The 57671-nt window shown below is 56.6% G+C and carries 52 protein-coding genes, 1 tRNA gene and 1 pseudogene (2 of these 54 cut by a window edge); 28 read left to right on the forward strand and 26 right to left on the reverse strand.

Annotated features, from left to right (window positions below; translation table 11 throughout):
* Positions 1 to 1185, reverse strand: the 5' portion of a protein-coding gene (locus IEX10_RS15870) for an amidase family protein (protein WP_188677549.1). The gene continues 210 nt to the left of window position 1, outside the view; only the first 1185 of its 1395 coding nucleotides appear in the window; it begins with the start codon at positions 1183 to 1185; its stop codon lies off the left edge, out of view.
* 159 nt (positions 1186 to 1344) lie between these two features.
* Between IEX10_RS15870 and IEX10_RS15875 the strand changes: the two genes are divergently transcribed.
* A complete protein-coding gene (locus IEX10_RS15875) occupies positions 1345 to 1533 on the forward strand; it encodes a hypothetical protein (protein WP_188677552.1) in 189 nt (62 codons plus the stop codon).
* 142 nt (positions 1534 to 1675) lie between these two features.
* Here IEX10_RS15875 and IEX10_RS15880 read toward each other — a convergent pair whose 3' ends face one another.
* The 9 genes from IEX10_RS15880 to IEX10_RS15920 form a co-directional block, all read right to left on the reverse strand.
* Positions 1676 to 2998, reverse strand: coding sequence for an aspartate aminotransferase family protein (locus IEX10_RS15880; RefSeq protein ID WP_188677555.1), 1323 nt, complete (start codon positions 2996 to 2998; stop codon positions 1676 to 1678).
* A 9-nt stretch (positions 2999 to 3007) separates the two neighbouring features.
* The gene (locus IEX10_RS15885) at positions 3008 to 3979 is read right to left on the reverse strand and encodes a C45 family autoproteolytic acyltransferase/hydrolase (protein WP_188677557.1); all 972 of its coding nucleotides are present in this window, start codon (positions 3977 to 3979) and stop codon (positions 3008 to 3010) included.
* A gap of 8 nt (positions 3980 to 3987) precedes the next feature.
* Positions 3988 to 5445, reverse strand: coding sequence for a biotin carboxylase (locus IEX10_RS15890; RefSeq protein ID WP_188677560.1), 1458 nt, complete (start codon positions 5443 to 5445; stop codon positions 3988 to 3990).
* A gap of 14 nt (positions 5446 to 5459) precedes the next feature.
* Positions 5460 to 8201 (reverse strand): aminotransferase class I/II-fold pyridoxal phosphate-dependent enzyme, encoded by a 2742-nt coding sequence (locus tag IEX10_RS15895; RefSeq protein WP_188677562.1) that lies wholly within the window; start codon positions 8199 to 8201, stop codon positions 5460 to 5462.
* A 61-nt stretch (positions 8202 to 8262) separates the two neighbouring features.
* Positions 8263 to 9237, reverse strand: a complete 975-nt coding sequence (locus IEX10_RS15900) for a carbon-nitrogen hydrolase family protein (RefSeq protein ID WP_188677565.1) — start codon at positions 9235 to 9237, stop codon at positions 8263 to 8265.
* Between the two features lie 68 nt (positions 9238 to 9305).
* Positions 9306 to 9737, reverse strand: a complete 432-nt coding sequence (locus IEX10_RS15905) for a universal stress protein (RefSeq protein ID WP_188677568.1) — start codon at positions 9735 to 9737, stop codon at positions 9306 to 9308.
* Between the two features lie 10 nt (positions 9738 to 9747).
* Positions 9748 to 12522 (reverse strand): TRAP transporter permease, encoded by a 2775-nt coding sequence (locus IEX10_RS15910; protein WP_188677571.1) that lies wholly within the window; start codon positions 12520 to 12522, stop codon positions 9748 to 9750.
* A gap of 126 nt (positions 12523 to 12648) precedes the next feature.
* Positions 12649 to 13596 carry a TAXI family TRAP transporter solute-binding subunit gene (locus tag IEX10_RS15915; protein WP_373287543.1) on the reverse strand — a complete coding sequence of 316 codons (948 nt, stop codon included), beginning with the start codon at positions 13594 to 13596 and terminating at the stop codon, positions 12649 to 12651.
* A 344-nt stretch (positions 13597 to 13940) separates the two neighbouring features.
* A complete protein-coding gene (locus tag IEX10_RS15920; protein WP_188677576.1) occupies positions 13941 to 14906 on the reverse strand; it encodes a LysR family transcriptional regulator in 966 nt (321 codons plus the stop codon).
* A gap of 140 nt (positions 14907 to 15046) precedes the next feature.
* On the opposite strand from IEX10_RS15920, the gene IEX10_RS15925 reads away from it, so the two are divergent.
* The 8 genes from IEX10_RS15925 (at position 15047) to IEX10_RS15960 (ending at position 23046) form a co-directional block, all read left to right on the forward strand.
* Positions 15047 to 15919, forward strand: a complete 873-nt coding sequence (locus IEX10_RS15925; protein ID WP_188677579.1) for an ABC transporter permease — start codon at positions 15047 to 15049, stop codon at positions 15917 to 15919.
* Between the two features lies 1 nt (position 15920).
* The gene (locus tag IEX10_RS15930) at positions 15921 to 16712 is read left to right on the forward strand and encodes an ABC transporter permease (RefSeq protein WP_188677582.1); all 792 of its coding nucleotides are present in this window, start codon (positions 15921 to 15923) and stop codon (positions 16710 to 16712) included.
* 37 nt (positions 16713 to 16749) lie between these two features.
* The gene (locus IEX10_RS15935; RefSeq protein WP_188677585.1) at positions 16750 to 17916 is read left to right on the forward strand and encodes an ABC transporter substrate-binding protein; all 1167 of its coding nucleotides are present in this window, start codon (positions 16750 to 16752) and stop codon (positions 17914 to 17916) included.
* A gap of 92 nt (positions 17917 to 18008) precedes the next feature.
* Positions 18009 to 19085 carry an ABC transporter ATP-binding protein gene (locus IEX10_RS15940; RefSeq protein WP_188677588.1) on the forward strand — a complete coding sequence of 359 codons (1077 nt, stop codon included), beginning with the start codon at positions 18009 to 18011 and terminating at the stop codon, positions 19083 to 19085.
* Between the two features lies 1 nt (position 19086).
* Positions 19087 to 20415 carry an aminotransferase family protein gene (locus tag IEX10_RS15945; RefSeq protein WP_188677591.1) on the forward strand — a complete coding sequence of 443 codons (1329 nt, stop codon included), beginning with the start codon at positions 19087 to 19089 and terminating at the stop codon, positions 20413 to 20415.
* 20 nt (positions 20416 to 20435) lie between these two features.
* Positions 20436 to 20927: a GNAT family N-acetyltransferase gene (locus IEX10_RS15950; RefSeq protein WP_188677594.1), complete on the forward strand. Its 492-nt coding sequence runs from the start codon at positions 20436 to 20438 to the stop codon at positions 20925 to 20927.
* Positions 20924 to 21946, forward strand: a complete 1023-nt coding sequence (locus IEX10_RS15955; protein WP_188677597.1) for a histone deacetylase family protein — start codon at positions 20924 to 20926, stop codon at positions 21944 to 21946. Before IEX10_RS15950 ends, IEX10_RS15955 begins: the two co-directional genes overlap by 4 nt.
* On the forward strand, positions 21943 to 23046 hold the full coding sequence (locus IEX10_RS15960; protein ID WP_188677599.1) for an NAD(P)/FAD-dependent oxidoreductase: 1104 nt from the start codon (positions 21943 to 21945) through the stop codon (positions 23044 to 23046). Before IEX10_RS15955 ends, IEX10_RS15960 begins: the two co-directional genes overlap by 4 nt.
* A 6-nt stretch (positions 23047 to 23052) precedes the next feature.
* Here the strand turns inward: IEX10_RS15960 and IEX10_RS15965 are convergent, their stop codons facing one another.
* Genes IEX10_RS15965 through IEX10_RS15980 form a run of 4 tightly spaced genes read right to left on the reverse strand, consistent with a single transcriptional unit; the run spans position 23053 to position 26988 of the window.
* Entirely contained in the window at positions 23053 to 23817 is a 765-nt protein-coding gene (locus tag IEX10_RS15965; RefSeq protein WP_188677602.1) for an SDR family NAD(P)-dependent oxidoreductase, read from the reverse strand.
* Positions 23814 to 24749, reverse strand: a complete 936-nt coding sequence (locus tag IEX10_RS15970) for an SDR family oxidoreductase (RefSeq protein WP_188677606.1) — start codon at positions 24747 to 24749, stop codon at positions 23814 to 23816. The genes IEX10_RS15965 and IEX10_RS15970 overlap by 4 nt, the downstream gene beginning before the upstream one ends.
* On the reverse strand, positions 24746 to 25648 hold the full coding sequence (locus tag IEX10_RS15975) for a bile acid:sodium symporter family protein (RefSeq protein WP_188677609.1): 903 nt from the start codon (positions 25646 to 25648) through the stop codon (positions 24746 to 24748). Before IEX10_RS15975 ends, IEX10_RS15970 begins: the two co-directional genes overlap by 4 nt.
* Positions 25648 to 26988, reverse strand: coding sequence for a flavin-containing monooxygenase (locus IEX10_RS15980; RefSeq protein ID WP_229678594.1), 1341 nt, complete (start codon positions 26986 to 26988; stop codon positions 25648 to 25650). Before IEX10_RS15980 ends, IEX10_RS15975 begins: the two co-directional genes overlap by 1 nt.
* A 77-nt stretch (positions 26989 to 27065) precedes the next feature.
* On the opposite strand from IEX10_RS15980, the gene IEX10_RS15985 reads away from it, so the two are divergent.
* Positions 27066 to 27734 (forward strand): TetR/AcrR family transcriptional regulator, encoded by a 669-nt coding sequence (locus tag IEX10_RS15985; RefSeq protein ID WP_229678595.1) that lies wholly within the window; start codon positions 27066 to 27068, stop codon positions 27732 to 27734.
* Between the two features lie 21 nt (positions 27735 to 27755).
* On the opposite strand, the gene IEX10_RS15990 is transcribed toward IEX10_RS15985, so the two are convergent.
* A complete protein-coding gene (locus IEX10_RS15990; RefSeq protein ID WP_188677612.1) occupies positions 27756 to 28646 on the reverse strand; it encodes a helix-turn-helix domain-containing protein in 891 nt (296 codons plus the stop codon).
* 151 nt (positions 28647 to 28797) lie between these two features.
* Between IEX10_RS15990 and IEX10_RS15995 the strand changes: the two genes are divergently transcribed.
* From IEX10_RS15995 to ureG, 15 genes are all read left to right on the forward strand, one after another.
* Complete coding sequence (locus tag IEX10_RS15995) at positions 28798 to 29811, forward strand: TRAP transporter substrate-binding protein (protein ID WP_188677617.1); 1014 nt, start codon at positions 28798 to 28800, stop codon at positions 29809 to 29811.
* 92 nt (positions 29812 to 29903) lie between these two features.
* Positions 29904 to 30416, forward strand: a complete 513-nt coding sequence (locus tag IEX10_RS16000) for a TRAP transporter small permease (protein ID WP_188677620.1) — start codon at positions 29904 to 29906, stop codon at positions 30414 to 30416.
* Positions 30413 to 31693 carry a TRAP transporter large permease gene (locus IEX10_RS16005; protein WP_188677623.1) on the forward strand — a complete coding sequence of 427 codons (1281 nt, stop codon included), beginning with the start codon at positions 30413 to 30415 and terminating at the stop codon, positions 31691 to 31693. Before IEX10_RS16000 ends, IEX10_RS16005 begins: the two co-directional genes overlap by 4 nt.
* A gap of 12 nt (positions 31694 to 31705) precedes the next feature.
* Complete coding sequence (locus IEX10_RS16010; RefSeq protein WP_188677625.1) at positions 31706 to 32551, forward strand: dihydroorotate dehydrogenase electron transfer subunit; 846 nt, start codon at positions 31706 to 31708, stop codon at positions 32549 to 32551.
* On the forward strand, positions 32545 to 33489 hold the full coding sequence (locus IEX10_RS16015) for a dihydroorotate dehydrogenase (RefSeq protein ID WP_188677633.1): 945 nt from the start codon (positions 32545 to 32547) through the stop codon (positions 33487 to 33489). Before IEX10_RS16010 ends, IEX10_RS16015 begins: the two co-directional genes overlap by 7 nt.
* Entirely contained in the window at positions 33486 to 34766 is a 1281-nt protein-coding gene (locus IEX10_RS16020) for a Zn-dependent hydrolase (RefSeq protein ID WP_188677635.1), read from the forward strand. Before IEX10_RS16015 ends, IEX10_RS16020 begins: the two co-directional genes overlap by 4 nt.
* A 43-nt stretch (positions 34767 to 34809) precedes the next feature.
* Entirely contained in the window at positions 34810 to 35502 is a 693-nt protein-coding gene (locus IEX10_RS16025) for an orotate phosphoribosyltransferase (protein WP_188677636.1), read from the forward strand.
* Positions 35503 to 35512: 10 nt separating this feature from the next.
* Positions 35513 to 35845, forward strand: a complete 333-nt coding sequence (locus IEX10_RS16030) for a hypothetical protein (protein WP_188677638.1) — start codon at positions 35513 to 35515, stop codon at positions 35843 to 35845.
* 261 nt (positions 35846 to 36106) lie between these two features.
* Positions 36107 to 36925: an urease accessory protein UreD gene (locus IEX10_RS16035; protein WP_188677648.1), complete on the forward strand. Its 819-nt coding sequence runs from the start codon at positions 36107 to 36109 to the stop codon at positions 36923 to 36925.
* A 3-nt stretch (positions 36926 to 36928) separates the two neighbouring features.
* On the forward strand, positions 36929 to 37231 hold the full coding sequence (locus IEX10_RS16040) for an urease subunit gamma (protein WP_188677651.1): 303 nt from the start codon (positions 36929 to 36931) through the stop codon (positions 37229 to 37231).
* A gap of 9 nt (positions 37232 to 37240) precedes the next feature.
* Positions 37241 to 37546 (forward strand): urease subunit beta, encoded by a 306-nt coding sequence (locus tag IEX10_RS16045; protein ID WP_188677658.1) that lies wholly within the window; start codon positions 37241 to 37243, stop codon positions 37544 to 37546.
* On the forward strand, positions 37547 to 39256 hold the full coding sequence (ureC, locus tag IEX10_RS16050) for an urease subunit alpha (protein WP_188677660.1): 1710 nt from the start codon (positions 37547 to 37549) through the stop codon (positions 39254 to 39256).
* 9 nt (positions 39257 to 39265) lie between these two features.
* On the forward strand, positions 39266 to 39775 hold the full coding sequence (locus IEX10_RS16055) for an urease accessory protein UreE (RefSeq protein ID WP_188677663.1): 510 nt from the start codon (positions 39266 to 39268) through the stop codon (positions 39773 to 39775).
* The gene (locus tag IEX10_RS16060) at positions 39765 to 40412 is read left to right on the forward strand and encodes an urease accessory protein UreF (RefSeq protein ID WP_188677666.1); all 648 of its coding nucleotides are present in this window, start codon (positions 39765 to 39767) and stop codon (positions 40410 to 40412) included. The genes IEX10_RS16055 and IEX10_RS16060 overlap by 11 nt, the downstream gene beginning before the upstream one ends.
* Positions 40409 to 41020: an urease accessory protein UreG gene (gene ureG, locus IEX10_RS16065; RefSeq protein WP_188677668.1), complete on the forward strand. Its 612-nt coding sequence runs from the start codon at positions 40409 to 40411 to the stop codon at positions 41018 to 41020. Before IEX10_RS16060 ends, ureG begins: the two co-directional genes overlap by 4 nt.
* A 56-nt stretch (positions 41021 to 41076) precedes the next feature.
* Here ureG and IEX10_RS16070 read toward each other — a convergent pair whose 3' ends face one another.
* The 4 genes from IEX10_RS16070 to IEX10_RS16085 form a co-directional block, all read right to left on the reverse strand.
* Entirely contained in the window at positions 41077 to 41697 is a 621-nt protein-coding gene (locus tag IEX10_RS16070) for an SDR family oxidoreductase (RefSeq protein ID WP_188677671.1), read from the reverse strand.
* Positions 41698 to 41779: 82 nt separating this feature from the next.
* Positions 41780 to 43153: an NAD-dependent succinate-semialdehyde dehydrogenase gene (locus tag IEX10_RS16075; protein ID WP_188677674.1), complete on the reverse strand. Its 1374-nt coding sequence runs from the start codon at positions 43151 to 43153 to the stop codon at positions 41780 to 41782.
* A gap of 117 nt (positions 43154 to 43270) precedes the next feature.
* A complete protein-coding gene (locus tag IEX10_RS16080) occupies positions 43271 to 43657 on the reverse strand; it encodes a response regulator (RefSeq protein ID WP_188677677.1) in 387 nt (128 codons plus the stop codon).
* A 27-nt stretch (positions 43658 to 43684) separates the two neighbouring features.
* Entirely contained in the window at positions 43685 to 44977 is a 1293-nt protein-coding gene (locus IEX10_RS16085) for a sensor histidine kinase (RefSeq protein WP_188677680.1), read from the reverse strand.
* A gap of 715 nt (positions 44978 to 45692) precedes the next feature.
* Here IEX10_RS16085 and IEX10_RS16090 point away from each other — a divergent pair.
* Positions 45693 to 46283: an acyl-homoserine-lactone synthase gene (locus IEX10_RS16090; RefSeq protein ID WP_229678596.1), complete on the forward strand. Its 591-nt coding sequence runs from the start codon at positions 45693 to 45695 to the stop codon at positions 46281 to 46283.
* Between the two features lie 430 nt (positions 46284 to 46713).
* Here the strand turns inward: IEX10_RS16090 and IEX10_RS16095 are convergent, their stop codons facing one another.
* Positions 46714 to 49329 (reverse strand): response regulator, encoded by a 2616-nt coding sequence (locus IEX10_RS16095; RefSeq protein WP_188677683.1) that lies wholly within the window; start codon positions 49327 to 49329, stop codon positions 46714 to 46716.
* Positions 49330 to 49337: 8 nt separating this feature from the next.
* The gene (locus IEX10_RS16100; RefSeq protein ID WP_229678597.1) at positions 49338 to 49862 is read right to left on the reverse strand and encodes a putative pterin-binding protein; all 525 of its coding nucleotides are present in this window, start codon (positions 49860 to 49862) and stop codon (positions 49338 to 49340) included.
* Positions 49863 to 50159: 297 nt separating this feature from the next.
* Between IEX10_RS16100 and IEX10_RS16105 the strand changes: the two are divergent.
* Positions 50160 to 50770 (forward strand): annotated as a pseudogene (locus IEX10_RS16105) (response regulator).
* 481 nt (positions 50771 to 51251) lie between these two features.
* Here IEX10_RS16105 and IEX10_RS16110 read toward each other — a convergent pair.
* Positions 51252 to 51605, reverse strand: coding sequence for a hypothetical protein (locus IEX10_RS16110; protein ID WP_188677686.1), 354 nt, complete (start codon positions 51603 to 51605; stop codon positions 51252 to 51254).
* A gap of 475 nt (positions 51606 to 52080) precedes the next feature.
* Here IEX10_RS16110 and IEX10_RS16115 point away from each other — a divergent pair, with 475 nt between their 5' ends.
* Positions 52081 to 53895 carry a hypothetical protein gene (locus IEX10_RS16115; protein WP_188677689.1) on the forward strand — a complete coding sequence of 605 codons (1815 nt, stop codon included), beginning with the start codon at positions 52081 to 52083 and terminating at the stop codon, positions 53893 to 53895.
* A 178-nt stretch (positions 53896 to 54073) separates the two neighbouring features.
* On the opposite strand, the gene IEX10_RS16120 is transcribed toward IEX10_RS16115, so the two are convergent.
* The 4 genes from IEX10_RS16120 to betC form a co-directional block, all read right to left on the reverse strand.
* Positions 54074 to 54445: a thiol-disulfide oxidoreductase DCC family protein gene (locus tag IEX10_RS16120; RefSeq protein WP_188677692.1), complete on the reverse strand. Its 372-nt coding sequence runs from the start codon at positions 54443 to 54445 to the stop codon at positions 54074 to 54076.
* A gap of 265 nt (positions 54446 to 54710) precedes the next feature.
* Positions 54711 to 54800, reverse strand: a tRNA-Ser gene (locus IEX10_RS16125).
* A gap of 147 nt (positions 54801 to 54947) precedes the next feature.
* On the reverse strand, positions 54948 to 56609 hold the full coding sequence (gene betA / locus IEX10_RS16130) for a choline dehydrogenase (RefSeq protein ID WP_188677707.1): 1662 nt from the start codon (positions 56607 to 56609) through the stop codon (positions 54948 to 54950).
* 58 nt (positions 56610 to 56667) lie between these two features.
* A protein-coding gene (betC, locus tag IEX10_RS16135; RefSeq protein ID WP_188677710.1) for a choline-sulfatase crosses the window boundary here: on the reverse strand, positions 56668 to 57671 show its 3' portion. 505 nt of this gene lie beyond the right edge of the window; 1004 of the gene's 1509 nt are visible here — the last part of the coding sequence; the start codon falls outside the window, past its right edge; it ends in the stop codon at positions 56668 to 56670.

The following is a 57671-nucleotide window of genomic DNA, read 5'->3' on the forward strand; positions in this document are numbered from 1 at the left end:
CTCTTCAGATTGAACGTCGGCCTGTTGGTCAAAGGGCAGCATTCCGGAAATCGGACAGATCAGCACCGAATACTGCGCCAGAAACAACTGCCACTGACGCAGGTGGGTAACACGGTCCCGCAGCGCATCCAGCAGGCCACCCGCATCCACAGGCGCGGACAGGGATTGCATTACTGCAAACACATGCTGGCTGTCCGGTTCGCCCTCTTGTTCCATCATCCGGTCCACACCCTGCCGCATCTCTGCCAGCCACAGTTTGGCGTTTATGTCCGCAGCGGGTTGCATGGGGGGGCAGTCGACTTCTTCCACCTCCCAGCCTGCATCGGTCAGATTTTTCGCCGCCGCGCGTAGGGCGGACTCTATTTCGGGGGCAATCTCCATCCCGTCAGGCCGCACACACAGGGCCGCACGGCGCGGGAAATCGCCCTGATCAATCGGCGCTGGCACATACCACGGATCGCGCAGATCCTCGACGGCCATCGCCCGCAGGCTAAGATCAATGTCATCCATGCTCCGCGCCAGAGGCCCGCCCACAGCCATCAGCTGCCCGCCAATATGCCGGTCCGCGCCCGAAGGGTTATAGGCTGGCAACCGGCCGAGCGTTGGCCGCAAACCGTGAATGCCACAGGCATAGGCGGGATAGCGGATCGACCCGCCGATATCCGTGCCATGCCCCACAGCCGCCATACCGCTCGCGACAGAGGACCCTGCCCCGCCGGACGACCCACCCGGAGTAATGTCTTTCCCATGGGGGTTGAGTGTCTGGCCGTGCAGGTTGTTCTTGGTAAACCAGCGCAGCGAAAACGCCGGCGTATTGGTGCGACCGACAATAATTGCCCCTGCTTTGCGCATGTTGGACACCACGGGGCTGTCCTCCTCTGCCACAAGGTTTTCCAGCAACTTCAAGCCGTTGGTGGTGGCGTGGCCCGCCTGATCCACATTCACCTTAATCGTCACCGGAACGCCCGCCATCGGCCCGACTTCACGCCCGGCGGCAATATCCGCATCAACCGCTGCAGCTGCCGATAACGCCTCCTCGGGCATATGTTGCACCACAGCGTTTAGCACGGGGTTTACCGCATCAATTCGTTCCAAATGGGCTTTGGTGACTTCGCAAGCGGAAAGGTCTTTGTTGCGGATCTTTGCTGCAATTTCGGTGGCGCTCAGGGTCCAGAGTTCGGACATTTTCGGTAACTCCTAATCTATTCTATCGCATCGTGGCACCACCCGAGCCTGATGTGCAACGGGATTCTTTCCCTTAAGGCATGCAGAGTCTTTGGAACCTTTCCCGCGCGCACGGGTTGGATAGGTGAAACCCATATTTTAAACGGAAAGGTCGAACGCATGTCCGCCCCTGAAACCAACGTTGAGAAACAGAAGAAACGCCACTATGGTCCACTGCTCGGAATGATCGCGATTGGTGCTGGTGCCATACTTGTTATGCTGACGCTGACCTATCTGTCGGACGATGTGACAGATGAAGGCGTTACCGGCACCATCCCCGAAAACTCCGCTACTGTTGAAGGCAGCTAGGAATTTTGCGCGCGCGGTATTTGATCGCTGCGCTTTCGAAAACTCCATAGGGCAATTTCTGCCCATAGCGCCTGAAAGGCCTGCTCGCGTTGTCCTCCCCAATGCGAGCAGGCCTTTCACTTTTGCTTCTCTCTGTTGCCGTTCACGCCAGCCCCGCATCCACCGCCTTTGACAACTTACCGACCAGTTCGTCTATCTGGGGGTCGGTGATGATAAAGGGCGGGGCCAGTAGAACGTGATCGCCGCTCTGCCCGTCGATCGTGCCGCTCATCGGATAGCAGATCATGCCTGCCTCAAACGCTGCGGCCTTAATTCGTGCGGCGGTTTTGCGGTCCGGATCAAGCGGGGCTTTTGTCATCCGGTCCGCCACCAGTTCCACGCCGACAAAAAGACCGCGCCCGCGAATGTCCCCGATATTGAGATGTGTCCCGAATTCAGCCGCGAGAGCGGTGCGCAGCTTGTGGCCCTGCCTATCAGCCGCGCTGACCAGATCACGCCCGAGTAAAGATTTCACCACCGCAACTCCTGCCGCAGCTGCGCAAGGGTGCCCGATATAGGTGTGGCCGTGCTGGAAAAAGCCGCTACCATCTGCGATGGCTTGGTAGATTTGCTTGCTGCACAGCATCGCGCCGATGGGCTGATACCCAGCACCCAAGCCCTTGGCGATACACAAAATATCAGGCGCCACCCCGTCTTGTTCGCAGGCAAACAGACTGCCGGTGCGCCCCATACCACACATAACTTCGTCCAATATCAGCAGTATGCCGTACTGATCGCAAATCTCGCGGATGCGTTTGAAATAACCCTTAACGGCCGGTACAGCCCCCGCCGTGGCACCCACGACAGGCTCCGCGATGAAGGCCATGACTGTTTCGGGGCCGACCCGTAACAGTTCCTCCTCCAACAGGTTGGCCGCGCGGATACCGTAAGCCTCCTCAGACTCACCCTCCTGTTGCAAACGATAGGCGTAACAGGGATCAATGTGGCTCATATCGATCAGCAACGGGCCGAATTGTGCCCGCCGCCAAGCGTTGCCGCCCGCAGAAAGTGCGCCCATCGTGTTGCCGTGGTAACTTTGCTTTCGGGCGATCAAACGCCCCCGCTGCGGCTCACCTTTTTCCACAAAATACTGCCGCGCGAGCTTCAATGCGGCTTCGACCGCCTCTGACCCGCCGGACACAAGATAAACCCGATCCAGATCGCCGGGCGCATGTTCGATAAGCAGGTCTGCCAGCGTCTCCGCAGGCTCCGAGGTCAAAAATCCGGTGTGGGCATAGGCAAGACTGTCAAGCTGCGCTTTAACCGCTTCAATTACCGTGCGATCATTATGCCCAAGGCAGGACACCGCCGCCCCACCGGAAGCGTCGAGGTATTGTTTGCCATTGGAATCATAAAGATAGCAGCCATCGCCGCGCACAGCGACAGGCGGGTTCTGTTTGGTGTGGCGGGGAAAGATATGGGACATTACAGGCTCCTAAGCAGCGCCGGGGATCGTGACCTTCCGGCTCCCTTCGTTAAAATTATCCATAGAAAATGACCAGACCGTTCCTGGCCACCGGATTTCCATTTCTTGCAGTCTCGGGCGGTAGACGGCTGTGTAAAGCGTCCCGAACCCCGCATCGAAAGCGGTGGAATAGAGCGGCGGCTTCAGAAATGCACCAATAAAAGTTTCTTCTGGATCACGGTGTAAAGTTAGCCGCTGCAATAAGAACCTTTCCCGCTCTACTGTGGCTGTGAAGCGTGCGTGGCTGACCCATTCCACGTTTTCCTGATGGTTGGTGGCCACAGCCGCATGGGTGATGACCGCAGGCCGGTCCGGTGCCATCATTGCCGTCAAATACTGCCGCTTCGCATCCAGCACAGTGACGTTATAGCTCATGTGGGTGGGCACACGGGCCAGCACCCTGCCCGCCTGTTCGGTGGTTTCACAGGTTTGCAGCACATAACGCAGGATTAGCGGCACGCCAAAGCCGGTCCCGACCACGCGCCGACCTCCAAAGGTCAGGGAAATAGACAGGCCCGCGTCATTGCAACCGTCCACCATCCCCCAAAGCCCGTCCGAAGTGCCCATCACACGGCGTCCCTGCCAGCCGGTGTGCAGGATCAGGCTGTCAAAGGCCTTCGGGTTGTAATCGTAATTGCGCACCAGAACCGGTTCCTTGCCAGTCCAAATCGCTTGTGAACATCCCGCTAGGTAAGGGGGCGGACAATAAAAGCTGAGAAAGCGCGCCGCCTGATCGCCGCCCCCTGCCAATTCGCACAATTCGTCGTAAAGTGGCACGATTTCAGGCATGTGGGTTTCAAGCGCACGGCGGCTTTCCAGATAACTCGGGCGGGCGCTGTCGCCCTCCCGTTCCCACCAACGCTTGTAATGGGGCCAGTATTCGTCAAACAGCCCGGACCATTTTGCCCCGGGCTGTTGTTCGCTGATTGCGCGCCAGTACATGGCTGTCCTTACAAGATTTTAAAGGCCGGATCGGCCACCGCCGGACCAGCATCTGCCACAGGCAAGGCCTTGCCTTCAACGGATTGTTTGATGCCGTGAATCCACTTTTTCGCCCGCTCGTTCAACTGGAACCCTTTGGTCATAGAGCGCCCGCGGGTCACAAGAATGCCGATGTCCGCGCCTTCATAACGATAATCGCCCGGTTGCAAGATACGCAGGAAAAACGCCTCGTTCTCGCTTTCCACAGCGCGGCGGTGATAGTCAAAGCGGTCAAACACCACCCGCCCGTCTTCGAGCATTTTGTAGATGCCCGTTTCCGGCGCATCGGTGCAAATATCCACGCTGTCATCGGTGTGTTTGATCACCATCTGGGACCAGCTGTCGATCATATCGGGATCGGCCCAACGGTTGTTCAGCTCATCAGTGTCCAGATCGAACTTCTTGCGCGAGAATTCCAGCAAATGGAACAGGAACAGCGGCGCGTCGGCGTGGGCAAAGGCGGCGTGGTTGGTCATGGAAGACGCGCCTGTGATGCGAGGGTTCAATTCCCCTAGCCATAGATCGCCGGTCTTTTTGTCGATCAGGAAGTCCAGTTCAAAATACCCGCGATAGCCTTCCTTGCGCAGTTGCTCCCCGAACTTGAAGGTCAGCTCCCGCGCCTTTTCACGCACCTTGGGCGGGAAAGCAGTGGATAGGATTTCATTGCCACACCAGCCGCCCCGATAGGGGGTCAGTTCGTCAAAGCCCACCAGTTCTGTCATCAACGGGCCTACGATGGTGCCTTCCTTGGTGGCGCAGCCCTCAATCGCGGAGCCACGGCAATCAATCCGCTTCATGATCTTGATCTCGCCCTCTCCGACGATTTCATGTTCATGACGCCGGAAGTCCGCTTCGTTCTTGATAAAGAAAGTTGTGTGACCGCTGTCCCCGAAGGCAGACTGCAGCACCAGATCATGTCCAAGCTTGGCTTTTTCGCAGGTTTTGCGCAGGTCTTCGTAATTCTTCACTTCCGCCAGCACGTTTGGCACCGAAGGCACACCCGCCTTGTTGCCGATCCGCACGGTTTCAATCTTGTTGTCCATCTTTGTGCGCAGCTTGGCTTTAGGGAACCAGACATCCGCGCCCAGCTCTTTGGACAGGCGTTCGGTTTCCTCGTCAAACATCAGAAAGACGAATTTCGGCTTGCCACCGCGCCGTTTGATGAAGTCGATGACCTCTTTGTGCTGCAGCAGATAGTTGTTGATGTCCTCAATGCTCTGGAATTCCGCATGGGGTTGTTCAGAGGGGCAGAACACATTCGGGTGCTTGCCGCCGTAACAATCTATGTAGCAGATATATTTAAAGTTTTTCACCCACTCATCCAGACCGAGCAGGTTGAAGTTTGTCGCCGAAATGAAATAGATCGGGTCTTCGTTGCGGTGAAAGAAGCGCCGGATCTCCGAGATATTTTTAAGCACTGTTGCCATAGTATTGTCCTTTATTATTCGGCTGCGGTTTTAATGGATTTGTCTTTGTTCAGGGCGTTAAGCGCGTCTTGGGTAAAGACACGAAGCCCCAGATCGGCGCGGTAGCCGTGGATTTCATTCACGTCGAGCGCGCGCATAAAGTCGAGGATTTCGCGGCTGATCACTTGTCCGGGAACAAGGATCGGAAAGCCGGGGGGATAGGGAATGATGAAACTGGCCGAGACTAGTTCCCGTCCTTCCTCCATCGCCTGTTTCAACGAACCGTTCAGTTCCAAATAATCACAGTTTTTTTCATCGTAGCTCAGGTAATACGCACTGCGAATATCCCCTTCCGGTGTCAGATCGTCAGGGCGGAAAGCATCATGGAAGCGGCTGAAATCAGGCAGCGGCGGATAATTTTCCGTCAGGTTTGCCACGCGCCGATCAAAGGATAGACGCTCCATTTTCGACGCATCGTCCAGCAGGTCGTCCAGCTCGTTCGCGATTTCCACCAGCACTTCGATCAGATAAGCGACCGAGGATCGCGTGGTGCCGATATTGGTCATAAATAACACGGTATTGCGGGAGGTTTTGTTGATCTGGATGCCGTATTTATCCATCAAAACCTGATTCTTGAACGTATCCCCGTCCCATCCGGTGCCCCCCACAGCCAGTGTGACGCGGGTTGCATCCAGAACGAAATCGTCCCTTTCCCAACACTCCCACATGTCGGTCCAGCCCTGTTCGGTATCAAAATAGGTGCTGACACCGCTTTGGCGATAGCTGTCAGGGATCATGTCCCCAGCCGTTAACACCTTGAAGTATTTCTGCAAAAGGGGATGGCTGCTGATGGCGCGGCGCAGGGCCATTGCGGCCTCTATCTGGCGCTGGACAAATTCAAACCCTTCCAGTTCCACCTGCCGTCGCCCCACATCAAGGGATGCGATGATCTGGTAGTTGGGGGATGTGGACGTGTGGGTCATGTAGGCTTCATGAAAGCTTTGCTCGACCTCGCCCTTGAAGTCCTGATCGTTGACGTGGATCATCGACCCCTGCCGTAGGGACGTCAGGGTTTTATGGGTGGATTGCGTGGCATAGGCCCTGACCCGCGCAGTCGGTGGCGGGATCAGCCGCACATCAAGCAGGTCTTCCTCGGTCGCGTCTTCCAGTTGCTGTTGCTGCGCATCATAGGCCGCAATGTGTTTGTCAGAGCGAAGTTGCTTGCGCAGATTATTGGCTGATCGCATGGCTGTGCGTTGACGATAGGTCGGGCTGAAACGGGCAAAGGCGAACCACGCCTCGTCCCAGAGGAACACAAGATCCGGCTTGATCGCCAGACATTCTTCCATGACGCGCTGCACGTTGTAGACCAGCCCGTCAAAGGTACAGTTGGTCAGCAGCAACATGCGTACGCGATCCAGCTTGCCCGCCGCCTTAAGCGCCAGAAGCTGGTGCTTGATTTCGCGCAGAGGGACGGCACCATACATGGAGTATTCATTCAGCGGATAGCTGTCGAGATAGACCACCTCCGCCCCAGCCAGCACCATTCCGTAGTGATGGGATTTGTGGCAATCCCGATCCACCAGCACAATGTCACCGGGACGTACGAGCGCCTGCACCACGATTTTGTTACACGTCGAGGTGCCGTTGGTGGCAAAGAAAGTCTGCTTTGAACCAAAGGCGCGGCTTGCCAGTTCTTGCGCCCGTTTGATCGGACCACTGGGTTCCAGCAAGCTGTCCAACCCGCCAGACGTCGCAGAGGTTTCCGCCAGAAAAATGTTCGGCCCGTAAAACGCGCCCATGTCCTGAATCCAGTGGGACCGGCTGATGGATTTACCACGGCTGATCGGCATGGCGTGAAAAACACCGGTCGGCTGTTTGGAATACTCTACCAACGCTGTGAAAAACGGCGATTTATTGCGTGCCTCAACCCCGCGCAGGATATTGAGGTGCAGTTCCATAAAGTCTTCCTGATTGTAGAAAACCCGCCGGCAAATCCCCAGATCCAGCCCCGCGATTTCTTCGACCGAGCGTTCGGTCACAAGATAGGCGTCCAGTTCGGGGCGGACTTTCTGGATCAGGCGACACAGCTCTGCCCCGTAGTTTTCGGGCAGCATATTGTCGAGATCCTCGTTACTGCCCAGATAGGTCAGATATTTTTGCAGGATCTCGTTTTCATTCTTGGAGCGAAGCGTCAGGCCGGGGCGCGCGACAATGGCCTGAATGTTGTGATTGAACAGCACCGCGATCAGGGCGTCTTCCAGACTGGGCACCACCACCGCTTCATAGTGGAACGGGTCCTCGATCCGTCGCATCCGATCCATGTTGCTCTTGATCCAGCGTTCCTGCTGGTCATTCACATTATCAACGATCAGAACTTCGAAATAGGGCCGCGCCATTGCCCGCGCTTCGGGGGACAGCAGCGCCTCGTCGTTGTTTTCTTCTTCGTCCATACTGTCCCGTTCCAGCGGGATACTGCGGCGCCTATAGGAGCCTGTGGTCAGGGCACGGGTGACGCGAGTGACGGAAAAGGCCACATCTTCAAAATTGCCGTTTTCAAACTGGCGGCGCATATGGACGAAAGCGGACATGCCGGGAAAGGCCCAATAGGGCTCAATCCGCGAGAGGGCCTGAAACAGCTCCTGAATTTCGGCGCGATAGGCCCTGTTTTTTGCTCTGGAGGTCTCCCGGCTGAGCGCAACAGTCGCGGAACGCAGGGCGGCCCATCTGTCTGTGCGCAGTTGGGTCGCGGAATAATACTCGCTGACAGAATCCATCGGTTGCTCTCCTTCTTAAAGGCTTCAACCGACAACACATGTAGCAGTGCTAATCCCGGTATCAGCCGCTTGGTTTGCCACCTACAAAGGGCACATGCCCAACGTCGGTCGCAAGATTTTGACCCTGTATCTCGGCTTCGGCATCCGCCGGAACATCCACATGCAGACCCGCGCGGGAGCCTTGCTGTGGCACCTCCAGCGGACCGAGTGTATTTAGAAACGCATCTGTGCCACTGGTGCGGTCATAGACGGAAAAATCAACGGAGCGGTCGCGGAAGCTTTTGAGCACTTGCCCAAGCCCCTTCATGCCGGTTTCACGCTGGCGGCGGACCATCGACAGGTCCACCTCGATCGGGAACATGTCTTCCTGCCCTGCGGACTGGTGCAGGACGAGGGATGTCGGATCGACGACGCAGGATTTGCCAACCCCGCCAGCGCCCAGACCGTTCACGTCAAAAACATAACACTGGAACTGTGCCGCAGTCGCCCGCGCAATCGCCAGTTCGGCGTCGCGGTCGGTGGTGCCGGTCAGGACCGGATGCAACAGCACCTCAACCCCCTGACTAGTCAGCTCGCGCGTGGTTTCGGGGAACCACATGTCATAACAGATCGACAGGCCAAAGCGGCCCACATCCGGCACGTCGAACACACAGAATTCCGTCCCTGCAGCCACGCCTGCTTCATAGGGAAGGAAGGGGAACATCTTGGCGTAGCGGCGCACCACGTTGCCATCGGGATCAATCACCAAAGAGGTATTATAAACCTGCCCGTCATGGGGCGAGGTCAGAAACATAGAGCCCGGAATAAGCCAGACCTTGTGACGCCGCGCGGCTTCACAGAAACGGTCGATGGTTTCATTTTCGGGCGGCAGCTTGTAGCGCTCCAGCGGTCCGAAAGGCGCCAGTTCGCTGAACAACACCATTTGGGTCCAGGGAAACCGTGCCATCAAAATATCAAGCCGTTGTAGCATTCCGTCTACATTTGGCTGAAGGGCATTGACGTGCATCTGCACGCCGGCAATTGCGAATGGGGTCATTGAGGATACTCTCCGTGCTTGCGCTGACGGCTCTGTTGTATTGAGTCGTTCACCGCTTTGCATTCCTCTTAAGCCCTCACCACCAGAACGGAAACAGGAGATCTGCTAACGATCCTGTCCGCATTGGAGCCCACCAAAAACTCTCGTAGGCGATCGGGTTTGTGGGACGCCATAACCACCAGATCACAATTGATTTTTTCGATGGTCTTAAGAACTTTACGGTGGATTTTACCAAATGCAAGGTGCTGCTTCACCTTTACGTCATTGGGAATTTCGGCGCGAACCAATTTGTCGAGCGCCTTGCTGGCTTCTGCCACCGCCTTTTCTTCGAAGTTTTCGGGAAAGAACCCTTCCACCAGCGGGCTGCCCATGTCCGGCACAACCGAAATGATATGCAGCACCCCGCCAGAGCTGCTGACCAGCTCTATCGCTTGTGGCAACGCCTTCACCCAAGAGTCCTTATCCGTCAGATCAATTGTCAGAAGAACCGTGTTGAACATCTCTTTCTCCTCAGGCTGTGGCCGGTTTGCGAACGGGGCGGCTGTTGCGACCCCGTTGCAGGAAGACGATCAGCCCCAACAGCAAAAGCGCAGGGATGAACATCAGGTATTTGCTCGGCTGGTCCACAGGGCGCAGAACCCGCAGAACGGTCTGGTCCCAATCAAGCCCTGCCTTGGCGGCGGCGCTGTCATAGACCACATCGTCCACCATCATTTTACCGTCCGCTTCGCGCAGAATCAGACCGGAGCTTTCCAACCGCTCCTCCCCTGTCGCGCCTTCGCCAATAGGCAGGATGGCGACAAATTCGATGGGATCGCCCAGATCGTTGACACCGGCCACCCGCAGGCGCAGATCCTCATCCGCTGGCGTTGCGAGCGCGGCAGCCGCCAGTTCAGTCGGCGCTTCTTCGGTATAAGGCGGTGCGACCATATCCATCCAGAAGCCCGGACGGAACAGGGTGAAGGCCACCAGCAACAATGCGATGGTTTCATAAAACCGGTTCTTGGCAAGGAACCAGCCTTGGGTCGCCGCTGCAAACAGCAGCATGGCGATGGTTGCCACCACAAAGACGAATATGCCCTGCACCCATGTGACCTCTATCAACAGCAGTTCGGTGTTGAAGATAAACAGGAACGGCAGCGCCGCTGTGCGCAGCGAATAGAAGAAGGCAACCAGTCCGGTGCGGATCGGATCACCGCCCGAAACAGCAGCGGCAGCAAAGCTTGCCAGTCCCACGGGTGGTGTCACATCGGCCATGATCCCGAAATAGAACACAAACAAATGCACCGCGATCAACGGCACGATCAGCCCGTTTTGCTGGCCCAGCGTCACGATAACCGGTGCAAGAAGTGCTGACACAACAATATAGTTCGCCGTGGTCGGCAGGCCCATGCCAAGGATCAGGGACAGGATGGCGGTGAGGAACAGAATGGCAAGAATATTACCGCCGGACAGAACCTCAACCACATCCGCAAGGGCAGAGCCGACACCGGTCTGGCTAACCGCACCGACGATAATACCCGCCGTAGCTGTGGCAATGCCGATCCCGATCATATTGCGCGCGCCGGTTTCCAGCCCATCGATCAGATCGGCAACACCAGTGCGCACCGCAGCACCAAGGGCGCTGTTCCCCCGCATCATTGCGGTCAGCGGGCGCTGGGTCAGCAGGATAAAGATCATATAGGCGGTGGCCCAGAACGCCGACAGACCGGGTGACAGGCGATCCACCATCAGCGCCCAGACCAGCACCACAACCGGCAGGATAAAGTGCAGGCCGGAGCGGATTGTCGGCCCCGGCAGAGGCAGGCTCGTCACTGGCGCGTTCGGGTCGTCCAGTTCCAGCGGCTTTTCCTTGGAGGCGATGTAAAGCAGCCCCACGTAAACCGCAGTGAGGAAGGCAAAAATGATATAGCCTGCCGTTTGCGGGAAGGCCGGTCTGATCCAGCCCATACCGTAGTAAACGATGAAGGAAACCGCACAGATCGCGGCAATGGTGAAGGCCATGCCGATCAGACGTTGTACGATGGGTTTGGGGGTATAGGCGCGGGGCAGACCCTCCATTCCGGCTTTCAGCGCTTCAAGATGTACGATGTAAACCAGCGCGATGTAGGAAATCACCGCAGGCAGGAAGGCGTGTTTCACCACGTCAAAATACGGAATACCCACGTATTCCACCATCAAGAACGCCGCAGCGCCCATCACGGGTGGCATGATCTGACCGTTCACCGAAGAGGCAACCTCTACCGCACCAGCCTTTTCAGAACTGAAGCCGACCTTTTTCATCAGCGGGATGGTAAACGTACCCGTGGTCACGACATTGGCGATAGAGGACCCCGAGATCAGGCCCGTCATGGCCGAAGACACCACAGCCGCTTTGGCCGGTCCGCCTTTCATATGGCCCATCAAGCTAAAGGCGACTTGGATGAAATAGTTGCCCGCGCCCGCACGATCCAGCAAGGAGCCGAACAGAACAAACAAGAACACAAAGCTGGTAGAAACACCGAGCGCGATACCAAAGACGCCTTCCGTGGTGATCCACTGGTGGTTCACGATCTCGGACAGGCTGTTGCCCTTGTGGGAAATAATGCTCGGCATATGGGGGCCAAGCACGGTGTAAACCAGAAAGACCGAGGCAACGATCATCAATGCCGGACCAAGCGCGCGGCGGGTGGCCTCAAGAAGCAGCATCAAGCCGATCACGGCGACGACAAAATCCTGAAGCACAGGCGCACCAACGCGCCCCGAAATTTCACGGTAATAGACAAACAGATAGAGGGCCGCCAAAGCGCCCACCAGCGCCAGTCCCCATTCCCAAACCGGAATACGGTCTTTGGGCGAGCCAAGCACTACGGCAGCGACGACAACGAGTGCGACGATCGGGATCCACCATGTGACCGTGCCGTCTTTGGCCCCTGTCATAAACAGAAAGGCGAGCACCACAGGCACGACAATCCCCAACCCGATCTGAAACCGGGAGCGGGTGGCCGGAAAGGCTGCAAACGCAAGGAACATGGCAAAAGCCAGATGGATAGAGCGGCTTTCCGTATCATTAAACACGCCCCACCCCACCATGAACGGAATAGGCGAAGCGATCCAAAGCTGGAACAGCGACCACGCCAGCGCCACGCAGGTCAGGAAGATGCCAACAGGGCCGATTGCACCCCGTCCGCCCGTATCTGAGGAGGCGACCAGTTCGTCGAGCTCGGCCTGCGTCAGCCCGCCCCGATCACCGGTTGCAGCGTTCTCTACTGCGGCGGCTTGCTGTTGATTTGGATCATTGGTCATGGATGTCCCCTGTTCCCCGCTATGGCCCTTTTATACGGGCTTTTGTTCTGTTTCGTCGGGTCAGGTGCGGCAGCGCGCCGCCGCACCATTTTTTATCTTAAAAGAAGGCCGCGAACGACCGCCGGATTACATCCAGCCTTTTTCTTTGTAGTATCTTTCAGCACCAGGGTGCAGTGGTGCAGACAGACCAGCGCTGATCATGTCTTCTTCTTTGAGGTTCTCGAAAGCAGGGTGCAGACGCTTGAACCGGTCGAAGTTGTCGAAGACCGCTTTAACAACCTGATAAACCACCTCATCGTCCACTTTCGCAGATGTCACAAAGGTCGCTTTAACGCCGAATGTGTTCACATCAGCGTCCGTACCTTTGTACATGCCGCCCGGAATAGTCGCAGCAGCGTAGAAAGGGTTTTCCGCGATCAGCTTGTCGATTTCTGGACCCTGAACCGGAACGAGAACCGCGTCCACTGTGGAGACAGCTTCCTGAATGGAGCCGTTCGGGTGACCAACAGTGTAGATGATCGCATCTACTTTGTTGTCGCCCAGCGCAGCAGCCTGTTCAGCCGGTTTCAATTCGGATGCCAGCGCGAAATCGTCGTTGGTCCAACCCAGCGCATCCATCACAACATCCATAGTCGCCCGTTGACCGGAGCCAGGGTTGCCGATGTTAACACGTTTGCCTTTCAGGTCGGCAAAAGACTTAATGCCGGAATCCGCACGTGCAATCACGTTGAACGGCTCACCGTGGACAGAAAAGACTGCCCGTTCGTCGGAAAACTGGTTTCCTTCGAATTTGGAAGTGCCGTTGTAGGCGTGGTATTGCCAGTCGGACTGGGCCACGCCCATATCCATGTCACCCGCCATGATCGCATTGATGTTCGCGATAGAACCGCCTGTCGACGGCGCGGTGCATTTCAGGTTGGTTTCAGCGGTTGTGCGGTTTACCAGACGGCAAATCGACTGACCGACGACGAAGTAAACGCCGGTTTGGCCGCCAGTCCCGATGGTGATGAATTTCTCTTGCGCCAGACCGGTAGTACCGGCAAGCAGCGCTCCTGCAAAAGCAAGATGTTTCATGAAACGCATAGTGTTCTCCTCTTTTTTGCTCACGTTAACGAACCCTGCTCGCGCAGGGAAAAATTGTCCGAATGGCACAAAGCGGCAGCTCTCGTGCGAGCAGTATTTCGAAGCTGCGGCGCTCTCCTTAAAGCGAAGCGCAAACAAGCACCAGCAGGAAAAACAAAGGCTTATCTGCCTCTCTTCCCCCCCCTGTCATTCATCACGCTAGTAAGTGTTTTCCTTTGTTGTCAAGTAAGTTGTCACTTGAAGACAAGACAATCGCTGCTTTCTTGACTGCATTTATTTTCGCGCTATGGTTTGGTCGCTGGCCACCCTTGCAACGCCCGCAAAAGCCGGTTTTGTTAATCCGGAACAGGATAGGTGCGCTGTGCCAGCGGAAGGGTGCGAATCTGCTCTAAAAGCCGTTCCACGAATATCCGCTCCGCCCGATTGAGCCGCTTCTTCGGGTTGCGCAGCAGGTAGATATCCACCTCCGGCGGGTCGTCATAGGGCGGCAACCGCCACAGCAAACCGTCCCGCACATCCCGCTCCAGCACGTGTATCGGCAGCGACCCGATGCCCAGCCCGCATTGGATCATCCGGCGCACTTCTTCTAATTGTGAAGACCGTCCCACAATCCGCTGCGCCATATCCCATTGTTTGCGCAGCAGTGCCACAGGACGCAGCGCGTCGTTCAGATCATCTGTATCAAAGGTTACGATGTCATGGCCACGCAGATCCTCCATTGTCAGGTCACGCCGACCGAAAAGGGGATGGGTCGGACCACAGTAAAAGCTGAAGTATTCCCGATAAAGCAAATCATAGCTGAGGTCCGGCAGCTTGCGATTGACCAGACAGATGCCGAAACTCGCCTGACGGTCCAGAACCGAACTGGTGACAACAGCGCTGGTGGCGGTTTTGATGTTGAAACTGACGTTGGGATACAGGGTTTTCGTTTCGGTCAGCAGATCATCCAGCAGTGACGTGATCACATGGCTGGCCAGATGGATAGTGATCTCGCCCGATATTTCCGTGCTGGACGTTGTGGTAATCTCTTTCAGCCCCGACACGCTGCGAAAGATATCCATACATTCATCGTAGAGCCGCTGCCCTGCCCGCGTCATGCGAAAACTGCCCTTGGAGCGTTCGATCAACTGGCACTTCAATTCCTGCTCCAACCGCTGCAACGCGAGACTGACCGATGGTTGCCCCCGCAACAGGCGATGGGCCGCGCGGGTGATACTGCCTTCCTCAACGATTACAACGAAGGTGCGTAGCAGGTTCCAGTCCAACCCTATCACGAATTTCTCGTCGCCACGGTCTGTCATTTGCCCCGTCCTTTTAAGCGCCCTGCTGCCCTGCCATCGCTCACATTAACCAAATCAATGCGATCTATGGTTTATATCAATTTGCCCAATTCAAAGACCCCGTGCAATAGTTAACATGACTTAAGGGAACAGGGGCCGGAATGCCGTCAAACGATCAGAGTATAGACAAGCGGCCCTGGTTGCTGCTGTCCCCTTCCCTTGTTGCCATCACCCTTCTGGTGGTGATCCCGATGGCCTTTATTCTGGTCTATTCCTTTTACGAGAACCTCGACCTTGCCGTGGATAAAGTCGCCTTTCAATTTGGCAACTGGTCCGAGGTGGCGACCGACGGCTACTATCATACTGCAATCTGGAAAACGCTGCGGCTGTCGGTGATTGTCACGGTGCTGGCGGCGGTTCTGGGATATATCCCTGCCTACTTCATTGCCATGACCAAGTTCCGCGACAAGTGGCTGCTGCTGCTGTTGCTGATCTTGCCGTTCTGGATCAGCTTCATCATTCGCACGCTGAGCTGGATTCACATCTTTGGCAATCAGGGGGCACTGAACGGGCTGTTCCAGATGCTTGGCCTGACCGACGCACCGCTTTCGCTGATGTATAACGAGTTCACGGTGATCGTCGGCTTCATCCACGTCTTTCTGCCTTACATGATCCTGAACATCTATGTCAGCCTTGAAGGCATCGACGGAAATCTGGAACCCGCCGCCCGCACCCTTGGCGCGACCCCGTGGCAGGCCTTCCGCGAAGTGACGCTGCCCCTGTCCCTGCCCGGTCTTGCCGCCGGCTGCCTGCTGGTTTTTGTATTAACGGGGGGCAGTTACGTGACACCCCTCATCCTTGGCGGGCCGAGCGATTTCCTGTTTGGCAATCTGATCTATGACGCCATCGTAACCGAACTGAACTGGCCAATGGGCGCAACCCTGTCCTTTACGCTGCTGCTGCTGCTGGGACTGGTGGTGGTGGTCTACAGCCGCCTGATGGGGCTGAACCAACTGTCAAAGGCGTTTAAATAACATGAAACTGCGCGTCTGGACCCTGCTGAAAACCTATACCGTTCTGGTCTACTTCTTTATGTTCGCCCCCATCGCCGTGGTGCTGGTGCTGGCGTTCAACTCCTCTCAGTTTGGGGGCTTCCCGATTGAAGGCTTCAGCTTTCGCTGGTTCGTGAAACTGTCCGAAAACGAAGCGATCATCCGCGCCCTGCGCACCTCTGTTATACTTGGGGCCTGTACCGCCGTTATTGCCACGACGCTGGGCATTCTGGCAGCACTGGCACTGGTGCGGTATTCGTTTCGCGGCAAAGACCTGATCACGACAGTGCTGATCGCTCCTGTGCTGGTGCCTGAAACTGTGCTGGCGGTGGGTCTGCTGATCTTCATGCGCTGGCTGCATGTGCCCCGTTCGTTCGGACTGCTGCTGCTGGGCCATTCGATCATCGCCCTGCCCTTTGTGGTGCTGGTGGTGCAGGCACGGCTGACGGGCATCCGGCGCGACTATGAAGAAGCGGCGCGCAGTCTGGGGGCCAATCCGCTGCAAACCTTTTTTGCCGTGACATTCCCTTTGATGCTGCCCGCCGTTTTCGCAGGCGCGTTGTTTGCCTTTACCATTTCCTTTGACAACATCACCGCCACCATTTTCTGGCGTCCGTCGGGGATGGAAACCGTTCCCACCCAGATTTTCGGCATGTTGCGCAATTCCGTCAGCCCCGAAATCAACGCGCTTGGCTTTGTGATGATCTGCATCACCGTGGGCGTGCCGCTGATGGCAGGGGCACTGGCGCGGTATTACATGCGCAACACAAAATAAACCAAACCAATAAGAACCAACCAACAAGGAGAAAACTATGAAAAAGATAGATAGCACAAAACGGTACGAAATGCTGAAGGAACGCATGGGCAATGGCGATATGGATCGCCGCTCCTTCTTTGGCCTGCTGGGTGCTGCGGGGATGTATGCCGGTGTGTCCGGCGGCATCATGACCGCAATGGCACAGCAGGCCCGCGCCGCGGGAACCGAGCTGTACTTTGAAGGCTGGGGCGGCGTTGTATCCGAAGCCCTGCGCAAACATGCTTTTAACCCTTACCAAGAAGCCACTGGCAACAAGGTGGTGGATTCCACTTTCGGCGGAGAGGCCGAGGTGCTGACCAAAATCAAAGCGGCAGGAAATACGGATGGTCACAACATCCTGCATTCCTCGGGCGTCAGCTGGTACAAACGCTGGGTTGATGCGGGGTACGGGTCCGAATTGAACCTTGCCAACATCCCCAATGTGGAAAACGTGATGGACGCGATCATCGCGCCGTTCAAGGCAATCACGCCAAACAGCCTGTCCGCCATTCCTTATGACTACGGCACAACGGGTATCGCGTATAACACCAAACATGTCTCTGCCGAGAAAGCCAAAGAACTGGGCGCGAACCTGCTGCTGGATAAGGAGCTGAAGGGCAAGATCGGCGCGTGGGGTGGCGACTGGGCCAACCGTGCATGGTACGGGGCGCTGCAATCCAATCAGGACCCGAACAATATCGAGGATTGGGATGCGGTTTGGGACAAGGCCCGCGAAAACCGCGATCTGGTGCTGAAATACTGGTCATCCGGTGCCGAATTGATGGACCTTCTCGCGAAAGAGGAAATCTACGTCACCGAAGCATGGTCCGGCCGTGTCGCAGCACTTCAAGCCCAAGGCCACCCGATTGCCTATATGGACCCGCCAAACGGTTTGGCGTGGATGGAAAGCATGTTCGTGTTGAAAGGCTCTCCGATGGCCGAGGCCGAGGAACTGCTGAACTTCATGCTTGACCCAGCCACCGCGATTGCCGTGGCCGAGGGGCAGAAATACCCGACCTCGCTCGACCCGAACAAGGTCGAGATGACCGACACGATCAAGGCGCTTCCTGCTTATGATCCGACAGGCAAGCTGGACAAATTGGTGTTCCGCGATCCGGTGGTCTGGAATGAGGTCGAGAAAGCCCAGTCCAAACAGTGGAACCGTGTCTCCAAGGGCGGCTGATTACTACAGGCCAATCCGATACCCAACAACGGCGGGGCGCAACAGGATGCGGCCCGCCTGCCCTATAAAGTCTGAATTAGGAACCCCTGCCTATGGCGCGTGTTGAACTTGTCGACATCAAGAAATCCTTTGGCGCGGTCAAAGCCGTCCGCAACGCCAATATCGTGTTCGAGGACGCGTCCTTCACCACACTGCTCGGCCCGTCCGGCTGTGGCAAAACCACCATTCTGCGGATGATCTCCGGTTTGGCCGACCCGACGAGCGGTGACATTCTGATCGGCGGCAATCGGGTGAACGAAGTGCCGATCCACAAGCGCAATCTGGGGCTGGTGTTTCAGAATTACGCGCTGTTTCCCCATCGCACCATCGGGGAAAACATTGCCTTCGGGTTGAAATACCGTGGGGTGCCGAAATCCGATGTAACGCGCAAGGTGCGGGAATCCCTGGATATTGTGCGCCTTCCAGGGGTCGAGTACCGCTACCCCCAACAACTGTCTGGCGGGCAACAACAGCGTATCGCGCTGGCGCGTGCCATTGTGATCGAACCGGATGTGCTGCTGCTTGATGAACCGTTGTCCGCCCTTGATGCCAACCTGCGCGAAGATATGCGGGTGGAGCTGAAGGCCATTCAGGACCGCATCGGCGTGACCACCATTTTTGTGACCCACGACCAGTCCGAAGCGCTCGCCATGTCTGACAAGATCGTCGTGATGAGCGCGGGACGGGTGGAACAGATCGGCAATCCCGATGAGGTTTATAACACCCCCGCGTCCGAATTTGTCGCGTCCTTCCTTGGCGCGTCCAATCTGTTGCCAGCCCGCGTTATCGGGCGCGATGCAAATGGCGTGGCGCTGGAAACCGCCGAATTTGGCAAAACCGTCGTCCCCGCCAACCGCGCGGCAACGCTGGGGGATGGGGATCGCGGCCAATTGATGGTGCGCGCTGAAAAACTGTTCCTGTCCGATGGTCCGGCCACACCAGACAGCACGCAAGCCGTGATCGAGGCTGTGGATTACCAAGGCCAGCTTGCCCGCTATTTCCTGCGCGTGGGCGACACACAGTTGCAAGCGATCAACATGATTTCGGGCCGTCCCTTTGCTGCGGGCAGCACCGTGAACCTGACCCTAGCTGCGGATGAATGCAGCGCCCTGCCCCTGAAAGACGCCTGACATGACGAACCACCTGTTTTATCAAAGCCGCCTGCCCCGCCCCGACCTGCAAAAGGCGGAAGGCATCTATATGTGGGACACCGCAGGCAAGCGCTATATCGACGGATCATCCGGCGCGATGGTCAGCAATATCGGCCATTCCAACCCGAATGTTCTGGCCGCCATGCGCGAGCAGATGGATAAATCCACCTTCGGCTATCGCCTCCATTTCCAGACCGAACCGAGTGAGGCGCTGGCGGCAAGGATTTCCGGCCTGACACCCGAAGGGCTGGACCGCGTGTTCTTTGTCTCTGGCGGGTCAGAAGCGGTAGAATCCGCGTTAAAGATGGCACGGCAATATGCGCTGACCCAAGGCGAGGCCCAGCGCTATAAGGTTATTTCCCGTTACCCGAGCTATCACGGTGCCACGCTCGGCGCGTTGGCGATCACCGGATATGCGCCGATGTCAGCCCCGTTTGATCCGATGATGAAATCCATGCCGAAAATCCCCGCCCCCCGCGCCTATCTGGACGGGATGGACGCTGATGATCCGGCAACGGGGCTGCATTACGCCAATATGCTGGAGGAGAAAATCCTCGAAGAAGGGCCGTCCACCGTGCTGGCCTTTATCGTGGAACCCGTGGGCGGCGCATCCACTGGCGCATTGGTGCCCCCTGCCGGATACATGCAGCGCATCCGCGAGATTTGCGATCAATACGGCGTGTTGCTTATTCACGACGAGGTAATGACAGGCGGCGGACGCACTGGCCGTTTCTTTGGCGCGGAACATTGGGATGTCGCGCCAGATCTGATCGCCCTGTCGAAAGGGTTCGGTGCCGGATATGTGCCCCTAGGCGCGATGATTGCGCGCAATGATATGGTAGAGGCGGTGTTGGACGCGGGTGGTTTTATCCACGGCTACACCTATGCGGGAAATCCGCTGGCCTGCGCCGCCGGACTGGCGGTGTTGGAAGAAATCGAACGTCAGGATCTTGTCGGCAATGCCGCTGCGATGGGTGATGCGCTGACGGATCGCCTGCAAGCGTTGATGCAGCGTTATCCTGTGATCGGCGATGTGCGGGGCAAGGGGTTGTTGCTGGCGTTTGAACTGATGGCAGATCGCAACACCAAGGCGCCGCTTCCAGTTGATCTGAACGCCCATTCCAGACTGGTCGATATCGCCTATGAAAACGGTCTGATCATCTATTCCCGCCGCACGCGGGGAGGTTTGTCGGGGGATCACTTCCTCGTCTGCCCACCGATGAGCGTGAACGAACCGCAACTCGATGAAATTGCAGAAATACTGGAGCGTTCGATGCAACAGTTCATGGCTGAAAACCCGACCCTGTGACCCTTAGACGGGAAAGAATTATGCTTTCGACCCTCCAAACCATCCGGCTTGCGGAAAGGTCCGATCTGGCGCTGTTGAATACGGCTCTTGCGGCGCTGTCGGCTGAACTGAATGATCCCCATCCTGCCACGCCGGAATTTCTGGAGCAGGCCGGCTTTGGCCCTGTGCCCACCTTTTATGCGCTGATCGCGCAAAGCGGGGCTGACACACTGGACGGGGCAATTATGTTTTCGCCTGTGACTTCTACGTCGATGGCCAGCACCGGCACGTTTGTTTCCGACCTTTGGGTCGCGCAAACCATGCGGGGCACCGGACTGGGGCGGCGTTTACTGGCGGCTGCGGCAGACTGGTCCGCAATGCGGTGGGGCGCGGGATACTTAAAGCTCTCTGTGTACGACCAGTCCGTTCAGTCGCGCAAATTTTACGACAGGCTCGGCTTTGTGCCAAAAGACACCGAGACAACTATGTTTCTGGATAAAAGCGGGTTTAAAACCCTGAAAGGATGCAAATGAAAGCGTTTTTCGATGATCGCCAGTGGAATCATGATCCCAAGCATTTCATGGCCAACGGGGTCGTTTTACCAAATCCCGAACAGCCCGAGCGGATCAAAATGCTTCACTCCGGCGCAACCGCTGCGGGGTGCAGCTTTGACGCGCCAGACGATGCAGGTCTCGGCCCGATAGCCGCGATCCATTCGCCGGAATACCTGACGTTCCTGCAAACCATCCACAAACGCTGGCAGTATATTGATGGTGCAGGGGAAGAGGTCATCCCCAACATCCATCCCGCCAACCGGACTGACAGCTACCCCCGCTCTGCCGTTGGGCAAGCCGGTTACCATCAGGCAGACAGCGCCTGCCCGATTGCCTCTGGCACGTGGGAGGCGGCCTATTGGTCCGCGCAAGCGGCCATAACTGGCGCGGACAGTCTGATCGGCGGCGGGCAATCGGCCTATGTGCTGTCACGACCGCCCGGCCATCACGCCTTTGGCGATCTGGCGGGGGGCTTTTGCTTTCTGAACAATTCGGCCATCGCTGCCGAACGGCTGCGGGCGAAGGGGCTCCGGCCTGCCATTCTGGATGTGGATGTGCACCACGGCAACGGCACGCAGGGCATCTTTTACAACCGCGATGATGTGCTGACGGTATCACTCCACGCTGATCCGGAGCGGTTTTACCCGTTCTTCTGGGGCCACGCCCATGAACGGGGCGCAGGGGCCGGCCTGGGGTATAACCTTAACCTTCCCTTACAAAGGGGCACAAAAGACGCGGATTTCCTTAAAACGCTGGAGACAGCCCTTGTCCGCGTACAGGCTTACGGCGCGGATGTGGTGGTGATCGCCCTTGGCCTTGATGCGTTTATCGACGATCCGTTTAAAGGACTGGCGGTGACCACCGAAGGCTTCGGGCGGATCGGGGCCGCCATCGCGGGGTTAAACCTGCCCACGTTGCTAGTACAGGAAGGCGGCTATCTCTGCGATGAACTGGGCGAGAACCTGACCAGCGTGTTGAACGGGTTTCAGGGCGCATGACCCAGCCGGAAATCATCGTGATCGGGGGCGGTATCGCGGGCACCAGTGCCGCCGCCCATCTGGCAGAACACGCCGATGTCCTGCTGCTTGAGGCCGAACCGCACCTTGGCTATCACTCCACCGGACGCTCCGCCGCAATCTTCATCCGCAACTACGGCAACGAAGTGCTACGGGCGCTGAATGCGGCCTCAGCCCCTGTATTGCAAAGCGGTGCAGGGATTAGCGACACAGGTCTCTTGTCCCCCCGCGGCGAATTGCTGATCGCCAGTGAAGAGGACATCCCGGAGCTGGAAAGCTACGCCCGCGAGGCAACCGGTCTGGAACATTTACGCCCCGATCAGGCGGTCGAACTGGTGCCCATCCTGCGCAAGGAGCGGATCGCGGCGGCCATTCTGGAGCCGGATGCGCAGGATATTGATGTGGACCGGATGCTACAGGGCTACGTGCGGCTGTTACGATCGCGCGGAGGGAAAACAGTCACGGGTAGCCGCGTCAGGGGATTGTCCCGCAACAAGGGCGTCTGGCAGGTAACAACAGAGGAAGGCGATTATTCCGCCTCCCTGATTGTAAACGCGGGGGGCGCTTGGGCGGATCAGATCGGCGAACTGGCCGGAGCACACTCCGTTGGATTAACCCCGATGCGCCGTTCAGCAGTGCTGCTTGATGCGCCAAAGGATTACGACATAGAGCACTGGCCGCTGTTCGCTTCTGTCACCGAAAGCTGGTACGCCAAGCCGGATGCGGGCAAATTGCTGGTATCACCGGCGGATGAAGATCCGACCCACCCCCATGACGCATGGCCCGACGATATGGTCCTCGCCGAAGGGTTATACCGTTACGAACAGGCGGTAACAGTGCCCGTCACCCGCCCCAGCCACAGTTGGGCCGGACTGCGCAGTTTTACCCCCGACCGCACGCCGGTTGTCGGGTTCGATCCCGCACAGGAAGGTTTCTTTTGGCTCGCAGGGCAAGGCGGTTACGGCGTGCAAACCGCCCCTGCCCTCGCCGCACTTTGCGCGGCATTGTGCAGGGGACGGGCACCAGAACTGAACACGGCAACCGTGGAGGCTCTGTCCCCCGCCCGTTTTGCGCGGGGATAGGTGCCTTCACCCGCCGATGTTACGCTCCATCAGCGCTTGGTAGCGACGCGGGGCGAGGCGGTTTAGCCACCATGCCAGTTTGGCAACGCGGCCCACAGGGATCATGTCAGCGCCTTTTGACAATCCGCGCAGGATTTCCGCGCTGGCATCTTCTGGCGTCATCACATCCACCGCATCTGTTGCCGAACCGGGGCGGGCCAATCCGCCAGATTGTGAGTCTGCACGCCCGATGTTGGTGCCAACGAAAGATGGCGCTGCGATTTGAACCTTCACGCCATGCGCGCGCTCTTCAGAGCGTAGGGATTTAAAGAACCCTTCCAGCGCGTGCTTGCTGGCGGCGTAGGCGGTGCGTTGGGTCAGAGGGGCGAAACCGGCGACCGAGGACATCGCCAGATGGGTGCCTGTTGCCTGCCGGACAGCCTGTAAAAACAGACCGGCGCAGGAAACGGCTGCGAAATAGTTTACCTCAAACAGCTTGCGGTGAGCGGCCATATCCTGTGTTTCAAACGGTCCAATCTGGGTCAGCCCCGCGTTATAGACTACCAAATCAATCGCAGGGCTTTGCGCAAGGATTTGCGCCGCCGCCGCGTCCAGCGCTGCACTGTCGCAAAGATCACAGGCCAGTGCCGTGACACCGTCCTTTTGCGCCATCATCTCCAGCTGATCGCTTGGCAGATCAAGCAGATAGACCTGCCATCCCTGCCCCACCAAATCGGCCGTCATCGCCTGCCCCAAACCGCCGGCCCCGCCGGTAATTACTGCCGTTTTCACAGGTTTGCCGCCTTTCTCCAAAGTTCGAACACCTCTCGACTGGACAATTCGGGCGTGTAGCCGAACTGCTGTTTCAACGCTGTATTGTCGAGCACTGGACGGAATTGCAAAAACCGCACCTGCTCGGGCCCGTAGCGAGACAGGCCGAGCGGTTTGGCCACCGCAAGTGCGGCCTGCACCACCCCCGCTGGAACCGCGCGCACCGGCTTGCCCAATAGCGCAGCCAGTTCGGGTATCCCGAGCGCGCCGTCCCCTGCCACGTTGTAGATGCCCGCCGGTCCATCGGTCGCGGCACGCAGTAAAATACGCGCCAGATCCTGCGTCCAGATAAAGACAAAGGGGCTGTCATACCCGCGCAGCATCAGTAATTTCGGCTTATGAAACAGTGCCGTAATCTGATTTTCCAGCCCCGCGCCAAGCACAGTCCCCACCCGCAGAACGACTTGTTCCAAAGCGGGGTGGTCCTGTCGCGCCTGGGCCAGCATCTCTTCGACCAGCCGTTTGTGATGGGCATAGGGGAAGGCTTCGTTGCCGCGCACCGGATCGCTTTCCCGCAAGGGGACGGGATTGTCCGCGTGGTACCCATAAGCCGCGCCGGAGGATGTCACCACAATCCGGCGAACCCCGTGTTTGATGCAGGCTGCCAGCACGTTTTTGCTGCCGTTTACGTCCACGTCGCATTCAAACGCCCGCGTCGATCCTTTGGGCGGCGACACGATAGAGGCCAGATGCACCACAGTATCGGGCCGGATCGCCCCGATAACGTAGTCCGGATCGTCACCCGTCACATCCAGCTTTTCAAACCGCACTTCGGCGGGCAGGTCCGGTTGGCGCAAGTCGGTCGCGATCACCTCGTGCCCCGCCCCCTGCAATTGCGCCAGCAGTGCCTGTCCGACGGCCCCTGCCGCCCCCGTGATCAAAATACGGCTCATCTTTGGGCCTCGGTCCGGTTAAAGACTGCGGCCAGTGCGATGCCGGAAATTGCGTGCCAGATGCCCCAGAAGGCGGCGACGACGGCCATCCCACCCAAGCCCCCGAAGAAACCGAAGATCAACACAAGACCAAGGCCGGAGTTCTGGATGCCTGTTTCAATCGTGATGGCGCGGCGGTCAAACGGGCTGAGCCGCGCAACGCTTGCAAGGGTAAACCCGCCGCCCAGCGCCAGTGCGTTATGCAGCACCACCAGCCCTGCGACGAGCCATGCAAATTGCAGGAAAAAGTGCCAGTTTGCCGCCAGCGCCAGCACGATGAAGGCCACGAATATCCCCATCGAGGTCAGCTGCATCGGCTTGCGCAACCGCGCTGCCAAGGCCGGTTTCTGCGTATTCAACGCAATCCCCAGCACCAATGGCAACAGCAGCATCAACGTGACCGTAATCGCCACCTGCACCGGATCTATCGACGTGGCCTGCAACACAGCACGGGTCGGGGCGTAAAGCCCGCCCCAAAAGGCGATGTTAAGCGGCGTTAACAGCACCGCCCCCACCGTGGCAAACGCCGTCATCGACACGGACAGGGCCGCATTCCCGCCCGCACGGTGCGTAATAAAGTTTGAGATATTGCCCCCCGGACAGGCCGCCACAAGGATCAGCCCCAAAGCAATAGAGGGGCGCGGCGTTGTCGCCAGCACCAGCAGAAAAGTCAGCGCTGGCAGCAGCAAAAACTGCGAGACCAACCCCACTACCAGCGCCTTTGGCGCCACCAGCACGCGGCGGAAATCATCCAGCCGCAAATCCAGCGCGATAGAAAACATAACGACAGCCAGAATAGCGTTTAATAACATCAGGCTACCGGGGCTGAAGTTCAGCATTGTAGTATCAAGGTCCTGCATCACGCGCTCTCTTTCAGGGCTTTAATGTGCGTGTTCACGGCCCCGCGATAGGTGGCCTTATCCACGTAATAGGCCATGCGCGGCAGATCGATGTAGTTCATCCCGCCCGTGGCCCGCGCAAACCCTTGCGCCTTTTTCTGCTGCAAGGCTTTGGCTTCAGCGCTGCCATTTCGCAATCCGGCGATATAACGGGCGATCATCTCGGCCTGCTCGTGGCGTCCCTGCCAGCCCAAGCCAGAGGCTTCGACCATGCCAAGAACGAAAAGGTCGTCCCGTTCGGGGTGCATTGCGTTCAGGTAAAGATGGGGCGCCGATCCGCGCCAGTTCAGCAGCGCATGGTCGATAAACGGATAGTGCAGCTTATACCCCGTTGCAGCGAGGATCATGTCATATTCGCCCTGCGTGCCGTCTTTGAAATGCACCGTTTTGCCGTCCATCCGATCAACATCAGCGCGGATTTTGATGTCACCGTGGCCCGCGTGAAACAGGATCAGGGAATTAACGATGGGGTGGCTTTCATACAGTTCGTAATCCGGTTTCGGAAAGCCGTATTTCTGCGGGTCCCCGACGAACCATTTCAGGATCGCCCCGTCCACCTTACGCTTTAACCACATGGGCAGTTTGATCATGCCGCCCATCGTGTCAGCCGGTTTGCCGAACACGTATTTCGGCACAAAATAATAGCCCCGCCGCATCGACAGTTCGCAGGATTTGCCGTGATGGATCGCGTCCACCGCAATATCGCAACCCGAATTGCCCGCCCCCACGATCAGCACCCGCTTTCCGGCAAATTGCGTCGGATTTCGGTAGGCGCTGGAGTGGATCAGCTCTCCGTCGAAATTGCCTTTGAAGTCCGGCATATTCGGTTCAGACAGGGTGCCATTGGCAATCAGGACGCCCGCAAATTCTGCAGAGTATTCTTGTCCGCCCACCTCCCAAGTCACGCGCCAGCCCTCTCCACTGCGCCCGAGCGGTTCGGCTCCCGTCACGCGAGCCCCGAAGGTGTAATCTTCATAAATTCCGAAATGTTGTGCAAAGCTGCGGAAATAGTCACGCAGGTCGCGATGAGAGGGGTATTCAGCCACCTCCTCTGCCATCGGATAATCGGCAAATTCCGTCATCGTCTTGGAGGAAATCAGATGCGCGGTGTCATACATCGTAGAGAGCGGCGCATCGATGTCCCACAGCCCGCCCACATCCTTGTGCAGCTCAAACCCGTGAAAGGCTATGCCCTGCTCCTTCAGGGTTTTTGCCATCGCCAACCCCATCGGCCCCGCCCCGATCAGCGCATAACTGTCCTTGGTTTGCGGGCCGGTCGCATTCAAATCGTCTTCTGCCAAAATATGTCTCCTCAATTCCGTTTTATATTGAACAATCGTTCAATATAAGGCAAGATATTTTTCAGAGAGGTGCCGAAGTGGATGAAACCAAAAGAAAAAGAGCACCGTCAAAACGGTCTCTGGAAACCCGAAAGCGGATTTTCGACAGTGCAGAACATCTGTTCGCAGAGCGGGGATTCGACGGGGCCTCGATCCGTGACATCGCAAAGGCGGCGGCGGTGCAAACAGCGCTGGTGAACCATCACGGTGGGGCAAAGGCCGATTTCTTCGCAGCGATCATTGCCCGCCGCGCGGACCCATTGGCGGAACGGCGAATTGGCGAATTGACCCGCCTGCGGCCTCTCCTGCCCGACCTGTCCCCACATGATGCTGTGCTGGCGATCTTACACGGTTTTATTGATCCGTTTCTCGAACTCGCCCGCGATGATGAGGGATGGCGCAACTACGCCCGCCTTGTGGCGCAGGTGTCGTCGGATCAACGCTGGGCGCCGCTCGCTGCGCAGTATTTTGACCCGACCGCGCAGCAATTCCTTGCCGCCCTGATCCAGCGCTTTCCAACAGCGCCCCCTGCTGCGGTGGCGCAGGGGTTTGTTTTCACCATCTCTGCCGTGCTCGGCCTTGTTACATCGCGCTGGCGGATTACTGCACTGGCCAACGATGCCCCGACAGCACAGGATGCGGAACTGGCGGACGGCCTGTTTGACTATGCCGGTGCGGGGTTTATCGCCCTGCTGGCGCAAGATTAACCCAGCATTAACATCTGACCCTTATGACTGGGCTTTCAGAATACGTTGCAACACATCAGTTGCCTGCTGACCCTTCAGGCTCTGCTGCCAGATCCGTTCGGCCACCGACTGGTGCAGCTTTACGGATTCTTCTGCCGCTGTGATCGTCGCCACCCCGATCCGCACGTTGGCCGAAGCGCCAAGCCGGAACGGGCTTGTGGCTACCTGTGCGCTGGTGCCTTTGCGCAGGATTTGAAAGATCGTGCTGGGCATGGAATCCTGAACGATCCCGATCTGCATCCCGATGGGTTGCTCCTCGATCAGGGACTGGATGTTACGGATTTCTGCGCGGGCCAGTTCGTAACGCTCCGGCGGCACTGGCTGGCCGCTGTGCAGGTTCCCCACAAACCCCGAGGATAGGAACTGCTCCAGTTCGGAGGCAGACAACAACCCGATCAGGTTTGGCTTACGCGCCCGAAACTGTTCTTTGCGCCGCAACAGGATTTCGGTCAGTTGCGCGATAGAGGATTCCAGCCCGTCGCGGTTCGCAGCATTCTCCGGCACACTCTCGCGCAGGACTTGGGGTAACATCTCGTCATAAGCATCCGTGGTCAGCAGGTAAGGCACCGGCCCGAAAAGCACCGTGATCTGATCCGCTTCGGATTCAATCTGGCGCAAACGCTCAAAGAACGTGACCGCGGAAGGGATATTTTCCGATCCAACCCCGAACAGCGAGGCAAGCGAAACATCCAGAAGATCTGCAATTTTCCCTAGCGCATCGACGCGGATCGGCTGGCCCGATTCATACCTGTAAATCGCTGCACGAGAGATTCCTGTCGCTGCGGCAACCTCCTCTGGCGTAAGCCCGGCGCCCAGTCTATAGGACTTCAACCGTCTGCCAATGTCCGAGATCATTTGATATTGAGATGTCATGTTCTGGGCTTTTCCACGCTAGGTTCATCGGGTTTAGTCCAGATTTTGCCATCTGTGTAGACAAAATTCAGAAAATTCTCAAATTTGAGAATTGTCTTGACTTTGATACATTGCTGCGGTCCTTTAGCAAGAATTAACAGTGGAGAACACAATGACGTTTAAAACAAATCTCACCCGCCGCGCTTTGGGGGCGCTTGCTTTGGGGGCGCTGGCCCTATCCGCCGCACCCGTCGCTGCACAAGACTTCACCGCGCGGATTGGCCATCTGGAATCAACCCAGCAAAGCCGCCATGTGCATCTGGAAAAAGTTGCTGAACTGGTTAAGGAACGCACCAACGGTGCCGTTGAATTCCAGATTTTCCCGCAGGCCCAACTGGGCAACCAGCGCCAAATGACTGAAGGTGTGCAGCTTGGCACGCTGGAAGCAACTGTTGCACCGGCGGCGTTTCTGGGCGGGTTCAACCCTGCCGTTTCCGTTCTGGACATTCCTTACCTGATGCCAGCCGATCCTGCCGCCGCACAAGCCTTGCGCGAAGGTCCCTTCGGCGATGCGCTGCTGGCGTCCTTTGACAAACGCGGCGTAGTGGGCGTTGCCTGGTGGCCCAACGGCATGAAGAACTTCACCTCCAACGCGCCACTGGATGACATTGCGGCCTTTGCAGACCAGAAGTTCCGCGTGATGGATTCCAACATCCTGATCGAACAGTTCAACGCCCTTGGCGCATCGGCCATCGCACTGCCCTTTGGCGAGCTGTATACATCCCTGCAAACCGGCGTTGTTGACGGGCAGGAAAACCCGCTCGACACCATCCAGCGCATGAAGTTCTTCGAAGTGCAGGACTATCTTGTTGTGTCCGAGCACGGCGCGATGGAAGACATGGTATTGTTCAACCCGATGTGGTGGAACAGCCTGCCAGATGAATACAAAACCGTTATTCAGGACACATTCAACGAAGTCGTCCCCGCCCTGACAGAGCACAAAGCCGCTGCCGTGGCAGAGGCCCTGAAAGTGATCGGCGAAAGCGACATCAACATCCGCGAAGCATCCGCAGAAGAGCGCACAGCCTTTGCCGAAAAAATGACACCGCCAGCCACTGCCGCCTATATCAAGCGCGCAGGCGATGAGGGCGAAGCCCTTATCGAAACCTACAACGCCAACAAGTAAGCGTTAATCAATCCGGTCGGGTCCGCCACTGGTGGGCCCGATCACGCTATCCCCCGTGATCCGCCTTGCCGGTTGCAGCCAGAGGACCGAATTTGAAACTCCTTAACCTACTCAGACTTGTGGAAAGAACCTTCCTCGTCAGCGTCTTTCTCGCCATGGTCATTCTGTTTTTCGGTAATGTCATCGCGCGGGAGATCGGAGGCACATTTGCCAGCCGCTTTGCTTGGATCGAAGAGGCCGTGCGCTTTATGAACGTCTTTCTGGTGTTCATCGCTCTTGGCCTGACCCTTGAAAAAGGCCGCCATGTAGGGATTGATACCCTGCGCAACAAACTCTCCGGCACGCCCCGCATTGCCCTGTTGAAACTGATCGACGGCGTCGGGTTTTTCTTTGCCATTTACCTTGCATGGCTTGGCACCAGCCTTGTGGAATTTGTCCTGATGACCGGCCAGCGCAGCCCGACCCTGAACATCCCCATCGGCTGGGTCTATATGGCGCCGGTTACGGGCTTCGGCCTGCTGGCCCTGCGATTTGCCCTGTCGTTTTTCGGCGTCATCGACCGTTTTTCCGAAAACCAGCATGTGATCGAAGGGGATGAAGCATGATCCTGATTGTTATCGCGCTCGCCATCATCCTTCTGGTGCTCGGGTTTGAGATGTTTCTCGTGCTGGGTGTTCCTGCCCTTGCCACTAAGGAACTGTTCTATGGCAACCTGCCAGATCCGGCGGTTGTGCAGAAAATATTCGGCGGCGTGGATCATTCCACCCTGCTGGCGATCCCCTTCTTTATCTTTGCCGCCCATCTGATGGGGTCGGGCCAGATTGCCCGCAACCTCACCGGATTTGTGCGTGCCATGATCGGCCACACCCGTGGCGGTATGGGGCACACTGTCATCGGCGGCTCTATGGCTTTCGGCTCGGTGTCCGGCTCTGCCCCTGCGACGGTGGCGGCTATGGGCAAGATGGTCTACCCCGAGATGCGCAAGAACGGGTTTTCCGAAAAATTCAGCCTTGGCCTGTTGGTGGCGAGTGCGGAAACAGCCCTGCTGATCCCACCTTCGATCACCTTTATCATCTACGGCTGGATGACCGGCACCTCTATCGCGCGGTTGTTTGCGGGCGGTTTGGCTGTTGGTGTGTTTCTGGGTTTGGCCTTTGCCATCATGGTCTGGATCGAAGCCAAGCGCAGAGGCATTGAACCGGACGCGAGATCCTCTTGGGGGCAGCGGTATCAGGCGTTGAAAGACTCCGCTTGGGCGCTGGGGATGCCGGTCATTATCCTTGGCGGTATCTATTCCGGCACGATCACCCCGACCGAGGCCGCAGCCGTCAGCGTGGTCTACGCGATCTTTGTGGAAATGGTCATCTACCGGAATTTCGGCTTCAAGGACCTGTTCCGCATCACCGAACAAAGCGCGATTTCCACCTGTGTGATCTTTATCCTTCTGGCGATGGGGGGGCTGATTTCCTTCTACGTCACACTGGCGCAGGTTCCGACACAGATCACCGATTTCCTGACGGCGATTGACGCGGGTCCAATCCAGTTCCTGCTGGCGGTTAACATCTGTTTTCTGATTGCGGGGATGTTCATTGACCCGAACTCTGCCCTGCTGATCCTTGTGCCACCGCTGTTTCCTGTGGCCATGGCGCTGGGGGTTGATCCGGTCCATTTCGGAATGATCGTCACGCTGAACATCAGTCTTGGCATGATCACTCCGCCCTTTGGTCTGGATATATTCGTGGCCTCCTCCACCCTGCAAAAACCGGTACTAAGCATCATTAAGGGGGTCTGGCCATTCGTCTTTGTGAACATCCTTGTCCTGCTGGTGATCACTTACGTACCGCAAATCTCACTTTTCATCCCGAAGATGCTCTTCGGCTAAGAAAGGCAAAATATGTCACTGATACAAAGGCATAGCGCCGGAGAGGGTTCTCCGGCGAACGGGACAACTCATGAAGTTGAAACCACTGTAAAGTCGAACACACCCGTGAATGGCGAGTACCGTCTGCTGACGCTCGACGCGCCGCAATCGGTTCTGGATTGCAAACCGGGTCAGTTTTTTCACATCCTCTGCCCTGTCACCATGGCAGAGCAACCCTACCTGCGCCGCCCGATGAGCATCTATGGCTATTCCGCGGAAAAGGGCGAATTGCAGTTCCTGTATAAAGTCACCGGCGAAGGCACACGGGCGCTGGCAACACTGACAAAGGGCGACAAGTTGAACGTGCTTGGTCCGCTGGGTGTGGGGTTTACCATTCAGGACGACTGGCAGAACCTTTTGCTGCTGGCGCGGGGTGTCGGGCTGGCCACGCTTGCGCCGCTGGCACAGGAAGCGCAACGCCTGAACCGCAAGCTGGTGGCGATCTGCTCGGCGCGGAACGAAGACGTGCTGATGTCTATCGACCACTTCAAAGCCCTTGGCGCAGAGGTGATCACCGTGACCGATGCACAAGGCACCTCCGATCTGGAGAACCTGCGCGAGATCATCGAAAATCAAATCGCTGATCACGGCGTGGACGTTATGTATACCTGCGGATCGAACCGGATGCTGAAGCTGCTGCAAGAGATCGGCGCGAAACATGATATCCCCGGTGAAATCGCACTGGAACAGCAAATGGCCTGCGGGCTTGGCATGTGCCAATGCTGCGTGCGCTCCTTCAATCGCAACGGCACAATCACGCAAGAACGGGTGTGCCGCGAAGGCCCCGTTTTTGGCATAGAGGAGGCGATGGCATGGTAGACCTGACGACCAAAATCGGCAGCCTGACACTGGCAAACCCGATCATGCCGGCCTCTGGCACGTTTTCCGAAGACCTGTCCGAAGTGCTGGACCTGCACCAGTTGGGCGCCCATGTGACCAAGACAATTACCGCGGAAAAGCGGGGCGGCAACCCCACGCCTCGGGTCTGCGAGGTACGCGGGTCCATGCTGAATTCGATCGGCATCCCATCAAAAGGCGTGCAGCATTTCATCGAAAACACAATCCCGTTCTACAACGCCTATGACGTGCCTTTGGTGGTCAGCATCTCGGCTAATTCCGCCGATGAATTCGCCCGTATTTGTGAACAGGTTTCCGTTCCCGGCGTGGCCGCGATTGAGGTGAATATATCCTGCCCGAACATCGAAGAAGACGGCAAGGCCTTTGCCATGCGCCCCTCCACTACCACCGCCGTGATGGAAAAGCTGCGCAGCGCCTCTGACCTGCCGCTTTGGGCAAAGCTAAGCCCCAACACAGGAGAAACTATCGAAGTCGCCCTTGCCGCAGAAGAGGCTGGCGCGGATGCGTTGGTGGTGGCGAATACGCTGCTGTCTATGGCGATTGACATCCACACCCGCAAACCGAAATTGGGCAATCTGATGGGTGGCTTGTCCGGCCCGTCCCTGAAACCTATTGCCCTGCGCATGGCCTATCAATGTGCCAAATCGGTTCAAATCCCGGTGATCGGCTGCGGCGGCATTTCCACCGTAGAAGACATCGTTGAATACCTGATTGCAGGGGCCACAGCCGTGCAGGTCGGCACCGCAACCTTTATCAATCCCAACATTATGGTGACTCTGCTGGGGCAGTTGGAATCCTATCTGGAAACGCAAAACATCGCCAGCCTCAGCGATCTGGTCGGCTCGGTTCGCGATGAAGATGCAGCGGATTCAGTCGTGTTCATGGAGACCGCACCATGAGCACAGCGCCCTTTACAGTTGATCCGGACGAACTGCGCCTCGCCACGCGGTGGTTCGACGACATCTACAACATGAGCCGCGACCGCCTTGGAGTATCCCGTCCGGCGTATTCCGCCAAAGAAACCGAGGTTCTGGAATTTCTGGCCGAACTATGCCGCGCAGAGGGGCTGGCTGTGGAAACCGATGCGGGGCAGAACCTGTTGTTTTCCCTACCCGAAGATGCGGACGCCGAAAAATTCGTGATTGTAGGCTCCCATGTCGATTCTGTGCCGATGGGTGGAAACTATGACGGTATGGCAGGCGTTCTGGCCGGTTTGATGTGCCTGTTCCGCGCCCGCAAAAACGGCACCCGTTTTGCCAGACCAGTAAAGGTTCTGGCCATGCGGGGTGAAGAAAGCGCGTGGTTTGGTCCCTGCTATATCGCCTCCAAGGCACTAATGGGCACCCTTGACAGCGACGAACTGGCCTCTGCCCACAAAGGCGACGGCCGCAGCCTTGCGGATCATATGGGGGATGTAGGAATTGACATGGCGCAGGTTTCCAACGGCCAGCCTCTCATGGATAAATCCGACATTCTGGAATATATCGAACTGCATATCGAACAGGGGCCGTTGCTGATCGGCAAGGAGCAACCAGCGGCTGTTGTTTCGGGCATTCGCGGTAATTTCCGGCACAAACAGGTTCGCTGTATCGGGGAGGCGGGCCATTCCGGTGCCGTGCCCCGCGCGTTTCGCAAAGACCCTGTGCTGGCGATGGCGGACCTGTTATCCCGACTGGACGAAAGCTGGCTGACCATCGTTCAAAAGGGCGATGATCTGGTGCTGACCTCTGGCGTGGTCGGGACCGATCCTGAACGCCACGCCATGTCCCGCATTGCCGATGAAATCCGCTTCTCGCTGGATGTGCGCAGCCAGAACAGCGAGGTTCTTGCGGCCATGACCCAGCTTTTGCGCGAAGAAATGGACAAGATCGCAAGGGAACGCGGCGTCCGTTTTGATCTTGGCGATGTGAATAACACGCCCCCTGCCCTGATGACGCCGGAACTGGTGGCGCAGCTGGAACAGGCCATGGGCCGCCTTGGTATGGAACCCACCACAATGGCGTCAGGCGGCGGTCATGATGCGGCGGTGTTTTCCAATGCCGGTGTTCCTGCTGCGATGGTTTTTGTGCGCAACCAGAACGGCTCTCATAATCCGGACGAAGCGATGGAGATCGAGGATTTTCTTGCTGGTGTCTCGATCATTTATGAGTATCTGGTTAGAACTGCGCCATGTTGAAACCGCGCCCTGTCACACCGCACCCCACTGCAAAGGATCACAGATGAGCAGCCATTTCCCACCCCGCGAGGTGATGAGCGAAACCACCGCGAATATGCTGCTGGAAATCGACGCAGTGCATTTCAACGCGGAGAAACCTTTCACCTTCACCTCCGGCATCGCCAGCCCCGTTTACATCGACTGTCGCAAGATCATCGCCTATCCGCGCCTGCGCGATATGGTGACAGCGTTTTCCGTGTCGTTGATCCTGCGGGACGTAGGGTTTGAACAATTCGACGCGGTTGCAGGTGGTGAAACCGCTGGCATCCCCTTTGCCGCATGGATCGCCAAGGAAATGGGCCTGCCGATGCATTACGTGCGCAAAAAGCCCAAGGGCTTTGGGCGGGCTGCCCAGATTGAAGGCGACATTCAGGAAGAACAACGGGTGCTTCTGGTGGAGGATCTGACAACGGACGGCGGCAGCAAAATCAACTTTTGCAATGCCTTGCGCCGTGCGGGTGCCAAAGCCGATCACGCCATCGTCGTGTTTTACTATGACATCTTCCAGCAAACCCGCGACAGGCTGGACGCGGACGGCATCACGCTGCATTCCCTTGCCACATGGTGGGATGTTCTGTCCGCCAGCAAGAAGCAAAACCGCTTTGACACCAAAACACTCACCGAAGTAGAGGGGTTCTTGAACGCGCCTCTCGACTGGTCCGCCAGACACGGCGGCATTTCCCATCTTACACTTTAAGGAGCACGCTATGATGTTTGATCAAATTCTGGAAACCCTGCGCGACAATGGCAAAAGCGGCGCGGCTTACACAAAAACCATCGCACTGGCCGAACAGGCGATGAAAGACGACGCGGAGCGCGCGGTCGCCTATGGATTGCTGTGCGAACTGGGCGAGCGGTTTCTTGAGTCCACGGGCCGTTTGCCTGTCACCTCGGTACAGATCGACAAAGCCTTTGAGGAATTTTCCAAAGCCACTAACGATTTGAAAGCCGCCTATGACAAAGGTGATGCGGGTGAAACGCTACAGACCGTTAACGCTATTGCCACGCTCAGCCGCACGCCGCTGGACCTGTCGGCGTAAGTGGACCCGACCCTTTCATCCGGCAGAATCCCTTGCCGGATGAAAGAAAACAGAGACTGTTCGCGCCCATTTCAGATCGCTGATTTTCTAAGCAGATAGACTACACTCTGATTAAATTCTAAACACATGCCTGTTTTTAGGGCAGGAAAAACAACCCTCCTCTGCCCCTGCGCCTCACGCTGTGGTCGTGCTGTTTTCGAACCGTCAAAGCACACCGCACCCGCGTGAGGATACCCTATCAACAGCCCCGCCCCCATAGATTTGCAGACTGACCGTCCTGCCCAGCCCCGCGCTGTCGGCGCTGCGAAGCTTGGCTTGCGCGCCGATCCGTCGGGACGTACAGGCATAACCGATCTCCGCCAGTCCGGCGCGCTTAAGCTGGTGTTTCCCCGACAGTTAACGAACAGCGCCGAGACCATTTTAGTGAACACCGCTGGCGGGATTACGGGTGGCGACCGGTACGATCTGGATATTGATGTCGGGGCTGGTGCTGCGCTTAGCCTGACCACCCAAGCGGCAGAGCGTGCCTACCGCGCCCAGCGCGGGGAAACTGGCAAGGTCACAACCCGCATCACGGTACAATCCGGTGCGCAAATGAACTGGCTGCCCCAAGAGCTGATCCTGTTTGAACGCTGCGCATTGAACCGGCGTTTGTCTATTGATCTGCAAGGTGATGCCCGTCTGTTAATGGTAGAGCCTGTCGTTTTCGGCCGCGCTGCGATGAAAGAGGTTCTGCGCGACATTCACTTATACGACCGTATCTCGATCACGCGGGACGGTCGCCCGCTCTATCTTGACGCCATGAAAATCAGCGGTGACGCGGCGGCCCGTCTGGCCCGTTCTGCGATTGCCAATGGTGCGGGTGCGATGGCGAGCGTTCTTTGTGTGACACCCGAAATTGCCGCCAACCTTTCCGCCGTGCGCGAGATGCTTCCCGCAACGGCCGGTGCCAGCCTGATCGCACCCGATACGCTGGTGATCCGCCAGCTTGCACAAGACAGTTATATGCTGCGTCGCAGCCTGATGCCCCTGCTGGAGCACCTATCCCAATCCCCATTGCCCGCATCTTGGAGGCTGTAGCCCATGCAACTCACCCCCCGTGAAAAAGAGAAACTTCTCATCGCGCTCGCTGCTGAAGTGGCGCGCAAGCGGCTGGCCCGTGGCGTCAAGCTGAACCATCCAGAGGCTATTGCCATGATCACGGATGCAGTGGTCGAAGGCGCACGGGACGGACGCTCTGTCGCCGACATGATGGAGGCGGGCGGCAAGGTTGTCACGCGGGCCGATTGTATGGAAGGCATCCCCGAAATGATCCCCGAAGTGCAGGTCGAAGCCACCTTCCCCGATGGCACCAAGCTTGTCACCGTTCACAACCCGATCAGATAGGAGCCACCCATGATCCCCGGAGAACTCTTTCCCGCTGAAGGCACGTTAACCCTGAACGCCGACGCAATGGCCGTGACGCTGATGGTGGCAAATACCGGCGACCGGCCGGTGCAGGTGGGCAGCCACTATCATTTTGCCGAAACCAACCCCGCGCTGGAGTTCGACCGCGCAAAGGCCCGTGGCTTGCGGCTGGATATAGCCGCCGGAACAGCAGTGCGGTTCGAGCCGGGCCAGCGCCGCGAAGTGCAGTTGATCCCGCTTGGCGGCGATCGCAAGGTTTACGGCTTCAATCAACACGTTATGGGGGCGCTATAAATGCCTGTAGAAATTTCCCGCGCGCAATATGCGGCAATGTATGGTCCTACCACCGGGGATAAACTGCGGCTGGCTGATACCGATCTGATTATCGAGGTGGAACGGGATCTCACCACCTACGGCGAGGAAGTAAAATTTGGCGGCGGCAAAGTCATCCGCGATGGTATGGGCCAATCCCAAGCCACCCGCGCGCAAGGGGCTGTAGACACAGTCATCACCAACGCGCTAATCGTGGATCATTCCGGAATTTATAAGGCGGATGTGGCGCTGAAAGACGGGCTGATCCACGCGATTGGCAAAGCCGGCAACCCTGACACCCAACCCGGCGTGGATATTATCGTAGGGCCCGGCACCGAGGTAATTGCGGGTGAAGGGCGTATCCTGACTGCGGGCGGTATGGACAGCCATATCCACTTTATCTGCCCCCAACAGATGGAGGACTCGCTGCATTCCGGTGTGACCACCTGTTTTGGCGGCGGCACTGGTCCAGCGCAAGGAACGCTCGCCACCACTTGCACGCCCGGTCCCTGGCACATCGGGCGGATGTTGCAATCTTTTGACGGGATCGCCATGAACATCGGCCTTGCAGGCAAGGGTAATGCCAGCCGCCCCGATGCGCTGGTTGAAATGGTCAAGGGCGGGGCTTGTGCCTTGAAGTTGCACGAAGATTGGGGCACCACACCTGCCGCCATTGATTGCTGCCTGTCTGTGGCGGATGACATGGACGTACAGGTGATGATCCATACCGATACCTTGAATGAATCGGGTTTCGTGGAACACACCGTCGGCGCGATCAAGGGGCGGACGATCCACGCTTTCCATACCGAAGGCGCTGGCGGCGGCCATGCTCCGGACATCATCAAGATTTGCGGCGATGCCAATGTGCTGCCGTCCTCTACCAATCCGACCCGTCCTTTCACCGTCAACACTTTGGAAGAGCATCTCGATATGCTGATGGTCTGTCATCATCTGGACAAATCCATCCCCGAGGACATCGCCTTTGCTGAAAGCCGCATCAGGCGGGAAACCATCGCGGCTGAAGATATTCTTCATGACATGGGCGCGTTCTCCATCATCGCATCTGACAGTCAGGCAATGGGTCGTGTCGGAGAAGTGTTGATCCGCACATGGCAAACGGCGGACAAGATGAAAAAGCAGCGGGGACGACTGGCCGAAGAGACCGGCGAGAACGACAATCTGCGGGTGCGCCGCTATATTGCGAAATACACGATAAATCCGGCGATTGCCCAAGGGGTCGGCCATGTGCTCGGCGATATTACTGTGGGCAAACGAGCGGATCTTGCCCTGTGGTCTCCGGCGTTTTTCGGGGTAAAGCCTGAAATGGTTCTGCTGGGCGGCAGCATCGCTGTGGCGCAAATGGGCGATCCAAATGCGTCGATCCCGACTCCCCAACCGGTTTATTCCCGTCCGATGTTTGCAAGTTACGGCGGCTCACTTGTTCACTCTTCGGTCAGCTTCATCTCTGGCGCGGCACAGTCCGATGGTCTGCGCGACCAGCTTGGTCTGTCAAAACAGACTGTCGCTGTCGAGAACACCCGCAACATTGGCAAAAAGGACATGGTGCTGAATGCGGCCCTTCCAGAAATCGAAGTCCATCCCGAAACCTACGAAGTGCGCGCGGACGGCGAACTTCTGACCTGTCAGCCCGCCGAGATTCTGCCGATGGCGCAACGCTATTTCATGTTTTAGGAGCTAACGATGGCTACGCTACCGATTGCACAAACACTTCACCGCGCGGGGGGGTGGTCCGGTCCGGCAGACAGCTGCGTTCTGGATTACACAGGCCGTTTCTTGCGGCGCAAACGTCTGACAACCGCCAGCGGCATTCCGTTTCTAGTGGACTTGCCCCAGACCACATCGCTGAACGATGGCGATGGGCTGGAACTGGAAAGCGGCGGAATGATCCGCATTACCGCAGCGAGTGAAGCCCTGTTTCAAATCACGGGCCCTGATCTGGTGCGCCTCGCGTGGCATGTGGGCAACCGGCACACGCCCTGTCAGATTGAAAGCGATCATCTGTTGATACAGAACGATCCGGTGATCGGGCATATGCTGGAACATCTCGGCGCAACGCTGAAGCAGGTGAACCGCCCCTTCACACCGGAAGGTGGTGCATACGGGCATGGGCGTACCCATTCCCATGCGCCCGGGGCGACCGCCCATTCTGCGGTTCATTTCGACACACACGCCCACTCCCATGAGCATTGAACAGGATGCGCTGACGCTGGCGCAGTGGCTGTCTCCCGCTTTCCCGATCGGGGCTTTTGCCTATTCTCACGGGCTGGAAGCGGCGATCCACAGCGGTCTGATCCAAACGGGTGACGATCTGCGCACCTGGCTGGAGGACACCGTGCAACACGGCAGCGGGCGCAATGACTGCATCCTGCTTCGCGCGGCCTATGTCTGCACCTCTCCCGCCGCCCTGTCAGAGGTAAATAACACCGGACTGGCCTTTGCCGCGAGCGCAGAGCGGCGCTTGGAGAGCACCCTTCAAGGCACCGCTTTTTGCAAAACCGCCACAGCCGTTTGGGGCGGGGATGCGGCCAGTCTGATCTATCCCGTAGCTGTCGGTGCGGCCGCTGCGCGACTGTCGCTGAATGTGGATTTGACGGCTGTTCTGTTTGTGCAATCCATGACAGGCAATCTGGTGTCTGCCGCCCAGCGCCTGATGTCGCTGGGCCAGACCGACGGGCAGGCAATCCTCGCCGCGCTCTTGCCCCTGTGTCAGGCAGTCGCCGCGGGCACCAAACACGCAGGTCTCGACGATCTGGAAAGCACCGCCTTTCTGTCGGACATCGCGGCCATGCAACATGAAACACTACAACCAAGGATTTTTCGCACATGACTGTTCTGAACGGCCCCCTTCGCGTGGGCATCGGCGGACCTGTGGGCGCTGGCAAGACCACACTGACAGCCGCACTGGCCCGTGCGCTTCACCCTGCTGTTTCGATCGGGGTGATCACCAACGACATCTACACACAGGAAGATGCCGAGGCTTTGATGCGGATGCAAGTGTTGCCGCAGGACCGGATTATCGGTGTGGAAACAGGCGGTTGCCCCCATACTGCAATTCGCGAGGATGCCTCTATCAATCTGGCTGCCATTGCGCAAATGCAACTGCGGCATGACGATCTGGAGGTGGTGCTGATCGAAAGCGGCGGCGACAATCTGTCGGCCACGTTCAGCCCCGAACTCGCCGATTTGACGCTCTATGTCATTGATGTTGCCGCTGGCGAAGAAATTCCCCGCAAAGGCGGTCCGGCGATCACCCGCTCGGACCTGCTGGTGATCAATAAGACCGATCTCGCCCCCCATGTTGGGGCCTCGCTTGAAGTGATGGAGCGGGATTGCATTAAGATGCGCGGCGAACGGCCTTTCGCCTTCTGTGCCCTACGCAACAATGAAGGCGTGGACGAGGTGCTGAACTTCATCATGCAATGCGGCGGATTGTGATGTAAAAAAGCGGCGGACAGGATCACCCGTCCGTCGCACTTTGTCTTAACCCCAGTTTAGAACAACTGCTGGTTTGTAGACTGCATGTTTAGTTCCTTACCCACAAATGTATCGGTTTCCACCGCTTCGGCCAGAACATGGGCCACATCCGCACGGGATGCATTGGCGCTGGCGTCTACATCAGAGCCAAGCACGACCTTTGCACTGCGCCCTTCATCCGTCAGCGCCACAGGGCGCAAGATTGCGTAGTTCATGCCGGACTGTTTCAAATGCTCATCCGCCGCGTGTTTTGCTTTAAGATAATGGGCCATCTCGCCTTGCGGGTTCTCTTGATCCGCCCCGATAGAGCTGAGCATGACGAAGCGTTCCACACCTTCCTGACGGGCTTGATCCATCAGGTTTTGCGCGCCTTCGCGGTCTACTTTGTCGGTCATTTCCGGACTGGAATCGCTGCCTGCACCGGCTGCGAATACAACTGCATCCATGCCGGAACAGCAGCCGGATTGCAGATCGGTCAGATCGCCCTGACGTAATTCCGCCCCTTCCGGCAGAACGCTGGTATCAGAGCTTTCCCGCACGAGCGCTGTCGGCTTATAGCCACGCTCGATCAAATTGCGCACCACTTGCCGACCGGTTTTGCCAGTTGCCCCTGCGACGAGAACATTTTTGTTAGCCATAGTAAATACTCCTTCTTTTTCTTGATGGGCTGTTCGCCCGGTTCGGTATCACCCGTGCGTTGCATCGGGTGGGTTGTGCGCATCAAGGCAGGTAAACTGCCTTGGCATTGACGAATTCTTTCATTCCAAAACCGCCGTGTTCGCGGCCATAGCCGGAATTCTTGACCCCGCCGAAGGGCATGTTCGGGTCGGCGGCCCCAAAGGAATTGATCCGCACCATGCCTGTGTCAAAATGTTCGCGGGCCAGCTTAAGCGCGTGATCTTCGTCCTTGCAGAAAATCCCACCGCCCAAACCGTAGCGGCTGTCGTTGGCAAGCTGCATCGCGTGATCATCATCCCTCGCGCGGATGATAGAGGCCACGGGACCGAAGATTTCGTCATCAAACGCCGGCATACCCTCTTTCAGATCGGCTAGCACGGTCGCGGGGTAATAGGCGCCGGTGCGATCCGGCACATCGCCACCACACAGTATTGACGCTCCACGAGATACGCTCTCTTCCACTTGTTCCTTGACGGTATTAAACTGGTCTTCGCTCGAAAGCGGGCCAAGCTGGGTGTTTTCGTCCGTCGGATCGCCCATCTTGATCGCTTTCATCTGGTCGACAAAGGCATCGACGAAGGCGTCGTAAACCTTGTCAGTCACAATGAATCGCTTGGCCGAAACACAGGTTTCCCCGTTGTTATAAAGCCGCCCCATGACCGAGAATTTGACCGCGGTTTCAATATCCGCGTCCTCTAGCACGAGGTAGGCATCGTTCGAGCCAAGCTCCAAAACGGTTTTCTTAAGGGATTTCGCCGCAACAGATCCGATATGACGGCCAGCGCTGTCACTGCCGGTCATGGTCACGCCGCGCACCTTGGGATGTTCGATCAGTTTATCAGAGGTGTCGTGATCAATCACGACCACCTGAAACAGATCCTCCGGCAACCCCGCTTCGACACAAAGCTCCCGCAGACGCAGACCCGAGCCGGTGCAAATGCTAGCGTGTTTCAGCACACACCCGTTACCGACCATTAGGTTCGCCGCCAAAACCCGCACCGGTTGGTAGAGCGGGAAGTTCCACGGCTGGATCGAATAGATCACGCCGATCGGTTGATAGGTCACGACGCCCTTCTTGCCACCACCATGGGTTCGTTCCTCATCGGCGAGCATATCGGGGCCGTTCTTCGCGGTATATTCAAAGATCGCCGCGCAAATCTCGACTTCGGTGTGACCGTCCTTTAGCAGCTTGCCAGTCTCTTTCGTCATCAACGCGGCAAGTTCGTCTGCGTTGTCCCGCAGCTTTTGTGCGATCTTCTCAAGATAGGGCGCGCGGTCTTTGTGGGACAGTTTGCGCCATTCCAGAAACGCGGTGTGGGAGGCTTCCAACCGATCCACCGCTTCGGACTCGCTCATTACGTCATAAGACTTGATGTCTTCGCCGGTCGCGGGATTCTTTGTGGTGATCTGCGTCATGGAATATTCCTTTCGATTTGAAGACCCAACAGGTGGGACGCTCGAAAGTTCCAGTCACAGGAAGAAAAGTGATCACGAAGACGTTAGTTCAGGCTGAAGCGCCTGTTGGGCCGCGGCTTAGCTGCTGTATTTTTCCCAGCACCCGTCGATCATATCGGCAATATCATTGGTTTCAAACGGCTTGGTGATCACCGCCTCGGCGCCTGCTGCCATCAGGCGATCGGTATTGCTCCGCTCGGCCTTGGCAGTCATGAAAATAGCCGGAATATCGTGAAGCCCGTCGATAGCCGCGATTCCTTTCCAAGTCTCTTCGCCATTCAACTCCGGCATCATAAAATCAAGCAACAACAACTGGGGTTTGAACGTGCGCGCAACTTCTATGGCATCTTTGCCAGAAGCACAGGATTTGATCTCGTATCCGCGTGCGATCTCTAGCGTGATCTGGACGATGAAGCGGATGTCTTCTTCGTCATCCACATGCAAAATTCTTTTAAGTTCAGTCATATCATTTCCTCAGGGCGCATCGGCCCCCTAAACGGCAGCATTCGTGGGCGATTTCTTAGGTAAATTCAACTTGTCGAATGTAATGGTGAACGTGGTGCCAGACCCCAGCACGCTGTCATAGCGGATAGAGCCGTCCATTTTCTCAAGTACAGCACGGGCAAGGAACAGGCCCAAACCGGTGCCTCCCGCCTTGCGTACATCGGTTGCGTCCAATTGGGAGAAGCTGGAAAACACCACCTCCTCCTGTCCTTCGGGGATACCTTCACCTTCATCGGTGACAGTCAATTCAACCTGATCACCGCGTTCGGCCAGGCCGATAAGGATGGTCGTGCCAGAGCTTGAAAACTTAACCGCGTTTGAGATCAATCCCGATAGGATCCGTTCCAACCGCTTCTTATCCGCAGTGATCGCCACCTCAGGTAGAGGGTCTTGCAGCTCCAGTTTACGGTCCTGGCTCTCAACCGCAGCAACATTTGCGTCATAAGTCGATTTTAGAACTGCAGGACAGAGCACCGTATCCATGTTGAGCAACAGCTCGTCCGCCTCAAGGCTTTGAACATCAAGAACGTCACCAACAAGTTGCGACAGGTTCACCGCATTTTTTCGTGCAATTTCCAACGTGCGTTTTTGATGGGGCGAGAGCTCTCCCATTGCGCCACTGTCGAGCAGCGCAATAGCACCGCTGACCGAGGTCAACGGTGTGCGCAGTTCATGGCTGATGGTGGACAGAAACCGCGATTTGGCAATCAACGCCGAGGTCGCTTTTTCTTTCTCTTCCTTAAGCGTTTCCATTTGCTCAAGGTTGTTCCGATAAAGCCTGATATAAACCAACGAGCTATCGATGATGAAAAATAGAACGAAGATAACTGTAAACATCTCCAACCAGATCGGCGACAACAGCGCGGCATCGGTTTCGACGATGTCTAAGATCGGGATTGCGAGGAAAGTGCCCGCGTAGATCACCAACCGCACGCCGATAAAGGCCAGAACCTGATGATTGTTCATCGCCGCGAAGAGGGCCGCAGCAAAAAGGAAAAACATCGGCGTAAAGTGGGTCGTGTGTCCCTCTTGCTTGGCGATCGTGAAGATAAAGTAACAGATGGCCGTAGCGTTCAGAACGGTGTTCAACAACAACCCGTAGTAATGGATTGCGACCCTTCTTAGGACGCCGGTTCGTTCGTCTTCCTGCACCCGTCGTGCGAGGTAGATGTCAAAAACTTCGGTGACTTGGATAAGGGCGAGACAGTAAACTGCAATCCATAAGTCGAAGTATATCGCCGCTAATATTGCAGTCGCCACAAATATTGTCTGGCGTTGCACAATTAATCCGGAAATACATCCGACATAGTCGACCAAGCGCCTTTGAACACGTCTCAAAGAGGCGGAATTAGTCGAAATCAGAATGTTGGCGTGATTTGTCAACTTGGGACGTTACCTGCTATTGTTGGGAAAGACGGGCCGGTTAGCACAGACTTTAGGTTCAGGTCATCATAAACCATCATTAGTATACACGGACTTTCCCACTTCCACAAAAATACGGTTCCGATGACACCGCTTCGATGGTGAGTGACATAAAAACACTACACCAGTCCAGTCACGCAAAATTTCAATAGAATGTGTTATCAATATGTCAGCACTTTGAAACAACTGCAGCAAGCTGGTAATACAATGTTATTTAAACATTTTATTAAATTCTTTTGTGGAGATTTTTACACTAATTAGCAGCAAATCGCCGTCTTGTCTTTAAGTTGCTTGCTATTTGATCGGTAAAAATCAACAATTTATTACAAATCTGCATGTTAACCCATGCTCTGCGATTCAATCTGTGGTATTCATTTGGTTAACGTCACCGCGTCTAAGAGAGAATACAGTGAAATCACTGCGTCACCCATTTTCGGTCAACTCCCAGTCGGTCGAACCGTCGAGCCTTTCGCCCCTGAACGAATTAACCGTCAGGCCAGAGGCACACGCCCTCCCCGTGCAACCACCGCGTGCCCCCCGCCCTGCAGCCGGATCCAATCGCGGCGCGATCCGGGTGAGCACGCTTTCAATGGCAAACATGCACAAATACGGTGAAATGTTCCACGACCTGCTACAGGTCAGGCGGCGCGTCTTTATCGAGAAACGCGGCTGGGAACTGCCCAGCGTAGACGGTTATGAATTTGACCAATACGACAATCCCTATAGCAGATGGCTGGTGCTGCACCGCTACGGTGAGATTCTCGCTGGTGTGCGCCTTACCCCGACGACGGCACAATGCGGGATTTACACTTATATGATTCGGGACGCGCAGCGGGGTTTGCTGGAAGACATTCCATCCGACCTGCTGATCTGTGAGGCCCCAGTCAGCCCCAAAGTCTGGGAAGCTTCGCGGATATTTGTGACGGATGATGTGCCTGCCCGTGACAGGCTGCTCGTGCGGACACAATTGCTGCAGGCCATCACAGACGCTGCCTATCGGGAAGGCGCGAAGTTCGTGATCGGGATCGTACCCTACCTGTGGAAACGCTGGAGCCGGCGACTGGATCTTGATTCCGGCGCATTCGGCCCCAAACGGGAAATTGCCGGTGAGGTGTGTCAGGTTGCCCTGCTCAAGACCAAACTGAATATCTCCAAGGGCAACTGACCGCCCGTCAGCCCGATGACCTATTTGATAGATCCGGCCTAACCATCCGGTTCTACGACCGCTTTACCGCGCGACACTGCGCACCAACTTTCCCCCTATTTTATACCGTTGCATAAAACGCCTATGCCAAGGCGTCTGAGACCTGTCCCTCTGCGTGCACCCTACCGCCGGATTACTGGCTAGGATGGTATCAGGAGGAACGGCAATCTTAAGTTAAATGCAGTCAAATCCCCGGATACAGGAACCGGGATCACAGCTCCTTACAACGGGAGGATAGGAAGAAATAACGAACCTAATATCTATTTAAGCACACACCGTACGAGGAAACGGCGCATCCGATGTTCGCGGATTACGCCGTTTCTTTGTGTGGTTTCTTTGCGTGTAGCTAACCGCCTTGGGTTGTGACAAGGCAATCAAACCTGCGCTTGGGTCAGGTCTGCGCGTAGATCGCATTAAGCGCGGTTTTGGTGCGATTCCATTCTTCCCGCGCCTTGGCTTGCAACGCCGCGGCGGCCTCTGCGTCGCCTTCCTTGCACGCTGTTTCAAGCCCTGTCAGGGTCTGGCGCAGCAAAGTGGCCCCGAAAATAGCGCAAGAACCGCTCAGCTTGTGAGTCGAGGACTGCAACGTTTCGCGGTCCTGCTCTAGCGTGTTGTTCAGGACGGCCCCGATCAGCAGATCACCTTCCTTTAGAAACGCCTGAACCTTGTCGATCATGGTTTCCGGTCCGAAGACCTCTCTCATCTTCATCAACTGGTCAGGACTTAACAGCGGTATGATGCCATTGGCGTTCGATGACATCGGTGTCTCGGTCTGTGGTGCTTCCACCGGATCGTCCTGTGAGATTTCACCAAGGATCGCGCGAAGCTTCTCGACCCGAATTGGCTTCAGCAAACAGCCCTCCATACCAGCCTTTTCAAACTCGGCAATCTCGGCAGGCATAGCATGGGCTGTAACCGCATAGATCGGCGTATTGCGGGACAATCCCTGAGAATTCTTGATCGTTGTGGTCGCCTTGATCCCGTTCATATTGGGCATGCTGATATCCATAAGGATCACGTCAAAGACATTCTTGCTGGCCACGTGGACCCCTTCAAAACCGTCCGTTGCGAAGGACACGATATGCCCGTCCCGTTCCAGCATCGCACCCAAAAGTTCGCGGTTGATCGGGTTATCTTCTACAACGAGGACTTTCAAACCTCCCGATACAGCGGGTTGCGCGGATGCGGTGGTCTCTTGCTTTTCGGGCAGGATTTCGTCCTGCACGGGCAGTGTAATTGTGAAACCAAAGATACTGCCTTCGCCAAGTATACTGTCAAAGTGCAATTCGCCGCCCATCGTTTCCACAAGGCGCCGCACGATCCCTAGCCCGAGACCCGTTCCTTTTGCCGTCCGCTCGTACGGGGATTCGGCGGTCACAAAATCATCGAACACGGTTTGCAGGCCTTCGGGCGAAATACCGATGCCCGTGTCGCTGACAGAGAAGTCGAGCTCTAGGTTACTGGCAGAAACCCAACGCGATGCAATGCCAAGCGTGACCTGTCCACTGGCGGTGAATTTGATCGCATTGCTCAGCAGATTGGTCAGAACCTGTTCGATCAGGCGCTGTTCACCAAGGACGAACGCTTCTTCGCCCTCAACCTCCAAAAGCAAACTGGTGTTTTGTTCATCCGCAAGCGGGCGCATCACATCAAGCAGGTCTTCGGCAACCTCCCGCGCCGAGAAAACCTGTTCCGCCGATTTGGTTTCGCCGGAATCCAGCCGCTCTATTGTTAGAACATCATTGATGTGGTTCAGCAGCACATTACTGGAGTGATCGGCTAAATTGACGAAACGCTCCTGACGCTCGCTCAGCGGGTCATCGCGAAGCAGATGCAGCGAAGAGATGATGCCATTGAGTGGCGTGCGCATTTCATGGCTCATCACCGCTAGGAAGCGTGATTTTTCCTTGTAAGCTTCCAACGCCTGATCGCGGGCCGCGTGCAAATCTTCTTTGTTTTGCTTTTCTTCGGTAATGTCCCGGATGTAGGACACAAAGATACGTCCATCGGCGCTATGGGCTTCGGAGATTGACACCTCGACGGGGAATTCATGCCCATCCGCGTGAACCGCCACCAGTTCCAGACGCCCCTGATCCACAATGTTCGAGTTCTCCGGACTGGTGTAATTTGCCATACCCGCTTCATGGCCGCTGCGATAGCGTTCCGGCAGTATGGTGTCCGACAGGGAATGACCGATCACATCAGCGCGGTTCAGCCCGAAGACCTTTTCAGCCGAGCCGTTGAAGTCCGTGATCTTGCCTTGACCGTCAACCACGACAATGGCGTCCAAAGAGGCCCGCAGGATCGTTTGGTGAAACTTCCCGGCCTTACGGATTTCGGCGGATTGCATATTCAAACGTCGTCGTTGCACCCACAAAAAGATGAAAGCCCCGATCAGACTGATCATCACCAAGGTGGAAACCAGTGCGATGGTTTGCAGTATCCTTACGATCTCTTTGCGTTTGGCATCAGAACGCGCTGATTTCAGCTCGACGCCGCCAACAGACAGTTCACGCGGCGCAAAGGCGATTTCCTGCATCCTCGCAACGAAATCGGGCATGCTAGCAACAAGCAAGCTGTCCGGCCCGTCCACAAGAACAACCATGTTACGGTTAAACTTAAGAAGCATCTCATGCAGGTGGTGTAGCTGCGGATCTTGGTGGATCTCCATCGCATCCGTGCTGGTGCTGACCAGTTCGATGCGGCTGTAGTGTATGTCAAACCACTTGCGGAATTCCGGCAGCGCAGGCTCCCCCTCCAGCAGGACATTGTCCGCAGCAATCCGCAGCTTTAAAAATGCCACCTCAATCTGTGACAGATTCCACTGCGCATTGTCTTCCGGCACCTCGCGCAATTCATCAATTTTGGAAGAAAGCTGCGCACTCAGCAGGACGACCAGGGCGATACCCCCAATAAGGAGGAGGGCCCATGCCAGACGAAAAACGAACTGCGGTCTTGTTCTGGCCCCTGTCGCCTTGGCAACGCTGGTCCTGCTTAAGTACTTCATTGTGTTTGTTACTTCACTGTGATGCGGTCAAGTTGCCAGATGCTCCGGCTGTAGACAGTTTCGGACCGGTATTTTTCGTCAGAGTCGTAGGGGTACACGATCCACAGCGGGCCTTTTTCGCGGCGTGACATCTGCTTTCCGTTCAACTCGTACGCGACCAGCGCCCCTTCAAAGGTTTCGTCGTTCAGCGGAATAGACACCGAATAGTCATTGGCGGCAATGGCGCTGATTTCGCTTCCATCGCTGCCCAACGCCTCTAGCAGGGTGCTGAGCAGAACGCCTTTGAAGACCTGCTCCCCTTCGGTCCAGATGGTTTCGGTTTTATATTCCGTCGCTTCAAGCGCGTGGATCATCTCCAGATCGAAAGCGGCCGCGTCAGAGGCGTTGGTGTTCCCGATCTCACCCTTGACGGTAAGAACCACATCCCCGCTTGGCGCAGCTATTGGCGCTTCTGCAAGGGCGGCAGAGGCGAAAGAGATCTGCGCGCACATAATGGCGGCAATTGTAGTCGTTAGAATGCTTGGCTTTTTCATTGTATAGGATCCTGTTCGCATGTTGATCTTGTCTCAGGCTCCGGTTTAAACCAAGGCATTTGATGTTACATGTGCAATATTGGATAGGAAGACTATCCCAAAGTATAGTTCTTGAGTAGCATTGGTATCGGACGGCTTTAAGTTTGTTGATTTCGAGATTCTCAAAAGGTTAAAGCCAAGACACAAAGCGTCTTTCTGACCCTACAGCAGGGCAATTCAGTACCGGATAGAGACGATAGAAAAGCTGGAACAGCGGGTTCACCCCCCAAAAGGTCAGCGCAAAGTGGAATGATGCCAATGAGAATTTTAATTGCAGACGATCATGATTTGGTCCGCGATACAATCGCAGCCTATATTCAATCCGATCCTGAAAACACCGTCGCGCCTGCGGCCAATCTACAGGATGCGCTTGATCACATAACCAAAGACGTTCCTTCGATCTGGTGCTTCTGGATTTTGACATGCCCGGAATGAACGGGCTCTCCGGTCTTGCCAAAGCGCTGGAAGCCAATGAAAACAAGCCAGTCGGCATTATTTCCGGCACCGCGCCTGTGTCTGTCGCAGAAGCCGCCCTAGAGGCGGGCGCTGCGGGGTTCCTGCCAAAAACAATGGCTGCGAAATCCCTGCTGAACGCGGTGCGCTTCATGGCGGCTGGCGAAACATTCGCGCCTGTCAGCTTTATGGCACAACGCAACGAAACGGCTCACGAGTTCGACACGCTGTTGTCCCCCCGCGAAAAAGAAGTCCTGAAAGGGTTGTCTGACGGCAAGGCCAATAAGGAAATCGCCCGTGATCTGGACCTGCGCGAGGTTACAGTGAAACTGCATGTCAAAACGCTCAGCAAGAAGTTGAACGCGCGCAACCGCACCCATGCTGCGATGATCGCGAAAGAAGCCGGTTACATCTAACCGTGTTGCGAAGTTCTGCTTTATCAAAAGCCGTCAAGCGCAGTTCGCGCCTGACGGCTTTTTCGTTTTGGCCAGCTCGCTTTCCGACAAATAATATACCTTTGTAATCAATTCCTATACTTTCGCGCACACCCGCCCGCGCAGTAGTCCTGTATAAATAAACTACGCCAGCCACGTGGGGAGCCAACGCCCCGACTATCGAGCTCCCCACAAAGCGGCAGGCGTAGAAACGGGGCATAGAAAAAGTGATGGCGTCCTCTATCAAGGCTCGCACACTTGCACAGCCCACCCCCCTCCAGCGCTGTGATTGTGGTCGCCGTTGCTTTTTCTGCCCCTCATCCCTTCTGATCTACTTTACAAACCGGACCCTCTTACCGGCAGGCGCGACCGTTCCGTGTAGCGGACAACAAAGAAACGCGCCTCGAATGAAACGAGCGCGTTTTAGTTCTAAATTTACAATGCAGCAATTACAGTGCGGGGCTTAGAAGAAGCTGACCTTGGTCAAGCGGTTCAATTCACTTTCGGTGCTGATAGCAAGTTGGGACACCAGACGCGATATCTTCGGGACATGCTGAAGCCGATCGTTTCGCAGTTCCTCCTCCAGCTCTCGCATGGCGTCAGTCAATGCAGCAGCGCCAAAAACTGCACATGGCCCGCAAGCCAAATGAACCCGGTTGGCCCAAAAACCGGCGTTCGCCGTTGCGTCCAGCGCGCTCAACTGTTCGAGATCCTTCTTTAAACAGCGAAACCCCTTGCGGATGGAGCGCCGCAAACGGCGGCTGCCCAGAATATCCATTGCTTCATACAAAACCGTTGTGTCGACCAGTCCGTTCATTTTTTCCTCGCTGTGTTCGGGTGTCCGACCGACCGCATTGCGCGGGCGATACTATTATCGTGACCAGAGCTAGTGAAAACAGCCCGCCCGATCAAAAGTTCAAAAGGGTAGAAAGCTGACGCGAAAGTATAAGCGGCTCGGATTGGCCTTATACTGTGTACTCCCCCCTAATTCCGCTACCTGGGCGGGAGTAAATTGGGGCGATTCTGTGACGGGTTGCCGATTCGGAAACAATAACCGTCAAGATTGTTTCCGAATACGCTACGTTATCGCCTTATTTTTACCTAAAGTTGAATGTTCATAGACTTTAGGATAGTTCACGCCTCAAAACGGACACATTCTGCCACGATTTTGTACAGGTCGCTGTATGCGATATTGGGCCGGTTTAGCCCTCTGCTCAGTAACCATTATCAAACGCTACTGATAGTTTTTTAAGGGAAATAAACATTTCTTTAGAACTATGCGGGGCACCAAGATGACTATCAATATGTATGACTTCGAGACGGCAGACTTAACAACGGCAAAATCTGCACCAGAATCGGACACAATCGTTAAGGTTGAGTCCTACAAAAATGCAACAGATTACAAAGTTACTGAAAAACACTTTGGTGACATATACACGACTTACACCACGCTCTCTAATTTTGAGAAATCTCATGACAATGCCGGCTATCAAGGCAACTTCATCCGTTGGCCGGATGGGGGCCGCGCAGAGACTGATGACTACAGCCTGACGAACCCCGATCTGTTCCTCGTTGATGGCTCTGACGAGGGCAAAGGTTTGACCGATATGCTGGCCTATGCCAACTCCTTAGGCCAGTCGTTTTCGATGATCCTGCCCACCCGCCGGTATGCCGACGATCTGAAATCCTGCGAGGCAGACCTTAAGAAATTCCTGATCAAACTCTTTGCAGGCGACTTTGGCGAACTACCTGCGGACATGACCCTTGAAATCGGCAACGAAACCTTTGCAATGGGTTGGGAAGGCAAGACATATTCGTCGGAAGGCAGCTATGGCCAAATCGCCAATACAATGCTCGAGACGATCAACAAGATCGCTTCAAGCAGCCGCTACAATCCTGACGGAATAGAAATTTCTGTTGCGATCCAATCCGGCACCAACAGCCCGCGCACGATCATCCGCGAAATTGAAACCCAGAACCTCGACCGGATCGACCAGATCGTCTCTCATCATCTGGAAAGCAACGTCGATAAGTTCGGCTTCACCGATATCGAAAACGCCTATGAAATCTGGAGCGCGGTTCTGGGGCGGGACGTGGATCAGAACCTCTCGGCGTGGAATGTGGGCAAACCGGTTCACACCTATGACCCCAAAGACCCCTTTGACGTGTCGGGCATCGACACGACCGCATTGAAAGCCAACAGCATCGGCGCACGTCAAGCAGGCGAAACCATCGAGGCCTTCACCTCCTTCATCGCTCTCGGCGCGGATGCACTGTCGCTTTGGGGCACGGTAAAGCACGAAAACAGCTACTTCTGGCACACCGATCACGGCGCGCTTGAAGGGACTAGCCACGGTGGAGAGGCGCTGAGCCTGCTGTCCGACAGTCTGGTCGGAAAGAAACTGCTCGGCGGAAGTTTTGAAGACGGGTCATGGTCTGAAAACCACGATGCGAAAAACTACCAGTCCTACACTTACGCGGACAAGACCGAACAAGTGGTGTTTCTGACAGCTGGCGACATCAAGAAATCCGGTCAGACCGTGACCGTCTCTCTGCAAGAGGAAACGTCGGTTGAATACGTCTGGGCAGATGTGATCCGCACCGAAATCCCTGAAAAGTTCCTAGATTTCAAAGGCACTGTTTACGAAAGATTGTTCGAAATCCCCGTCGTATCGCGGATCGAACTGGCCGTAAGTGACGGCGAAATCAGCTACCAGTTCGAGGAAGACTTCGAAGTGGCGCGGATCATCATCCCAACCGGTGGCAAGAAAGCTTCCAAGCCAGAACCAAGCGAGCCTGAGAGCGAGACAGACGCCCCTGCAGACGCACCGGCAGCAAGGGCCACGCGGACTTCCTGTGACGACACAGGGTTCTTTGGAAGCGCCGCAATCGCCGCTTCAGTCGGCGCCTTGTCGGACACATTTACGTTCATTGATCCGGCCAATGCCGAACCCGCCATTATCGAAGAAACCCCGACACGGGTTGAACCGGGCGACAACCCGTTCTCATCCGCATTTGGCAGCTTTGGCGCAGAGTCAGCCCCCAATGTCACAGAGATCGCAACCATCGTCGCCTGCCCCCCCGTCGACGAATTCGCTTTCTGCTGATAAGAAAACGGATCGGCTGGGACAGCTGCATGAAATACCAAACGTGCATCGCCGCTTTTTGGATGGAAGAGCGGCGATTGGTCGAACACTTATGACGCAACAAGCTGGTTGCTGCGCAAGGTTCTGACTTATTAAGGCGTTCGACCTCTCACATCCCGGAACCAGCTCCCGTTAACCATCAAATCGGGGTTCGCCCCATAAGGCGAAGCGTTATAGCCCGCCCCGTTTTAAGCACTGGATACAGCAGCTTGGACAGGGTCGGGGAGCGAAACACACTGGCATTGATCCGGTTAAACATCCCCGAGGGCGTGCTCATCAGGGCGAGCCGGTGAATACATTCGTCACCGAAAAAAATCCGGTCCCCATCAATAAGCGCCATTCCATCGTTTAAATCCACACCCGTCGCGCGCACCTGCTCTACCGCTGGATCATCGGAGCGGGCATCGACAAGTTCCACCGCCCCGAGTGTATCCTTCAACCGGATAAATCGCACATAACGGGCGCAAAACGGGCAGTCTCCGTCATAAACGATTTTAAGGGTCTGCTTCATTGTTCGGCCTTTTTCCCTCTGCGAAATTGAAGGTTCGGGTTGTAAGTAACTCTCTTAAAACGCGGCTGTAGCCCCGCCCCAAGGGGTGTGCGATTTACCCTACAGAAAACTCCGACCAGATCAAAACATTGAAAACGGTTTCCGCCAGAACAATCAGTCCAGCGTCAAAAGAACGAGCACTTTAACCATAAGCGCATCAAACGCCCCCGAGGCAAGCGCAAAGAAGCCAAGCTCGGAAGTGTTGGCGTTCAGTAAAAAGGGGTGGTGGCGGACAGACAGGGATTCGAACCCTGGAGACGGTTCCCCGCCTACACACTTTCCAGGCGTGCGCCTTCGACCACTCGGCCACCTGTCCGTAAGGCGGGGTATTACCGATCTCGGCGGGGGCATGCAAGCCCTAAGGCGCGAAAAAATGCGGTTATTCGGGATTGGGGGCATTTCGGTTCAACGCCCCCGGTTTAGGACCATAGGTCAAAGGGCGTTTTTTGCCCCCTGCCCCTTGTTATCGCTGACTATTCTGCCAGTTAGGGTGAATCCACGGCTGTAGGTTGGAGGCAGGCAACGGCGTGCGGCCGAGGATGTGATCGCTGGCCTTTTCGCCGACCATGATCGACGGCGCGTTGAGATTTCCGTTCGGAATGCTCGGGAAAATCGAACTGTCCGCAACGCGCAGGCCTTCGACGCCAATCACGCGACATTCCGGATCGACCACGGCCATCGGATCGTCAGCCGCACCCATCTTGCAGGTGCCACAGGGGTGATAGGCGCTTTCGGCATGTTCCTTGATAAATCCGTTCAGTTCCTCATCCGTTTGGACTGCTGCACCCGGCTGGATTTCGCCGCCGTTGTAGGGCTCAAAGGCATCCTGCGCAAAAATCTCGCGGGTGAGGCGGATACAGGTGCGGAAATCTTCCCAATCCTGTTCCTTGCTCATGTAATTAAACAGGATTTTAGGCGCTTTCGCAGGATCGGCGCTGTTGAGCGTAACCGCCCCGCGCGACGTAGAACGCATTGGCCCCACATGGGCCTGAAACCCGTGCCCTTCCGCGGCGGCCTGTCCATCGTAGCGCACCGCCATCGGCAAAAAGTGATACTGGATGTCGGGATATTCGATCCCCGCGCGGGATCGGATAAAGGCGGCGGATTCAAACTGGTTTGACGCACCCGGCCCCTTACCTGTCAGCAGCCATTTTGCCCCGACATAGCCTTTGCCAATCAGGTTCCAGTATTTGAACAAGGTCACAGGCTGCAAGCTTTTGACCTGAATATATAGCTCCAGATGATCCATCAGGTTCTGGCCCACACCGGCGCGGTCGGCCACGACCTCTATACCGTGTTCACGCAGATGGGCGGCCGGACCAATACCCGAGCGCATCAAAAGCGCGGGGGAGTTAAAGGCCGATGCCGAAACGATAATTTCGCGGTTGGCGCGCAGGGTCGTGACCTTGCCGCCTTGGGTGATCTCCACGCCGATCGCGCGCCCTTGCTCGATCACCACGCGGTTGGCATGACCTTTGACCAACTCCACATTAGGACGCTTCAGGGCGGGTTTCAGGTAGGCATTGGCAGCAGACCAGCGCTGGCCCTTGTGGACGGTCTGGTCCATCGGGCCGAACCCTTCCTGCTGGGTGCCGTTGTAATCCTCCGTCACCTGATAGCCTGCCTGACGCCCTGCCTCGACAAAGGCGTGGGTCAGGGGGTTTTCGCGGCTGCCCCGTTGCACATGCAGCGGGCCACTGTTGCCGCGCACCTCGGGATCACCGCCGTGGCCGGAGGCATCCCAGTTTTCCTGTCGCTTGAAATAGGGCATCACATCCGCGCCGGACCAGCCTTGCGCGCCTTTTTCCGCCCATGTGTCATAGTCCCGTGCGTGGCCCCGCACGTAGACCATCCCGTTGATGGAGGACGACCCCCCGATCACCTTCCCCCGCGGCGCGGCCAGTCTGCGTCCGCCAAGGTGGGGTTCAGGTTCCGATTGATAGCCCCAGTCATAGCGCTTCATGTTCATCGGATAGCTGAGCGCCCCGGGCATCTGGATGAACGGCCCCCAATCGGTGCCGCCGTATTCGACCACCAGCACCTTGTGCTTGCCGTCTTCGGACAGGCGATAGGCCATAGCACAGCCGGCAGAACCGGCCCCGATGATGATATAGTCTGCGTTCATAGCGTTTACTTTCCTAAGGGATTGCAACCTCTTGCGGTTCAACCCTGCCCCGTTGGGCTTATTCCCCGCGCGGATAGCGGGCGACGTCTTCGACAGTGTTCAGGTCCATGTGATTGCGCATGTAGCGTTCGGAGGCTTTTTGCAGCGGCTGATAGTCCCACGGATAGTAATCGCCGTTGCGCAAAGCCTCATAGACGACCCAGCGGCGGGCCTGACTCTCGCGGACCTGTGCATCGAACGTTTCCAGATCCCAGCGGGCCTCGGATTTCGCCCGAAGCGAGTTCAGCGTGCCTTCGTGGGCCGGAATTTCTGCCAGATTGGTCAACTCGTGCGGATCGGCATCGAGATCAAACAACTGTTCGGGATCAAGGGCGCAGCGGTTGTATTTCCAATTACCATAGCGCAGGGACACCAGCGGCGCGTAAGACGCCTCGGCGGCGTATTCCATAGCCACGGGCGCTGTGCGCGCGCCGCCCTGCCCCAGATAGACAAGGCTTTCGCCCTCGGTCCAGGGTTCGACCTCTGCCATCGACACACCGGCGAGCGCTGCCAGTGTCGGCGTGACGTCGATATTGCTGACAGGATCAGTCACAAGTCCGGGTTCCATATCCGGCGCGCTGATCATCAAAGGCACGCGGGATGCGCCCTCAAAGAAGCTCATCTTGAACCAAAGGCCCCGCTCCCCCAGCATATCGCCGTGATCGGACACAAACAGGATGATCGCCTCTTGTTTAGTGCCCTCAAGCGCCTCCATCACCTCGCCTATTTTGTCGTCCAAATAGGAAATATTGGCGAAATAGGCGCGGCGGGAGCGTTTGATGTCTTCTTCCTGAATATCGAAACTGCGCCAGTCGTTCGCATCGAAAATCCGCTTGGAATGGGCGTCGTGATCATCGTAATCCATTGCCGGAACGGTTGGCAGCAGATGGTCGCAATCCTCGTACAAATCCCAGTATTTCTTGCGCGCCACATAAGGATCGTGGGGATGGGTGAAACTGACGGTCAGGCACCACGGGCGATCGTCCTTGCCCCGCGCCAGATCGTAGACCTTGCGGGTGGCGT

The sequence above is a fragment of the Neptunicoccus cionae genome, from assembly GCF_014643735.1.
In the GTDB taxonomy this organism is placed as follows: domain Bacteria; phylum Pseudomonadota; class Alphaproteobacteria; order Rhodobacterales; family Rhodobacteraceae; genus Amylibacter; species Amylibacter cionae.

What these genes read in the sequence shown, in the direction of transcription:
- IEX10_RS16055 (WP_188677663.1), top strand. Translation starts at nt 39,266, where the DNA reads ATGGCTACGCTACCGATTGCACAAACACTTCACCGCGCGGGGGGGTGG.
- IEX10_RS15950 (WP_188677594.1), top strand. Translation starts at nt 20,436, where the DNA reads ATGCTTTCGACCCTCCAAACCATCCGGCTTGCGGAAAGGTCCGATCTG.
- IEX10_RS15880 (WP_188677555.1), bottom strand. Translation starts at nt 2,998, where the DNA reads ATGTCCCATATCTTTCCCCGCCACACCAAACAGAACCCGCCTGTCGCT.
- IEX10_RS15955 (WP_188677597.1), top strand. Translation starts at nt 20,924, where the DNA reads ATGAAAGCGTTTTTCGATGATCGCCAGTGGAATCATGATCCCAAGCAT.
- IEX10_RS15905 (WP_188677568.1), bottom strand. Translation starts at nt 9,737, where the DNA reads ATGTTCAACACGGTTCTTCTGACAATTGATCTGACGGATAAGGACTCT.
- IEX10_RS16045 (WP_188677658.1), top strand. Translation starts at nt 37,241, where the DNA reads ATGATCCCCGGAGAACTCTTTCCCGCTGAAGGCACGTTAACCCTGAAC.
- ureG (WP_188677668.1), top strand. Translation starts at nt 40,409, where the DNA reads ATGACTGTTCTGAACGGCCCCCTTCGCGTGGGCATCGGCGGACCTGTG.
- betA (WP_188677707.1), bottom strand. Translation starts at nt 56,609, where the DNA reads ATGAACGCAGACTATATCATCATCGGGGCCGGTTCTGCCGGCTGTGCT.
- IEX10_RS15910 (WP_188677571.1), bottom strand. Translation starts at nt 12,522, where the DNA reads ATGACCAATGATCCAAATCAACAGCAAGCCGCCGCAGTAGAGAACGCT.
- IEX10_RS15900 (WP_188677565.1), bottom strand. Translation starts at nt 9,237, where the DNA reads ATGACCCCATTCGCAATTGCCGGCGTGCAGATGCACGTCAATGCCCTT.
- IEX10_RS16030 (WP_188677638.1), top strand. Translation starts at nt 35,513, where the DNA reads ATGATGTTTGATCAAATTCTGGAAACCCTGCGCGACAATGGCAAAAGC.
- IEX10_RS15970 (WP_188677606.1), bottom strand. Translation starts at nt 24,749, where the DNA reads ATGAGCCGTATTTTGATCACGGGGGCGGCAGGGGCCGTCGGACAGGCA.
- IEX10_RS15995 (WP_188677617.1), top strand. Translation starts at nt 28,798, where the DNA reads ATGACGTTTAAAACAAATCTCACCCGCCGCGCTTTGGGGGCGCTTGCT.
- IEX10_RS15875 (WP_188677552.1), top strand. Translation starts at nt 1,345, where the DNA reads ATGTCCGCCCCTGAAACCAACGTTGAGAAACAGAAGAAACGCCACTAT.
- IEX10_RS15930 (WP_188677582.1), top strand. Translation starts at nt 15,921, where the DNA reads ATGAAACTGCGCGTCTGGACCCTGCTGAAAACCTATACCGTTCTGGTC.
- IEX10_RS16095 (WP_188677683.1), bottom strand. Translation starts at nt 49,329, where the DNA reads ATGAAGTACTTAAGCAGGACCAGCGTTGCCAAGGCGACAGGGGCCAGA.
- IEX10_RS16115 (WP_188677689.1), top strand. Translation starts at nt 52,081, where the DNA reads ATGACTATCAATATGTATGACTTCGAGACGGCAGACTTAACAACGGCA.
- IEX10_RS16080 (WP_188677677.1), bottom strand. Translation starts at nt 43,657, where the DNA reads ATGACTGAACTTAAAAGAATTTTGCATGTGGATGACGAAGAAGACATC.
- IEX10_RS15915 (WP_373287543.1), bottom strand. Translation starts at nt 13,596, where the DNA reads ATGAAACATCTTGCTTTTGCAGGAGCGCTGCTTGCCGGTACTACCGGT.
- IEX10_RS15975 (WP_188677609.1), bottom strand. Translation starts at nt 25,648, where the DNA reads ATGCAGGACCTTGATACTACAATGCTGAACTTCAGCCCCGGTAGCCTG.
- IEX10_RS15990 (WP_188677612.1), bottom strand. Translation starts at nt 28,646, where the DNA reads ATGACATCTCAATATCAAATGATCTCGGACATTGGCAGACGGTTGAAG.
- IEX10_RS16120 (WP_188677692.1), bottom strand. Translation starts at nt 54,445, where the DNA reads ATGAAGCAGACCCTTAAAATCGTTTATGACGGAGACTGCCCGTTTTGC.
- IEX10_RS16010 (WP_188677625.1), top strand. Translation starts at nt 31,706, where the DNA reads ATGTCACTGATACAAAGGCATAGCGCCGGAGAGGGTTCTCCGGCGAAC.
- IEX10_RS16100 (WP_229678597.1), bottom strand. Translation starts at nt 49,862, where the DNA reads ATGAAAAAGCCAAGCATTCTAACGACTACAATTGCCGCCATTATGTGC.
- IEX10_RS16110 (WP_188677686.1), bottom strand. Translation starts at nt 51,605, where the DNA reads ATGAACGGACTGGTCGACACAACGGTTTTGTATGAAGCAATGGATATT.
- IEX10_RS16040 (WP_188677651.1), top strand. Translation starts at nt 36,929, where the DNA reads ATGCAACTCACCCCCCGTGAAAAAGAGAAACTTCTCATCGCGCTCGCT.
- IEX10_RS15925 (WP_188677579.1), top strand. Translation starts at nt 15,047, where the DNA reads ATGCCGTCAAACGATCAGAGTATAGACAAGCGGCCCTGGTTGCTGCTG.
- IEX10_RS15920 (WP_188677576.1), bottom strand. Translation starts at nt 14,906, where the DNA reads ATGACAGACCGTGGCGACGAGAAATTCGTGATAGGGTTGGACTGGAAC.
- IEX10_RS15885 (WP_188677557.1), bottom strand. Translation starts at nt 3,979, where the DNA reads ATGTACTGGCGCGCAATCAGCGAACAACAGCCCGGGGCAAAATGGTCC.
- IEX10_RS15940 (WP_188677588.1), top strand. Translation starts at nt 18,009, where the DNA reads ATGGCGCGTGTTGAACTTGTCGACATCAAGAAATCCTTTGGCGCGGTC.
- IEX10_RS15935 (WP_188677585.1), top strand. Translation starts at nt 16,750, where the DNA reads ATGAAAAAGATAGATAGCACAAAACGGTACGAAATGCTGAAGGAACGC.
- IEX10_RS16025 (WP_188677636.1), top strand. Translation starts at nt 34,810, where the DNA reads ATGAGCAGCCATTTCCCACCCCGCGAGGTGATGAGCGAAACCACCGCG.
- IEX10_RS16015 (WP_188677633.1), top strand. Translation starts at nt 32,545, where the DNA reads ATGGTAGACCTGACGACCAAAATCGGCAGCCTGACACTGGCAAACCCG.
- IEX10_RS16020 (WP_188677635.1), top strand. Translation starts at nt 33,486, where the DNA reads ATGAGCACAGCGCCCTTTACAGTTGATCCGGACGAACTGCGCCTCGCC.
- IEX10_RS16075 (WP_188677674.1), bottom strand. Translation starts at nt 43,153, where the DNA reads ATGACGCAGATCACCACAAAGAATCCCGCGACCGGCGAAGACATCAAG.
- ureC (WP_188677660.1), top strand. Translation starts at nt 37,547, where the DNA reads ATGCCTGTAGAAATTTCCCGCGCGCAATATGCGGCAATGTATGGTCCT.
- IEX10_RS15890 (WP_188677560.1), bottom strand. Translation starts at nt 5,445, where the DNA reads ATGGCAACAGTGCTTAAAAATATCTCGGAGATCCGGCGCTTCTTTCAC.
- IEX10_RS15960 (WP_188677599.1), top strand. Translation starts at nt 21,943, where the DNA reads ATGACCCAGCCGGAAATCATCGTGATCGGGGGCGGTATCGCGGGCACC.
- IEX10_RS15895 (WP_188677562.1), bottom strand. Translation starts at nt 8,201, where the DNA reads ATGGATTCTGTCAGCGAGTATTATTCCGCGACCCAACTGCGCACAGAC.
- IEX10_RS16005 (WP_188677623.1), top strand. Translation starts at nt 30,413, where the DNA reads ATGATCCTGATTGTTATCGCGCTCGCCATCATCCTTCTGGTGCTCGGG.
- IEX10_RS16060 (WP_188677666.1), top strand. Translation starts at nt 39,765, where the DNA reads ATGAGCATTGAACAGGATGCGCTGACGCTGGCGCAGTGGCTGTCTCCC.
- IEX10_RS16070 (WP_188677671.1), bottom strand. Translation starts at nt 41,697, where the DNA reads ATGGCTAACAAAAATGTTCTCGTCGCAGGGGCAACTGGCAAAACCGGT.
- IEX10_RS15945 (WP_188677591.1), top strand. Translation starts at nt 19,087, where the DNA reads ATGACGAACCACCTGTTTTATCAAAGCCGCCTGCCCCGCCCCGACCTG.